Origin of the sequence: Streptomyces muensis (genome assembly GCF_021474425.1) — a bacterium.
GTDB classification, from domain to species: Bacteria; Actinomycetota; Actinomycetes; order Streptomycetales; family Streptomycetaceae; genus Streptomyces; species Streptomyces muensis.
This window is the reverse complement of the sequence record NZ_JAKEIP010000038.1, coordinates 1-51103: the sequence shown is the minus strand read 5'-3', so window position 1 is coordinate 51103 and position 51103 is coordinate 1. Positions and strand designations below refer to the sequence as shown.

Genomic DNA, 51103 nt, shown 5'->3' with positions numbered 1-51103 from the left:
CCCTTCCCCGGCTTGTCCCCCTTGCCCTTGCCCCCCAGCTTCGCCGCGATGGACTTGAAACGGCGGCCGATCTTCGCGACGTACTTGCCGATGCCGCTCAGCAGCGCCTCGTAGGCGAGTTCGAGCAGCGCCACGATGCCGGCGGCGACCGCCTTGGCGAAGAGGACGCCGGCGCCGCCGCGGCGGACGGCCTTCAGCCAGTCGAGGACGGCGCCCATGGCGCGCAGGATCTCGCCGAGGGCGCCGATGGCGGTGCGGATGGCGTCGATGACCGCCATGACCCAGCCCGCGCCCGGGATCAGCTTGGCGATGACCTTGGTGATGACGATCTCGCCGATGATGAGCGGGAGTTGGGGGACGATCGCGTCCCAGGTCTCCTTGACGATCTGTTCGAGGGTGATGCCGCCCTTGATCAGCTTGTCGAGGATGGCCTTGGGGACGCCGATGATCTCCTCGATCTTGGACTGGAACCAGTCCTTGACGGCCGCCTTGACCTCGCGGAACAGGTGGTTCTTCGCGCCGTCCACCGCGGAGTTCTTGGCACCGCTCAGCCAGCCACCGGGGTCGGAGAGGAAGTCGACCGCGATGAGCATGAACTCGCCCAGCGCGCCGAGCATGCGGGAGGCGAACTGCAGGACCGCCTTCACCGCGTCCACGATCGCCTTGACGACGTCCAGGAGCGCTTTCTTCAGGACGTCGAGGATGCTGCTCAGCAGCTTGCCGATGGCGTCCAGGAGATCGCTGATCGCCTGCTTCAGCGCCTCCGCCAGACGTTGGACGAGGGCGATGGCCGCCGCGATCAGGTCGGTGATGAACTTGCGGATACGGGCGGCCAGTTCGATCACCGCCCGCACCATCGCCAGGGCGAACTCGATCAGTTCCTTGATGAAGTTCTTGATCGCCTCGACGATGTTCTTGCGGGCCTCGTTGATCCAGCGCTCGACCGTGTCCTTGAAGTTCTTGATGAAGCCGACGACCGCGTCCCGCGCCGCCCGGATGACCCGGACGATCGCGTTCTTGATCTCGATGACCTTCTGCTTGATCCAGTCGAAGGCCTTGGTGATCCAGTTGCCCGAGTCCTCGACGGCCCCGTCGCGCTGCTTCTCCGCGTCGCGCTCGGCCTTGTCGCTCTCGTCCTGGATCTTCTTGTCGCTGCCCTCCTTCTCCTTGTCGACGTTGTCGTCGGTCTGCTTTTCCTTGTCCTCGACGTCCTTGCGGACCTTGTCGTGCCGGTCGGTCTTCTTGTCACCGAGGCTCTTGAGCTCCTCGTCCTGCTCCTTGCGCCAGCCCTCGCGCTGAGCGGTGACCTCGCCCATCGCCTTCTCGCGCTCGCCCGCCTGCGTCTCGGTGTTGCGCCCGATCTCGGCGTCGACCTGCTGCTTGTGCTTGGCCTGCGAGTCACGGAAGTCCCGATCCTTGGCCTGCCGGCCCTCCGACACGCCCTTCTGACCGTCGTTGAACGCGGCCTGGACCTGCGGCCCCTGCTCGTGCTCGGCCACCTCCGAAGCCGCTTCCGGCGGTACGGCCCCCGTGGCCCCGCCGCCGTCGACCGCCACGCCCTCGCCACCCTGCGCGCCCGGCACCTGTGCGCGCATCTCCTCCTTGGGGGCGTTCGGATAGACCTGGTCCTCGCCCATCGCCCGGCCGGAGTCGTCGCGGGCCGTGGCCACGGTCTCCTGACCCTTGGCGTCGACATGGCCGTCCTGCTGACCGGCGCTGTCCTCCGCCGAGCCCTTCAGCTCCACGCCCGGCGCGTTGCCCGCCTGGGCCTGCTTGAGCGCCTCGTCCTTCGTGGGCAGCCCGGCGAACTTCGCGGCCAGCTCCTGCGGATCCACCTCGAAGCCGAGCCAGCTCGCCACCTTGCCGATGCCGAAGCCGAGCGCCATCTTGAAGGTGTCCCAGCCGCTGGGCTCCTCGGCCTTCTCCGCCTCGATCTGGCCCTCGGGCTCCTTGGCGCCCTCGACCTCGGCGTTCTCCTGCTCGGGAGCCTCGGCCTCCTGAGGCTTGTCCTGCGAGTACTCGGCAGGCGCGTCCGACTTCGGCTTGCCCTGCAACGTCTGCGGCGCACCCGCAGGACGCTGCATCGAGGGAGGCGCGGACGCCAGCGTCTTGTGCTCGTCGCCGACCGTGCGGTCCACCGCGCCGCCGACGCCGCCCATGGCCTGAAGCGCCTTGTGCGGCTTGAGCTTCGAGGCCGTCGCCAGGCCGGCCTCCGGAGAGACGCCGGAGAGGTTCGGGACGGGCGCGGAGTCCTTCTTGCCCTTGCCCTTACCGGCGGCCGGGGCCGCGCCGCCGCCACCTCCGCCACCGCCGCCGCCTCCGCCACCGCCGCGCGCCGCCTTCGGCGCCGGTGCGCTCTCCCGCTCGGCCTTGGGTTCCGCAGTCGCCTTCGCGGCGGGCTCGGGCGCGGAGGCAGGGGCAGGTGCCGATGCGGACTTCGCGGGCGCCGCCGTCGTCTCCGTACGAGCAGGAGCTTCCTTACGGCCTTCCTGTGCCGGCGCCTCACCGGCCGACTCGGCACCGGTCGCCCCCGACGGCCCCGACGCACCGGAGGACCCGGACGAGTTCGCCGTACCGGCACCGCCCGTCCCATCCGACGCCCCGGGCGCCGTACTTCCACCGCCACCGACAGACGCCACATCCTGCGCGGCCCCGCCACCCTGCTCGCCCTGCGCACCCTGCTCACTCCGGGCACCCTGCGTCCCAGCCCCGGCCGAGCCAGCCCCGTCGTCCCCGGACTCCTTGGCCCCGGCATCACTCTGCGCCGACTGCCCGCCCTTGGCCTGCTGGGACTCCTTCTCCGGCGCGGTGGCGCCCTTGTCGCCCGCCGCGTCCGTGCCCTTCTCCTCCTTGGCGGCCGGTTCCTTGGCCTCGGTGCCGCCCTCGGACTTCCCGTCCTGCTTGCCGGGCGCCTCCTGCACGGTGGTCTGGGCGGCCACCGGCCCGGCCTTGGGGTCGTCACCGCTCTTGGGGTCGCGGGTCCCCGGCACCGGGCGCGCGCCCTGCTCCAGCGCCGGACCGCCCGGGCCGGCGAGGCTGTCCGGGCCGCCCTCGGTCTCCGGCGCCGACGACTCCGGCTCCTCGGCGGACTCGGCCGGTTCCTCCTCGGGCTCCGCCGCCTCGTCCTCGGCGTCCTCGGCCTCCCGCTCGGCCTGGACCTGTTCGGCCTTGGTGGGCGGCGGGGCCGGGAAGGACGGGGCCGTCTGGGCGGTCGCGGGCGCGGACGGGTCCAGCTTGTCGGCGGTCGGTACGGCCGACACGTCGAGGTCCTGCTGCGGAACGAAGTCGTCCGGCTGGAGCTTGACGTCCCAGGCGCTCGGCTCCTCGCCCCCGACCTCGACCTCCGACTCGCTGCCGGACCCGAACGGATCCTCGTCGGTCTCCTCGTCACGGCCGTCGAGGTCCTGGTTGCGCTTGCCGTCGAGCGTGCTGAGCTTTCCGGGCAGCTGGGCGTCCTTGCCGGACGCCGTCGGCGAACCGGCCGGCTTCTGCTGGCCCCGCTTGTCCTGCTGCTTCAGCTGCCGTCCGGCGACGGCCGCCTCGGCAGCGCCCGGGCGGTTCTTCGCCGCGGACTCCTCTTTGCTCGCGGCGGCTGCGTCCTCGCGCTCGGTCTGCTCCTGACCGCCCTTGTCCTTGCCGTCCTTGCCGTCCTCGCCGCCCTTGCCCTCCTTGCCGGCCGCGTCCCCGGACTTCCCCTCCGAGGCCCCCGACTCCTTGCCCGACGACGCCGAGCCGGCCGACCCGGTCCCGCTCTGCTGCGCGGCACCGCCCGACCCCTCCGAGCCGGACGAGGACCGCTCTTCACGAGCCGCGCCCGCGCCCCCGGTCGCGTCCGCACCTCCACCGGACGCCGAACCCCCGGCAGCCCCGGCGGACCCCTGCCCGGCCGGCACCTGCTCCTGCGCCCCACCGGGCGCACCCCCGCCCTGCGGGGTACTCCCCTGCTCCCGGGTCCCGCCGTTGCGCGGAGTGCTGCCGACGGCGCCTTCCTCGACGGCCTGGTCCGTCTCCGGCCCGGGCGCGATCCGGGGCCGCTCCTCCTGCGCCCTTCGCTCCTCGGCGGAGCGCACGGCGTTCTCGCGCTCGTCGCGCACCTCCTCGGCCGTGTCCGGCTCGATCTGCGGGGCGTCGTGCGCGTCGCGCTCCAGACCGTCCTCGGCGTAGTCGTCGTAGGCCTCGATCTCGTCGACCAGGTCGAGCACCCGGTCGTGCTCCGAGCCGAGCAGCCGGCTCTCCAGGCGGACGAGGACGCCGTCGAGCAACTCCTCGGGCAGCCGGGCGAGTTGCTTGCGGGTGCGCTGGGAGAGGTCCTCGGGGTCGCCGCGCAGGGAGCGTACGAGGGAGTTGGCGAGACGGTCGACGAGGGTCGCCGGGTCGATGGCCTCGGCGCGGTTGCGGTCGGCGTCGACGGTGGCGTAGCGCAGCCAGCCGGGGGTGGCCTGGTCCTCCGCCACATCGGCCGTGGACACCTCCGGGCCGGCCTGCGAGGGACGTACGAGATCCTGGGCGGCCGACTCCGCCTCCCGCTCGATCGCCTGCTGCGGCACGCTCACCGCCCCCAGCTCGCGGCCCGCGCGCAGCGTGCCGAGGCCGTGCGGGTTCTGGACGGTGTGCAGGAGTTCGTGGGCGAGGAGGCGGCGGCCCTCGTCCGTGCCGGGTTTGAAGGCGCCCTCGCGGAAGAAGATGTCCTGGCCGACGGCGACGGCGTCCGCGCCGAGGAGTTCCGTCAGCTGACCGGCGTCCCGGTCGGTGTGCAGGCGTACCCGGCCGAGGTCGTGGCCGAGTCTCTCCTCCAACTCCCGCCGTACGCCCGGGTCGAGCGGCTGTCCGGCACCGCTGACGATCTCCTTCGGCTCGGGCGTACGGGACTTGGCGGCGCGTTCCTTGCGCTTGCGTCGGCGCTGTTCGGCGGCCTGCTCGGAACGGGCGTCCTGGGCCTGGGAGCTCATCGCGTCACCTCCCCGTGGCCGCTGAGCCCCTCGTGCACGGCACGGGCCAGCTCCTGCCCGAGGCGGCGGGCGGAGAGGCCGGCGGGCAGCGGCGGCAGGCCGGACAGCGCGTCGAGGGTCAGAGCGCCGTCGGCGGCGAGCGGGACGCCGTGGGCCTGGACCAGGCGGGTCAGTTCGCGTTCGAAGGCGGCCGACACCCGCTCCGGGTCCACGCGGAAACCGTGGAGTGCGAGTTCGCCGATCTCCACCCGGATCTCCCGAGGTTCCCGGTCGTGCCGGGCCTCGCGGGACGCGGCCCTTTCGCCCGGCTGCCCGTTCACACCCATCCCCGCACCTCCCCCGGCGTCAGGGAGCGCTCCAGCTTCTGGTACTCGGTGCGCGCCGCCGCGAGCATGTGCCGCATCTGGAGCCGGTCGCCCTCCTCGGCGGCGAGGAAGGCCCCGGACAGCGCGATGTTGCGGATCGAGCCGCCGGCGACGGTGAGCTGGGCGAGCAGGCCGGGGTCGATGTCCTTGACCGGGGCCCGCGACGGGAGCACCCGGCGCCAGATCTCGGCGCGCTCGTGCTCGGCGGGGAAGGGGAAGTCGACGACGAAGCGGATACGGCGCAGGAAGGCGGTGTCGAGGGCCTTCTTCATGTTGGTGGTGAGGATGGCGAGGCCCCGGTACGCCTCCATCCGCATCAGCAGATAGCTGACCTCCAGGTTGGCGTACCGGTCGTGGCTGTCCTTGACCTCGCTGCGCTTGCCGAACAACGCGTCGGCCTCGTCGAACAGCAGCAGCGCACCGCCGCGTTCAGCGGCGTCGAAGACCCGGCGGAGGTTCTTCTCGGTCTCGCCGATGTACTTGCTGACGACCTGGGAGAGATCGACGATGAACAGGTCGAGGCCGAGCTCCTTCGCCATGACCTCGGCGGCGAGCGTCTTGCCGGTGCCGGAGCCCCCCGCGAAGAGGGCCGTGACTCCGAGGCCGCGCCGCAACGTGCCCGCGAAGCCCCATTCCTGATGGACCGTCGGCCGCTGCCGCACATGGGCGACGATCTCCCGGAGCACGCCGGTCTGCCGGTCGTGCAGCACCAGGTCGTCCCAGCCCGCCTCCGGTTCGATGCGGCGGCCCAGCTCGTCCATGCCGATCCGGGCCTCCTCCAGGCCGGCCCGCCAGGCGAGTTCGGCGGCGTCGAGGGTGTCCTCGTACGGGATCCTGCGGCGTACGGTCGCGGCGGCGGACCTGATGACGTGCGGGGGCAGCTGGAACTGGGCGACCAAGGAGCGCAGTTCGATGTCGTCGAGGTCGGCGATCGGGTGCATCGCCCGGCCCCACAGCTCGACCTGCTCCTCCTCGTCGAGGCGCGGCACCGCCACCCGTGCCCCGTGCGGCCGGTCCGAGCGCAGCGGGTCCTCGCTCGACACCACGACCGGTACGGCCGCCCCGGCCAGGAACGCCTCGGTCGCCGCCCGCTGGTCGCGGTCCAGGTCGCCCACCTCGACGAGCAGCGCGGCCGGCAGCAGGATCGCCTCGCGCTGCCAGAGCCGGGCCAGCCGGTCGCGTTCGGCGGGGTCGGCCGGGATGTCCTCGGCGCCCAGCGCGTACAGCCCGAGCCCGGACCGGGCGGCCGCGGCGGCGGCGATGTCGGCACGGCTGCGCAGGTCACCGCCGGTCACCTCGACGAGCAGCGGCGCGTCGGGGCTCGCCCCCGTCGTCCAGCCCTCGGCGACGCGGCTCGCGGCCAGGTCGTACGACGGCGGCAGTTGTTCCGGCACCGAGGTGCGGCGCAGGCGGCCGTGCAGACGGGCGTCGAGGTAGGGCGAGCCGAGCAGGAAGTGCAGGATCCGTTCGTCGAGGCGCAGGCGCGAGGTCGTCAGCCGGGACTCGTCGTCGAGCTCGACGATCCGCCAGCGCCGCAGCGGCGCGACGGGCGTGAGGGCGCTCCAGTGGGGTTCGGCGAGGGCGGCCAGGGCGAGCGAGAAGGTCGGGTACGCCCGCTGGGGGTCCCCGCAGGCCGCGGCGCAGCGGGCCGGGGTCGTGGGGTCGAGTTCGTCGGCGGCGGTGAGGAGGATCAGGTCGCGTTCGAAGGGGGTGAGGCCGAAGCAGGTGACGAGGGCGTCGAGGGGGGCGGTGCCCGGGGCGGCCAGGGGTGCCGGGCTCGTCGCGGTGGCGGCCCCGGCGTCCGGTGTCGGTCCGGCGCCGGCGGCGTGGGCGTCGATCCTGGACATGACACGCCGGATCTCCTCGATCAGCGCCGTGCCCACGTCGGGCCCGTCGTGCGTCCCCGAAGTGGCCGCCGTGCCCGCCTCGTTCGTCCCCAAGCGCTCGCCTTCCCCCGTCGTCCCCATCTCTCTCAGCCCTCCGTGCCCTTCGGGGGCTGCGGCTGGGCCGACTTGCTCGGCCGGGCGGTCCTGCGTGCCCGTGCCGGAGCCTTGGCCACGGTCTTGGCCGGGGCCTTCGTGGTCTTCTTGGCAGCGCCACTCACCGTCCCGGGCTGTGCGGGCGCCTTCTCGACGGGGGACGGCTCGCCATCGGCTGACGGGACCTCAGCCTTCGGTTCGGCCCCCGGAGGGACCGGCGCCCCCGGCGCCCCGAACGGCAGCACCCGTACGTCCGGCCGCTCCACGGGCTTGGCCGGCACCGGCTTCTCGCGGCCGTCGATCAGGACGAGGGTCGCCTGATAGACCACCGACAGCGAGTACGGCGTCTGGTAGAGCATCCCCCACAGCTTCGACGTCTCGTCGATGTCCATCACCGTGGGCGTGAACCGCACCCGCTGTGCCGCCTCCGCGAGGTCGCTGCCCGCGAGGTGCGGCAGTTCACCGGCCTGCTCGATGACGTCCTTCGGCAGGATCGGGATCTCGTGCAGGGTCCGCACCACGGAGCCGATCAGCCGCTGCCCGACGAGTTTCGTCTCGTCGCCGTAGGCGCTGATCAGGTAGTGCAGGTCCAGCGCGGCGGCCGGCCGCTTGACCAGCGTGCCGTCGGACGCCCGGGTCGGCAGGTCGTTGTTGCGCATCGAGGTGTTGGGCGTGACCTGGTAGAGGAACACGTTCAGGGTGGGGTGGTCCGGCGGCTCCGTCGGCGGCTTGTGCGGCTCCACCTTCACGGCCTCGTCGAACTCCGGGCCCACGTTGGAGGCGAGCAGCAGGGCGAGGGCCTGGGTGACATGCGCGATGGCGAGTGCGTTGCTCATGGCGTCGGTTCCTCGGTTCCTCGGTCTGTCATGTCACTCCCGCCCTCGCGCCAGATAGTCGGCCAGGCTCAGGGTCGCGCCCGGCCGCTCGGTCGCCGGCGTACGCTTCCGGGCCCCGCCGGACGGCGACGGCCCGGCGGTCACCTCCAGCCGCCCGATCTGCACCTGCACCACCTGCTCGGGTGCCCGCGACGGGCGCCGCGCGGCGGCCTGTCGTACGGCGTCCCGGGCTGCCGCCGTGTCCGCGGCGCTGGGGCGCAGCGCGGCGGACACGGCGGCGGGGGAAGCGGCGTCCGCACCCGGGGGGATGGGCGCGGTCGCCGCGCTCTGGGAGGCGCCCCGCTCGGGACGCCCGCGGCCCGTCGCCCGCTGTACGGCGTCGGGCATCGGCCGGGGTTCGGCGGTGAGCGGCGCGACGGGGCGCAGCAGGGGTGTCTCGGGCAGGGGCCTCGGGGCGGGCCGCGGTGCCGGGTCGGAAGGGGTGCGTTCGGTGCGTACGACCGTCCGCTCCCGCTCCGTGTGCGGCCGGGCCGCGGGCGGCGCCGGGCGTGGCGTGTCCCCCTGCCGTACGGCCGACGGTGTGGTGGCCGGCCACAGCAGGTCGGTGCCGTCGTCCGGGTCCGGTGCCGTGCTCCGTACCGCCTCGACCCGCTCGAACGGGCCGGGCAGCCGGGGACGGACTCGCACCACGCCCGGACGCGGTCCGGCGGCGGCCGGGGTGTGCCGGGCGATCAGCCGGTCGAGGAAGTCGGGAACCGGCGCCCCGTCGGCGTCAGACATCGGCACACAGCTCCAGGTAGTAGCGGCGCCGCAGCGGGCTGAGCGCCAGGATCTCCGGCTCGCTCCAGCCGTACGACGTGGCGAGCAGATGGACGTCGAGCAGCAGGTCCCGTGCCCAGGCGTCGAGTTCGGTCCACAGGTAGGACGCGATGTCCAGCTCGGCCCGGGTGGCCTCGCCGCACTCGGGGCAGGCGATGTTGAGCGTGACGTCGGCGCCCGGGTCGACGGCCTCGACCGCCTCGGCGATCCGGCGCTGGACCGGCACCGGCAGGTCACCGGCGCCGACCGTCGTCGTCCCGTCGCGCACCGCCGACACGAGGCACCGCGCGAGCAGGGCGGCACGCGGGTCCGCCGCCCGGGCCGCCGCCGTCAGGTCGGCGACACCGGGCAGCCTGAACTCCACGTCCCAGCCGTCCTGTCGGACACGGACCACCGAGCCGCCGGGCCCGCCCGGACCATCACCCGGACCGCCCGGGCCACCACTCAGTCCGCCCGCCCCGCCCAGCGACCGCGCGAACTCCCCGGCGTCCAGGTCGAACTCCATGTCCGCCCCGCACGCCGAGCACGCCAGCCGCACCTGCATCCGCTCCCCGAACAGGGCGCGGCGCAGCGCGAACAGGTCGGCCTCGCGCTCCCCCACCGGCAGCACCGGCAGGGTCGCGGCGTCGACGTCCGGGCGCGCCGTGCGGTGCAGCAGCAGGGCGCGCCCCGTCGATGCCTCGGCGAGCCCCGCCTCCCAGGTGGCCAGCAGTTCGGCCGCCCCGGTGATCGCCATCTCGTCCCCCCTCGACTACCCGTCGCTCAGGCCGGGTTGAGGAAGGAGGGCTCCTCCGGCTCGGGCACCTCGTAGTCCCGCTCCCAGCCCTCGCACTCGAGCTTCAGCGACTGGATGGCCACCGCGTTGGCGTTGGCGTCCATCTCGCCGAGGACCTGGTACTCGCTCGGCCAGGTCCGGTAGAGCTTGTGCGAGACGGCGACCTGGCCGGCCTCGTTGAGGACCTGGATGACGATGTCCTTGCGGAAGTCGGCGAGGGACACCTCGGAGCCGAGGCCCGCGCCGACCTGCCAGACCTTGTTGGCCCAGCGGTCGAACTCGGGGTCGTGGGTGACACCGCGCTCCAGGGTGATGCCCTCGAACTCGGAGCGGCCCGGCGACTTGCGCGGCGACGAGGGGTCGCCGCCGTGCCGGTGCTTGACGACCTCCGTCGTCCGCTTCAGCGGACTGATCTTGCTGATGCCGGCGACCGTGCGACCGTCCCACAGGACCAGGAACTTGAAGTTCTTGTAGGGGTCGAAGCGATGCGCGTTGACCGTGAACTCAGCCATCGGATTCCTTCAGTTCTCCACGATTCCCGGCGCCTAGAGCGCGAACTGCCCGGACGTCTGCTGGATTTTGACGATCACGAACTCTGCGGGGCGGACCGGTGCGATGCCGACGAGGACGTTGACGATGCCGTTCTCGATGTCCTCGGTGGTCGTCGTGTCGCTGTCGCACTTGACGAAGTACGCCTCGCGCGGGGTGCCGCCCTTGAAGGCGCCCTGACGGAAGAGCGTGTGCAGGTACGAGGAGGCGGCGAGCCTGATCTGCTGCCACAGGTTCTCGTCGTTGGGCTCGAACACGACCCACTGCAGGCCCCGTTGGAGGCTCTCCTCCACATGGAGGGCGAGGCGGCGCACCGGCACGTACTTCCACTCGCTGTCGAGCGCGTCGGAACCCTCCAGCGTGCGTGCGCCCCAGACGACGGGGCCGGTCACCGGGAAGGTCCGCAGGACGTTGACGCCGAGCGGGTTGAGCAGGCCGGTCTCACGGTCGGTGAGGTTGACGGTGAGCGAGTGCACGCCCGCGAGCCGCGCCTCGGTGCCGGCCGGGGCCTTCCACACGCCGCGCTCGGAGTCGGTGCGGGCGATGACGCCGGCGACCGCGCCGGAGGGCGGGAAGGAGCGCAGCCGCCCGGTGAGCGGGTCGGTGAGCTGGATGTGCGGGAAGTACAGGCCCGCGTGGTTGCCGCGCACGGCGTCGAAGGCGGCGAGCCCGGCGCGTGCGGTGTCCACGCTGACCCAGGTGCTCGGCGCGTCCACCAGCAGGAAGATCCGGCGCTCGGCGCACAGCCGCTGGGCCGCGGAGATGACGGTGAGGGCGTCCTCGGTCTTCTCGTACGCCGCGAGCTCGGGCAGGGCGAGGAGGTTGACGTCGGCGACGCCGCGCAGCGCCTGGATGCCGGACTTGTCGCCCTCGGAGCCGATGAGGTCGCGCGGTCCGGGCGCCTCGCCGTCCTCGCCGCCCTCCAGCGGGAAGACCGGCGGGTTGACGGAGGCCTCCAGGCCGAGGTCGTTGGCGCACTCGCCGAGGAAGCGGACGACGTCCTCGGGGTCGGTGGAGCCGGCGACGACCTGGATACGGCGGCCGAAGGCGGTGACCTCGGCGCCGGCGAAGGCGTGCTTGCCGGGCGCGTCGGGCAGGGCGCGCAGCTTGCGCTCCAGCAGCAGCGCCAACTCGGCCACGCTGCACGGGGCTTCGCCGTCGCAGTCGGGGTCGTAGAGCTTGAACTCTCGCTCGACCTCGCCGATCTTGACGGTCAGGTCGACTTCCAGGTTCGGCAGTTCGTCACCGAAGGGCTTGGAGACGGTGCCGGACGGGTCGGGACGGCCCTCGCCGACGACCTCGACACGGATCAGCTTCGAGCCCGCGTTGATGACGGTCTGCGCGTAGCGGCCGTTCGCGGGGTCCATGGACAGGCCCGTGAAGCTCTCGCGGGCGTCGCCCTTGGCGTCGTAGACGCGGAGGTTGAAGGTCTCGTCGGGGCGCGGGGTGTCGTGGTCGACGGCGACGCGCAGGCCGTTGCCCCACAGGCCGGGTTCCTTGGCGTGCACTTCGAGGACCGGGCCCTCGCTGTGGCCCTCGGTGGACTTGAGGGTGACGCAGGCGGCCTTGCCGCTGCCGGCCTTGGCGACGCGGACGATCACCGCGACGGTGCCGCCGTTGCCGAAGAACTGGTGGACCGCGTAGCCGACGGCGCTCTGGGCGCTCAGGCCCCCGAAGCGGCGCTCGAACTCCGCGAAGCTGGTGACGCGTACCGGCTCGTTCAGCGGACCACGCCGGGTGTGGCCCACGAAGGCCGTCACGGACGTGGTCAGGGTCGAGATCGTGCGGGTGCTGCTGGGGAGTTCTTCGACGTAGACGCCGGGATACGTCGGCTTTGCGGCGCTGACCGCGCTCATCGGCATTCCCCCTCCTTATCCCTGTCTCGGGTACCGGACAAAGGCACCAAGAGATGGCAGAGGGAGGCATTCCCGACCCGGGGCACGAAAACGCCACCCGCAAGGGCGACGGCGTCACGTACACCGCACCAGTTTCCCCCGTCATCACCGCGGGTGTTCGAACCGCACGGCTCAAGCAACGCGCTTGTGACTCCTGATGCTCAAGTGCTCAACCCACCTTGGTGCGTTCGGAGTTGACCGAACAAGTCGCCTTCAGGCCACCACAGGAGGGGGTTTGGTGAAGGCCTCCTCCCGGCATCCGCACATCCCGCCTGCGCGCCCCGGGCAGCTGGTTCACAGATTCTGCACAGAGGTGTCGCCGCGAGACTCCGAAGGAGCCCGGACCCCCGATCGAACGGCCTCACTCGCACTGTTCGACTGGTCGCACGGACGTACGGCCTCCCCGAGTCGCACACAACATGCCGTGGCCGGTTTTCCAGGGGTGACGAGAATCCGCCGCATCGCCGCCACCCGCCATGAGGCCGGTGAAATCTCGCCTTCATGTCTTGACATACGGCCGAAATGATTCGTAGCTTGGCCGATCATTTAGATGCGTGAAGTGAGTTCACGTACATGAACTCCAGATCCAACGGAGTGTGTCCATGCGGGATCACCGACGACGTCGCCGCCCGGCCGCCCTGCTCGTCGCCACGGCGCTCGCGTTCGGAACGGCCGCGTGCGGCTCCGGTTCCGGCAGTGCGGGCAGCGACGACCCGAACACCCTGGAGGTGTGGACCCGGAGCAACCCGGACTCCGCCGCCACCTACGACCGGGTCTTCGCCGCCTTCACCAAGAAGACCGGCATCAGGATCGACTACCAGCCGATCATCAACTTCGACCAGCAGCTCCAGAGCCGCGCCTCCACCAAGGACCTGCCGGACGTCGTGATCAACGACACCGCTCTGATGGGCAGCTACCAGAGCCAGGGCCTGCTCAAGCCGATCGACCCCGCGTCGGTCGCCGGCGGCGACCAGATCACCGACAAGTCCTGGTCCTCGACGGTGGGCATCGACGGCAAGCACTACGGCATCCCGTACTCCCGTCAGGCCCAGACCCTGATGATCCGCAGGGACTGGCTGCAGAAGCTCGGCCTCAAGGCGCCGACGACCTGGCAGGAGATGCTCTCCGTCGCCAAGGCCTTCGCCACGCGGGACCCGGACGGCGACGGCAAGGCCGACACGTACGGCATCGTCGCGCCGGGCAGCGCCCAGAACGGCTACGCCGCCTGGTGGGGCGCGAGCTTCCTGTGGCAGGGCGGCGCCGAGATCATCAAGCCGGACGGCAAGGGCAAGTACAGCCCGGCCATGGACTCGCCGGCCGCCGTGCACGCCGTGAGCTGGATGAAGGACAACCTCTTCTGCGGTGACAACGGTGTCGTCCAGCCCGGCGCGCTCACCGCCGTCACCTCGACGGCCACCAACTTCCAGGACGGCAACGCCGGGATGTACATGACCGGCCCGTACAACATCACCACCTTCGACGGCACCCTCGGCAAGGACAGGTACGAGGTCGTCCCGGCCCCCGCGGGACCGGCCGGCGGCGATGTGCTGGCCGACGGCGAGAACGTCTACCTCGGCGCCAGGACCGGCAAGGACAGGCAGGAACTGGCCCTCGCCGCCTTCCTGGTCTCGCCCGAGGGCCAGAGGATCGCCATGACCAGCGTCGACGGCCACCAACCCGTCGTCCGCATCCCCGTGAACTCCACGCTGGACGCGGCGAAGGTGCGCGACGACGCCCGCTGGGGGGTCGTACAGAAGGCGTACGAGGACGCCTCCCAGCAGTTCCCGAACGCGCCCGACTTCGCCCCGATCAAGCAGGACACCGCCGACGCGCTCAACTCGATCTTCACGTACTGCGGCGGCGACGTCCGCGCGCAGCTGGCGGAGCTCAACGACACCCTCGCCGGCGACCTCAAGGACCAGGACCTGCTGAAATGACCGCTACCGTCCCCGCCCCCGCGCCGCGCACAGGCCTCGACAAGAGGGGCCCGAACAAGAGGGCCTTCGACAAGAGGGCCGTGATCCCCTGGCTCTTCCTGGCTCCGGGTCTGCTGCTCGCCCTCGTCTTCAAGTTCTGGCCGATGGCCAAGGGCGTCTGGCTGAGCTTCTTCGACGTACGGCCCTTCCTCGGCGACCGGTGGATCGGCCTCGACAACTACACGAGGGTCCTGACCGACCACCGCTTCCAGGACGCCATCGGCCACACCCTCGTCCTGGGCATCGGCCAGTCGGTGGGCGCGATCCTGCTCGGCTTCGTCCTCGCGCTGCTGCTGGAGGGCCAGGCCCGCTCGCTGAAGATCCTGCGCACGGCCGTCTTCCTGCCCGCGGTCACGGCCACCGCGGTCGTCGGCGAGCTGTGGCGGCTGATGTACTACCCGACCTCCGACGGCCTCCTCAACAGCGGCCTGCACCTGCTCGGGCTCGGACCGGTCCAGTTCCTCGACAACCCGGACATCGCGCTGTACTCGACGATGGCGATGGGCATCTGGATCTGGGCGCCGTACAACATGGTGATCATCCTCGCCGGTCTCGCGGGCGTGGACCGCACGCTGTACGAGGCGGCGGCGATGGACGGCGTCTCGCTGTGGCAGCGGCTGCGCCATGTCACGCTGCCCGCGATACGCCCGGCGCTGATGATCGTGCTCACGCTCGCCACCATCCGCGGACTGCGCGTGTTCACCGAGGTCTACGTCCTCACCGGCGGCGGCCCGGCCGGGTCCACCGACGTCTGGATGACCCGCGCCTACACCCTGGGCTTCACCCGCAACGACATCGGCGGCGCCTCCGCGGCCTCGGTCGTCCTGCTCTGCGTGACGCTGCTGCTCACGGTCACGATCAACTACCTCCGCAAGAGGGGAGAAGCGCGATGAGCGCCCCCGTCATCGAGCCCGTCCGGCCGACAGCCCCTGACCTCCCGGCCGGACGCGGCACCAAGGCGCGGCGGACCACTCCGGCCCGCTTCGACACCGCCCTCGGCTGGAGCGACCGGCCCGGTCTCGCCTGGGCGCTGCGCGTCCTGCTGTGTCTGATCGCCCTCGGCGTCTTCGCGGCACCCTTCCTGACGATCTTCTCGGGCGCCTTCACCACCAACCCCAGCGGCTCCTCACTGTCGTTCCTGCCGCACGACAGCACGCTGTCGAACTTCACGGTGGCGGGCGAGCGCGGTATCTGGGACTACCTCGGCAACTCGCTCGTGATCGCCGGTGGCGGGCTGCTGCTCCAGCTCGTGGTGTGCACGCTGGCCGCGTACGCGCTGGCCCGGCACCGGTTCCGCGGACAGGCGTTGATCATGATGCTGTTCATGATGACGCTGATGCTCCCCGAGGAGGTCATCGCGATCCCGCTGTCGCTGGTCCTCGGCGACGTCCCCGTGGTCCATCTGGACCTCAAGGGCACCGTCTGGGGCGTCATCCTGCCGCTGGGCGCCTGGGGCTTCTCGGTGATGATGCTGACCGAGTTCATGCGGGACATCCCCGCCGAGATCGAGGAGGCCGCCCGCCTGGACGGCGTGGGCGAGCTCAGGATGCTCTGGCAGGTCGTCCTGCCGCTGTGCAAGCCCGCGCTCGGGGTGGCCGGCGTGCTCGGCTTCATCATGATCTGGGACCAGTACCTGCTGCCCCTGATCGCCGCCAACGACCCCACCGACTACACGGTCACCGTCGCCCTGTCCATCCTGCGCACCGACCCCGAGGTCGGCTCCGGGGTGGTGCTGGCCGGTGCGGTCATCGCCCTGATCCCCAGCCTGATCGTCTATCTGCTCCTCCAGCGCTCGCTGGTCACCGGCATCGCGGCCGGTGCCACCAAGGGCTGACCCCCACCGTAGTTTCGAGGGAGACATGAAGTTCCAAGGAGTGCTGTTCTTTCCGGTGACGCCGTTCGCCGCGGACGGCTCGCTGGACGAGGAGCGCCTCGCGCGGCACATCGACAGCGGCGTCACGGCGGGTGCGGGCGGCGTGTTCGTCGCCTGCGGCACCGGTGAGTTCCACGCCCTGACGCCCGACGAGATCGAGCGCGCCACGCGGGTCGCGGTGGAGACGACGGCGGGCCGGGTGCCGGTCCTGGCCGCCGCGGGCGGCCCGCCCCCGGTCGCCCGCGACCACGCCGTCCGCGTCGCACGCGCCGGCGCCGACGGCATCCTGCTGCTGCCGCCGTACCTGGTGACGGCGCCGCAGCGGGGCCTGGTGCGATACGTAGAGGAGGTCACCGCCGCGACCGACCTGCCGGTGATCTTCTACCAGCGCGGCACCGCCCGTCTCACCGAGGCCACGGCGGCCGAGATCGCCGCCCTGCAGAAGGTCGTCGGCCTCAAGGACGGCATCGGCGACATCGAGCGGATGCACCGCGTCGTCCGGGCCGTGCGCGCCGTGCCCGGTGGCGCGGACTTCCAGTTCTTCAACGGCCTGCCCACCGCCGAGATGACCGCGCCCGCCTACCAGGGCATCGGCGTCGACCTGTACTCCTCGGCCGTGTTCGCCTTCGCCCCGGAGATCGCGCTGGCCTTCCACCAGGCGCTGGCCGGCGGCGACCGGGAGCTGGTGACGACCCTGCTGGACGAGTTCTACGGCCCGCTGGTCGAACTCCGCGACGAGGTCCCGGGATACGCCGTGGCCCTGGTCAAGGCCGGAGTGACCCTCCGCGGCCTTGACGTCGGCGGCGTACGCGCCCCGCTGCTCGACCCGACGCCGGAGCATGTCGCCCGGCTCGCGAAACTGATCGACCACGGCCTGGAGGCGGTCCGCGCATGAGCACCACCGTCGGCACCCGCATCCGCGAGCTGATCGTCACCCCGATCGCCTTCCGCGACCCGCCGCTGCTCAACTCCAACGGCGTCCACGAGCCGCTCGCCCTGCGCGTCATCCTCCAACTCGTCCTGGAGGACGGCACGGTGGGCCTCGGCGAGTCCCCCGGCGGCATCGCCCGCCTGGAGCGACTCCAAGCGGCCGCGAAGGTCGTCGTCGGCATGGACGTCTTCGACACGACCGCCGTCACGGCCGCGATCGACGCCGCGCTGCTGCCCGCCGTGCCCAGCTCCCACGAGCGCGGCTGGACCACCTCGGCGGTCGAGGTCGCCTGTCTCGACGCCCAGGGCAGGCTGCTGGACCGCCCGGTCAGCGACCTGCTCGGCGGGAAGGTCCGCGACCGCGTGCCCTTCGCGGCGTACCTCTTCTACAAGTGGGCCGAGCACCCGGCCCTGGACGGCCGTGCGGCGGTCGGCGACGACTGGGGCGAGGCGCTGGACCCGGCCGGGATCGTCGAGCAGGCGCGGCTGATGCGACAGCGGTACGGGTTCGAGTCGTTCAAGCTCAAGGGCGGTGTCTTCCCGCCCGACGAGGAGATCGCCGCGATCAGGGCGCTGGGGGAGGCCTTCCCCGGGCAGCCGCTGCGTCTGGACCCCAACACCGCCTGGACGGTGGAGACTTCGCGGTACGTCGCCCGTGAGCTGAACGGCGTCCTGGAGTACCTGGAGGACCCGACCGCGACGATTCCCGGCATGGCGGAGGTCGCGAAGGACTCGCCGCTCCCGCTCGCCACCAACATGTGCGTGATCGCCTGGGAGCACCTGCGCCCGGCGATCGAGCGGAACGCGATCCAGGTGCTCCTCACCGACCACCACTACTGGGGCGGACTGCGCCGCACCCGTGAACTGGCGGCGGTCTGCGAGGCGTTCGGCATCGCCCTGTCGATGCACTCCAACTCGCACCTCGGGATCAGCCTCGCCGCCATGACCCATGTCGCGGCGGCCATCCCCAACCTCGACCACTCCTGCGACACGCACTACCCGTGGAACTCCGCCGACGACGTGATCGTCCCCGGCGTCCTGGAGCTGCGCGACGGCGCGGTCGAGGTCCCGACCGGCCCCGGCCTCGGCGTCGAACTCGACCACGACGCCTTGGACCGGCTGCACCGGCTGTACGTGGAGTCGGGAGTGCGCAGCCGGGACGACACCGGGTACATGCGGCGGATCCACCCGGAGTACGAACTGCGGCTGCCGCGCTGGTGACCCGGGACGAGGCGGTCGGGGCCGAGGCCCCTTAGGGTGGCCCCGACCGCACGACCGGAGGGGTGAGCGCGTGGGCGAGGACGGTTCGGCGAGCGTGTTGGTGACCGGCGGCAGCGGGTTCGTCGGCAGTCATCTGGTCAAACGACTGCTGGAGCGCGGCTACCTGGTCCATGCGACGGTACGTCGCACGGCCGACACGGCGAAGGTACGGCCGCTGCGGGAGATGCAGGAGGCTCATCCGGACCAACTCCGGCTGTTCGAGGCCGACTTGCTGACCGAGGGCTCCTTCGACGAGGCGATGGCCGGCTGCCGGGTGGTGTTCCATGTGGCCTCGCCGTTCCGTATGCCGGAGAAGATCGACGACGGCCGCCGGGACATGGTCGACCCGGCCCTGCTGGGCACCCGCAACGTACTGGCCTCCGTCGAGCGCACGCCCACCGTCGAGCGGCTGGTCCTCACCTCCACCGTGGGCGCGATCTTCGGTGACTACTCCGACGTACTGGCCATGGACGACGCGGTGCTGTCCGAGCGGTACTTCAACACCACCAGCACCGTGGAGAACAACCCGTACCACTACGCGAAGACGGTCGCCGAGCGTGCGGCCTGGGACGCGGAGGCCGCCCAGGACCGCTGGCGCATGGTGTCGGTCAACCCCGGCCTGGTCCTCGGCCCCTCCCTCACGCCCGCCTCGGAGTCCGGCAGCCTCTTCCTGCTGGACGAGCTGTTCAAGGGCTACTTCTTCTACGGCGCCCCGGACTTCAGCTTCACCACGGTGGACGTGCGTGAGGTGGCCGACGCGCACATCGCGGCGGCGGAGAACCCGGACGCGAAGGGCCGCTACATCCTCGCCGCCCCGACCATGACGTCCTTCCACGAGATGTCCCGGGTGCTCCGGACCCGCCACCCGCGCGACCTCCGCCTCCCGCGCACCGCACTCCCCCACTGGCCGGTCCGCGTGCTCGGCCCCGCCTTCGGGCTGACCCAGGACTACATCCGCAAACACCTCGGCATCCGGTTCCGGGTCGACAACAGCCGCAGCGTGAGCGAACTCGGCATCACCTACCGCCCGATCGAGCAGACCTTGCTGGACCACTACGAAGCGTGGCGAAGCCGACGCGCCGCGCGGTGAGTTCGGGCTCCCCACGGCCCCGAGCGTCGAAGGTCACAAAAACGTATCGGACATTTCACATGTCAATCTTCACGGAGGGCTCACAAGTTCGTTAGGTTACGGATCGGACCGCACGACGACCTCCGGCGAACCCCGCCGGGACGCGCGGCCTCCGCCGAGTCCGGTGTGCCCGCGAGGGTCCACTGGAGCCGGGGACCCAACCGAACTTGGGGTGAATCGGCCCAACTGCCCTTCGGGGCAAGGGCCGTAGGGCACACCTTCCGGACCGACCGCCCGAACCCGTCAGCTAACTCGGTAGGCGGAGCACGGAAGGAGTACGTCGCCCATGGCGCCGGAACGCAGCGCGCGCCCGGGGGCTCTGAGCCTCCCCGGCATGCGCAACTCCGCACTCGCGTCGGCAGCCCTCACCTCTGTGGCACTGCTCGCCCAGACGGCCAACGCCGCCCCTTCGGCCGGGGACGAGTCACCGAGCCGCGAGGAGGTCAGCCGACGCGTCAGCTCCCTCTACGACCAGGCCGAGTCCGACACGGGGACCTTCAACGCCACCCGCGCCTCGGCGACCGGACCGCGTGGACGTGCCGACCGGCCGGTGGACGCCGGACGCAGGCCCGCCGCCCGCGGCGACGACAGCGGGCGCGGTGACCCCGCGCTGGACAGCGTGGCCCGGCAGTGGTTCGACGTGGCCCGCTCGAAGCTGGGTCCGACCGTTCCGGCCGTGCTGCCGACCGACAGACTGCCGGCCCGCCCCACGGGAACACGGGCCCCCCGCGCGGCCGACGGCCTCGCCGACCGCGGCCGGGAGGCGACCGGCCGCGCCGCCCTGGAGCTTCCCGCTGCGCCTGTCGCCGAGTTGACGTCCGGACCGGCGACCGCGACGGCCGCGGTGGCCGAACTGACGGCCGGTCCCCTCGCCGCGTTGCCGGCCGCGCCCGAGTCGCCGCTGGAGACCGGTGCCCTCCAGGGCACCCGTTCCGACCAGACCGCCCTCGCGCTGCCCGCCCCGTCCGCCGAAGCCTCGAACGAACAGCGGTCCTCGCTGCGGACGTCCAAGGAGCGCAACCAGCGCAAGCTCTCCCAGGCCCGCGAGTTGCTGTCCCTGCACACGGCACCCCAGGCCCAGCCTTCGGCCGACACCCAGTGGGACGCCCTGCGCAACCAGGGCCCGGCCGAGCTCACCACCGTCCCGCCCGGCACCACGGCCTGGACCCCCGCACCGGACCCGCTCACCGACCCGCTGCCCACGATCGCAACGAACCAAGCCCCCGCCACGGCAGAGCCCTACGCCCCGGACCAGGCCCTCGACACCGGCCAGGCCTACGCGACCGGCCAGACCTACACGACCGCGCAGACCTACGAGCCCGGGCAGACGTACGGCACCGGGCAGAGCTACGACACTCAGGCGTACGGCACCAACCCGACCTACGACACGGGGCAACTCCCCGCCACGAGTCAGGCCACCGCCCTCACGGCGACCGCCCCGCAGGACACCCGAGCCCTGCGTGCGCTGGACTTCGCGCGTGCCCAGATCGGCAAGCCCTGTGTCTGGGGTACGTCGGGTCCGGACGCGTACGACGGCCCCGGCCTCACCCAGGCCGCCTGGAAGGCCGCCGGTATCTCCCTGCCGCGCACCGCGCCGGAGCAGGCGACCGCCGGCCGGGGGATCGCTCTCACCTACCTGGAACCCGGCGACCTGGTGCTCTTCCACGTCGGCCACGTCGGGATCTACTCCGGGAACGGCATGATGATCCACGCCCCGAGCCCGGGGGCGGCCATCCGCGAGGAGTCGATCCACTACGCCGGTGAGTCGGCGATCCACAGCGTGATACGGCCCGCCTGAGTCGAGGACGGCGAACCGCCACCACCACCCCGTCTCCCATGAGGCGGGGTGGTTCTCTTTGCCTGCCCGACCTCGGCTTTGTCGATACGTCCTGACAAACCCATTGACATCATCCGCGGACTCGCCGCATAGTACCTGCCACTAGAGCGCGCTAGTGAAGCGCTCCAGTCGTTATCCAACGGGCGGTACCCGTGACCCTCCCCCCACCTGAGAACCCGCCCCGACCAGCACAGCGAGGTGCATGGGACATGCGCAGACACCACCGAGCCGCGACACTGACCGCCGCCGCTCTGGCCGCCGCCCTGTTCGCCGCGGGATGCTCCAGCAGCTCCGGCGGGAAGCAGTCCGAGGAGGGCTCAGCGGGCGCCTCGGCGGGCAAGGCCACCACGCCCCGGATGACCGTGGCCATGGTCACCCACGCGGCTCCGGGCGACACCTTCTGGGACCTGATCCGCAAGGGGGCCGAGGCCGCCGCGGCCAAGGACAACATCAAGCTCGTCTACTCCAGCGATCCGAGCGCCGGCAACCAGGCCAACCTGGTGCAGAACGCGATCGACCAGAAGGTCGACGGCATCGCCCTCACCGCGGCCAAGCCGAGCGCCATGAAGGCCGTGATCGGCAAGGCCAAGGCGGCCGGCATCCCGGTCGTCGGCTTCAACGCGGGCCTGGACAACTGGAAGGACCTCGGCATGCTCGAGTACTTCGGGCAGGACGAGAACATCGCGGGCAACGCCTTCGGTGAGCGGCTGGGCGAGACCGGCGCCAAGCACGCCGTCTGTGTCATCCAGGAGCAGGGCCATGTGGCGCTGGAGGCCCGCTGCGCCGGTCTGAAGAAGGGGTTCAAGGGCAAGACGGACATCCTGTACGTCAACGGCACCGACATGCCTTCGGTGAAGTCGACGATCACCGCCAAGCTCCAGCAGGACTCCACCATCGACCAGGTGGTCACCCTCGGCGCGCCGTTCGCGCTGACCGCCGTGCAGTCGGTGGCCGACGCGGGCAGCAAGGCCAAGGTCGCGACCTTCGACCTCAACAAGGAGCTGGTCACCGCCGTCCAGGACGGCAAGGTCGAGTTCGCCGTCGACCAGCAGCCCTACCTCCAGGGTTACCTCGCGGTCGACTCGCTGTGGCTGTACAGGACGAACGGCAACTTCAGCGGCGGCGGCACCGCTCCGGTGCTGACCGGGCCCGCCTTCATCACCAAGGACAACGTCGACGCGGTGGCGGAGTTCGCCGCGAAGGGCACGCGCTAGGCGCGTCCATGGACAGGCGGGGTCGGCCGTGGCCGCGACGGGGCGCGGCCGACCCCGCCGTTGTACGTGAGGACGGCCCCGCCGCCGTAGGTGAGGATCAGGCCGGCTCCTGCGGGGCCGGCCCGCTCGTGCCCCGGACGACCAGCTTGGGATCCAGCACGGCCTCGCGCGGGGCCAGTTCGGGGTTCTCCAGCCGGTCCACGGCGAAGCGGACCGCGTGTTCGGCCATGAGCACGGCGTCCTGGCGGACGGTGGTCAGGCCGATCGGCATCAGGTGGGAGAGATGGCTGTCGTCGTAGCCGACCACGGACATGTCGCGCGGGACCTCCACGCCCGCCCGGGTCAGGGGCATCAACAGGCCCAGCGCGCAACGGTCGTTGCCCGCGAGGACCGCGGTGGGCAGCGGCAGCCCCCGGTCGCGTTCCGCCAGCAGCAGGCGGCCCGCCTCGATCCCCGACTCCTCGGTGTGAGCGCCGGGGATGACCCGGACGTGGTCCGCCAGCCCGTGCCGGCGCATCGCGGCCCGGTAGGCGCGCCGCCGCTCGGCCGAGCCGGGGCCGCGGCCGCCGTCGATGTGCACGATCCGGCGGTGGCCCAGTTCCACGAGGTGGTCCATGGCCTGGCGCACCCCCTTGCCCTCGGCGCTGTGCACGAGGTCCACCTGGGCGCCGGGCGCACGCCGGGCGACCGAGACGGTGGCCGCACGGTGTCCGAGCTGGTCGAGGTAGCCGGGCTCGGCGTCGGGGGCGAGCAGGATCAGTCCCTCGCAGCGGTGGCCGAGCAGCGCCTCCACGGCCTTGGCCTCACCGCGGCCCGGGGTCGTCCCGGACAGCAGCACGTCGTAGCCGAGCCGCTCGGCCTCCGGGTAGATGCCCGCTATGAGGTCCGTGTGGAAGGTCTGGTGGACCGTGAACATCACACCGAGCGTGCGGCTGCGGCCGCGGGCGAGCAACCGGGCCGCGTTGTCCGGGCGGTAGCCGATCTCGTCGGCGACGCGCAGCACCCGCTCCCGTGTCTCGCGGCCGGCGCCCGGAAGATCGCGGAAGATGATCGAGACCAGCGCTCGGGACACGCCCGCCTTCTCGGCGACGTCCGCCATCGTGGGCCGCTGCCGGCCTGACGCTTCCACCTGTGAACCCACCCTTCGACGCCGTTCACCTTAACGAGCTCTCGAAATCTCCCGGCAACAAGCTATTGACATGACATTTGGACCAGGGTCATCGTACTCGCACTAGAGCGCGCTAGTAGAGCGCGACAGAACATTCGTGGATACGTCCTCCGACATCCGCCCCCTCCCTCCCCGAAGGACTTGTCATGGCAACGGCGCCAACCTCGCTCCGCACCGTCGCGGGCAATCTGTGCCTGGGCTCGGCCCCCGACTCCTGGGGCGTCTGGTTCCCCGAGGACGACCAGCAGGTCCCGTACACCCGCTTCCTCGACGAGCTGGCCGCCGCCGGGTACGAGTGGCTGGAGCTCGGCCCCTACGGATACCTCCCCACCGACCCGCGGCAGCTCGCGGAGGAGCTTCAGGCGCGGGGCCTCAAGGTCTCCGGCGGCACCGCGTTCGGCGCGCTGCACCGGCCGGAGGCCTGGGACGGGATGCTCGCGCACGTCCGGCAGGTCGCGGAGCTGACCGCCGCCGCGGGCGCCCATCACCTGGTCCTCATCCCGCCCATGTACCGGGACGAGAAGACCGGCGCGTTCACCGAGTCGCCGGAGCTGACCGCCGAGCAGTGGGCGGGCTTCGGCAAGGCCGCCGACCGGCTGGGCAGGCTGCTGCTCGACGAGTACGACGTACGGCTCGTCATCCATCCGCACGCCGACAGCCACATCCAGACCCAGCCGGAGATCGAGCGGCTGCTGAACGAGTCGGACGCCCGCTGGACGAACCTGTGCCTGGACACCGGGCATGTCGCGTACGGCGGCGGTGACAACGTCGATCTGATCCGGCGGTTCGGCGAGCGCGTCGGCTACGTGCACATCAAGCAGATGGACCCGGAGATCCTCGCCCAGGTCGCCGCGGAGGATCTGTCGTTCGGCGAGGCCGTCAAGCGCGGCGTGTGCGTGTCACCGCCCGCGGGTGTGCCGAAGCCCGCCGACGTGGTGACGGAACTCGCCCGGCTGGACGCGGAGTTGTTCGTGATCGTCGAGCAGGACCTGTACCCCTGCGCACCCGACGTACCGCTGCCCATCGCCGTGAGCACCCGTGAGCACCTGGCGGGCTGCGGTCTGTCGGGTACCCGGCGCCCCCCGCTCACGGCGCGCGAGCAGTGAGGAGAAGGCCCATGGACGTCAGGGACGACGCGACCCAGACCCCCTCCCCCGTCACGGACGACGCCCCGCCCGCGGTGTCCCGCAGGCTGCGGCTGATCACCGTCATCGCCACCTTCGGCGGACTGCTCTTCGGCTACGACACCGGCGTCATCAACGGCGCCCTGCCCTACATGACCGACGACCTCGGCCTGACCGCGGTCACCGAGGGCATGGTCACCAGCTCGCTGCTCCTCGGTGCCGCGCTCGGCGCGGTGGTCGGCGGTCGGCTCTCGGACGCGCGAGGACGGCGCCGTACGATCCTCACGCTCGCGGTGCTGTTCTTCGTCGGCGCGCTCGGCTGCACCCTGGCGCCCACGACGGCCGTCATGGTCGTCGCCCGGTTCGTGCTCGGCCTCGCGGTGGGCGGCGCCTCGGTGACGGTGCCGGTCTACCTCGCGGAGGTCTCCCCCGCCGAGCGACGCGGCGCGCTGGTCACCCGTAACGAACTCATGATCGTCAGCGGCCAGTTGCTGGCGTTCACGTCGAACGCGATCATCGCCCAGGTGGGCGGCGAGTCCGGTGGCGTGTGGCGCTGGATGCTGGTGATCGCCACGCTCCCGGCCGTCGTGCTCTGGTTCGGCATGCTGGTGATGCCGGAGAGCCCGCGCTGGCTCGCCTCCAAGGCCCGCTTCGGCGAGGCCCTTGAGGTGCTCAAGCAGGTCAGGTCGCGCCAGCGGGCCGAGGCCGAGCTCGCCGAGGTGTCCGCGCTCGCCGTCAAGGAGGAGCAGGAGAAGCTCGGCGGCTGGCAGGACATGAAGGCCACGCCGTGGATCCGCAAGCTGATGTTCGTCGGCTTCGGCATCGCGATCGTGCAGCAGATCACCGGCGTCAACACGATCATGTACTACGGCACCCAGATCCTCACCGACGCCGGCTTCGCCTCCGACAGCGCACTGACCGCCAACATCGCCAACGGCGTGATCTCGGTGCTGGCCACCTTCGTCGGCATCTGGCTGCTCGGCCGGGTCAACCGCCGCCCGATGCTGATGGCCGGTCAGATGGGCACCACCGCCGCCCTGTTGCTGATCGGGGTCTTCTCCCTGGCGCTGCCGGCCGGAGACGGCCGTGCCTACGCCGTGCTCGCCATGACCGTCACCTTCCTCGCCTTCCAGCAGGGCGCGATCTCGCCGGTGACCTGGCTGATGCTGTCGGAGATCTTCCCGATGCGGATGCGCGGCTTCGGCATGGGGGTCGCGGCCGTGGTGCTGTGGCTGACCAACTTCGTGATCGGCCTGGTCTTCCCGTCGCTGGTCTCCGGCATCGGGATCTCCAACACCTTCTTCCTGTTCGTGGTGGCGGGTGTGTTCTCGCTCGCCTTCGTCAAGCGCTACGTCCCCGAGACGAAGGGCCGTTCGCTCGAGACCCTCGAAGCCGAACTCCGGGCGCGCTACTCCTAGTTAGGACTGAGAAACCATGACTGTACGTGTAGGCGTCATCGGCGCCGGCTGGATCGGCAAGGAGCACATCCGGCGCCTGACCGACACCGTCACCGGCGCCCGTGTCACCGCGGTCACCGACATCGACGCCGTACGGGCCGAGGAGGCGGCGGCACCGGTCGGCGCCCGGGTGCTGCCCGACGGCGCGGCCGTGGTCGCGGCCGACGACGTCGACGCCGTCCTGGTGACGTCCTGGGGTCCGACCCATGCCGAGCACGTGCTGAACGCCATCGCCGCCGGAAAGCCGGTGTTCTGCGAGAAGCCGCTGGCCACCACCGCCGAGGACTGCCTCAGGATCGTCGAGGCCGAGACCGCCCACGGCCGGCGACTGGTCCAGGTCGGCTTCATGCGCCGCTACGACACCGGCTACCGGCAGATGAAGCAGGTCATCGACGCGGGCCGGATCGGCGAGCCGCTGATCGTGCACTGCGCCCACCGCAACCCGACCGTGCCGGAGTCGTACACCTCCGAGATGGCCGCCCTCGACACGGCCGTGCACGAGGTGGACGTACTGCGCTGGCTGCTGGACGACGAGATCGTCTCCACCCAGGTGATCACCCCGCGCGCCACGAGCAAGCGGTTCGCGCACCTGAAGGACCCGCAGATCATGCTGTTCGAGACCGCCAAGGGCGTCCGTATCGACCTCGAGGTCTTCGTCAACTGCCAGTACGGCTACGACATCCAGTGCGAGGCGGTGGGTGAGGAGGGCCTGGTCCGGCTCCCCGACCCGGCCGCCGTCGGCGTGCGCACCGCAGCCCGGCACAGCACCGAGGTCCTCACCGACTGGGTGGGCCGCTTCCGGGACGCCTTCGACACCGAGTTCCGCGAGTGGATCGAGGGCATCGCCGCCGGCGAGGAGCCGACCGGGCCCTCGGCCTGGGACGGCTATGCCGCCACCGTCATCACCGCCGCGACCGTCGAGGCCCTCCAGTCGGGCCGTGTCGTCGCCACCGACCTCAAGCCCCGCCCCGCCTTCTACGGAGGTGCCGCGTGAAAATCGCCCTTGACCCGTACATGCTCCGCGCGCTCCCCATCGACGAGATGGTGCGCACCGTCGCCGAACTCGGTTACGAGTACATCGAGTTGTCGCCCCGCGACGACTTCATGCCGTTCTTCCTGCACCCGCGCGCCGACGACGAGCGGATCGCCGAGCTGAAGAACTCCCTGCGCACACACGGCGTCCAGCTGTCCTCCGTGTTGCCGCTGTACAAGTGGTCCTCGCCGGACGAGACCGAGCGGCAGGCGGCCGTCCGCTACTGGAAGCGGATGATCGAGATCACCTCCGACCTCGGATGTCCGCTCATGAACAGCGAGTTCAACGGCCGCCCCGAACGGGCCGCCGAGAGCGAGGCGGCCTTCTGGCGCTCGCTGGAGGAGCTCCTCCCGGTGTTCGAGCGCGAAGGCATCGCTCTGAACCTGGAGGCCCATCCGGACGACTTCTGCGAGGAGAACACCCCCGCGGTCGACCTGGTCCGCGCGATCAACAAGCCGTGGGTGAACTACCTGTACTGCGCCCCGCACTCCTTCCACCTCTCGGGCGCCGACCCGACGGCGGACGTCGCGGCGATGATGCGCTACGCCGGGGACAAGCTCCAGCATGTGCACATCGCGGACTCCTTCAACCACAAGGGCTCCTCCGGCCTGCGCTACATCCTCAATCCGCCCGGCACCCCGGCCCGGATCCACCAGCACCTGGACATCGGGCAGGGCGAGGTCGACTGGGACGCGTTCTTCGGCACGCTGCGCGAGCTGGACTTCGACGGTGTGGCCACGGCCTGCGTCTTCGCCTGGGAGGAGCGGGCGAAGGAGTCCTCGGCGTTCATGCTGGACCGCATCCGCAAGGAGCTGGCCGCGTAGGCGGCAGGCAGGTTCGGGCCGTCCTCAGCGCGAGCGGCGGTCCGCCCTGTGCTGCGCCAGCCACAGGGCGACCTCCGCCGCGATCGGCTGCCCGGTCTCCAGCTCGACGAAGCCGAACTGACCGCCCTGGTTGCACTCCAGGAACCACCAGATGCCGTCCTCGTCCTCGGCGAAGTCGAAGGCGGCGTACGCCAGTCCGGCCAGAGTGACGTACTCGTGCACCGACTTGCCGATCCGGTCGGGCACCGGAACCGGCTGCCAGGCGTGCCCGGTGTCGCCGTAGCGCCCGTCGACCTGGCCGGGTTCGGCGATCTTGCGGGCGGCGAACAGGCGGGTGCCGACGCAGGTCAGCCTGATGTCCGCCCGCTTGTGGACGTAGCGTTGGAGCAGCGCGGGCCCGGCCGCGACGGCCGCGAAGTCCGCGTCGGGGCCGATCAGGGTGGTGGGCAGGGCCACCTGGGGGTCATCGGGCGGCGGCCCCGAAGCGGACTTCACCACGACCTCCCGGTACTCCTCGACGAACTCCCGGGCCAGCCGGGGTGCCGTGGTGAACACGGTCGGCGGCACGGCGAAGCCGCTGAGGTGGGCGACCCTCAACTGCCAGGGCTTCAGCCGGGCCTGGTCGGCGTTGCGCGGATGGTTCATCCACCGGGCGGCGGCGGAGTGGAGCATCCCGTAGAGCGCCTGCCGGGTCTCGGCGGTCAGCCACGGTGAGGGGTCGGCCGCGTGCGCGGCCGGTTCGCCCGGCCTACGCACCCAGATGGAGCGCAGCCCGCCCATGCTGAGCACATGGCCGTTGACCGACAGGTGCCCGTCGAAGTCGCCGTGGGCGTAGTCGGCGGACAGCACGGCCTTGCCCGGCAGGTCGGCGGGGTCCAGACGCAGCACGGGCGTCCCCGTCCCGTGCAGTGCGGCCACCACCATGTCGGCTGTCACGTCCTCCTCGGACGTGAGGATCAGTACGGTCATTCGCGGACGGGTCGTCAGTCGTCGAAGTGGGTCGCGGACCCGGCGGTGGACGTCGTGGTGCCGACGGCGAGCAGAAGGTCCGGGTCGCTGACGGCGGGACGGCCGTTGGGGAGCACGTTCAGCTGCTGGGCCGGGTCGAAGTGATACGGCGTCACCGCCTGGCAAATCCCCTTGGGAAAAGCGTACTTGAGAGTGAATGGTTGCACTTTAAACCTCCGTGTCGTGTTGTTTGAACTACAGTCACTTACGCGTTCCTTGCGTAAGGAATTCATCACTTTCCGCCACATCGGGGTGAAGGCCGTCACATCGGCAGCACCAGTCGTATGCAGCTCCCCCACAAATCACTCATCGAATGCGGCGTCACATCTGTCACATCAACCCCTGAGGCCACAGGGGCAACACAGGGACCCTTGACGTTGAACCGTTTCATTGCTTCTCTCGGAAGGCGATTCTTCATGGGAGCGCTCCCAACCCCACGTGAAAGGGATCCCCGTGCAGACGACCCCCCACCACAGACGCACCCTCTCCGCCCTCCTCACCACCGCCCTCCTCGCCTGTCTTCTCTCCCTGTCCTGGGCGGGCGCCGCTCCGGCGGGGGCAGCGGCGGGCGACGGTTCGGTGACCGACCCCAACATCTCCTACGTGGGCCGCTGGGACACGAGTTCGGCCACCGCCGCCGTGCCCCAGTGGTCCGGCGCGTACCTCCAAACGGCCTTCACCGGCACCACCGTGAAGGTGCGGGCGAGGGACGCGGTCAACTTCTACGCGAGCGTCGACGGCGGCCCCGACGTCTTCCACGCGGGCGTACGCGGGACGGTGAACCTCACTCCCCGGCCTCTCTCCCCCGGCACCCACACCCTGCGGATCTCCTACCGCTCGGGCGACACCGTCTTCCAGGGCCTGGTCCTGGACCCCGGCGCGCGCACGGTCACCGCGACCGTGCCGTCCGGCCTGGTCGAGTTCGTCGGCGACTCCATCACCGCCGGCGCCCTCACCGACCGGCTGGCGCTGGACTCCTACGCCTGGAAGACCGGCGAGCGGCTGGGCATGCGGCACACGCGGATCGCCCGCGCCGGGTACTGCCTGGTCGCGCAGTCCGGTTGCGTCGGCCTGAGCGGCCAGTACTTCCGGACCGGCAGCACCGGCGACCAGAACTGGGACTTCTCCCGCTACCGGGCGAGCGCGGTCGTCATCAACCTCGGCACCAACGACATAGGCCACGGCGTGTCCGGCTCGGCGTTCCAGGCCGCGTACACCAAGTTCCTCAGCGATCTGCGCGCCAGGCACCCCGAGGCACACCTCTTCGCCGTGCAGACGCTCAAGAAGCGCTACGTGACGGAGACCAGGGCGGCCGTGAGCGCCCGCAACAACGCCGGTGACGCCAAGGTGCACTACGTCGACACGACCGGCTGGCTCACCGACGGCGCCGACTACGAGGACGGCAACGGCCATCCCAACGAGGCGGGTCACACCAAGTTCGCCGGCCGTCTGGCGCCCGTCATCGCCGCCCGGCTCGGCAGTTCCGCCGAGGTGTCCACGAAGGCGGCCGCACCCGGCCAGCCAGGCGACCCCAACATCAAGTTCGTCGGCCGCTGGGACACCCGCAGCTCCAGCACGCTCTACACCCCGTACTGGGCCGGGGCGTACTACCGCGTCGGCTTCACCGGCCGCACGGTCAAGCTCAAGCAGCGCAACACCATCGACTTCTGGGCCCGTATCGACAACGGACCCGTGAAGTTCTACGACGACGTCAAGGGCACCGTGGACCTGACGCCGACGCCCCTGTCCGCCGGCAACCACACCCTCCAGGTCAACTACCAGGTGGTCGCGGGGTCCTATCGCGGCGACGCCGTCTTCCAGGGCCTCGCTCTCGACAGCGGCGCGACGACGTTCGCACCGCCCGCCCCGGCCAAGCTGATCGAGTTCGTCGGCGACTCCATCACGGTCGGCACGACCACCTCGCAGAACGCCCGTACCGCGTACGGCTGGCTGATCGGCGAACGGCTGGGTACCGAGCACACCCAGGTCGCCCAGGGCGGTGCCTGTCTGGTCGCGACGTCCGACGGATGCGTGGGCCTGGAGCAGCAGTTCGGCAGGCTCAACCCCAACTCGGCCACGCCGGATTGGGACTTCTCCCGCTACCAGGCGGACGCCGTCGTCATCAACCTGGGCACCAACGACGTGGGCCACGGCGTGAGTTCGACCCAGTTCCAGTCGGCGTACGGCAGCCTGCTGCGCAAGGTCCGCGCCGCCTATCCGCGGGCCTGGATCTTCGCACTGGAGACCTTCCGCGGCCGCTACGTCCCGCAGACGGAGGCGGCGGTCAAGGCGGCCGTGGCCGGCGGCGACACCCGGCTCTCCTTCGTCGACACCACGGGCTGGCTGGGCTCCGGCGACCTGACGGACTCCGTCCACCCCAACGACCAGGGCCACCGTGTCATCGCCGACCGCCTGGCACCGGTCATCGCGGCGCGCATCGGCGGCTGACCGCGCCGGTCAGCCCTGCCAGGCGCCGACCCGCAGCTCGCGGAGGAAGCGCGGGGCCGTCTCGATCAGTTGGTCCACCTGGTTCTCGATCAGCGGGAGGTATTCGTCGAGCGAGCCGGCGAATGCCTCCGGGATCTCCAGCAGATAGCGGTACCCGCCGTTCTCGGCCTCCTCGTCCTCCGGGGCGTCCACCCCGATGTCCGCCTCGACCGAGAAGGCGTCCGGCGACATGCGCACGGTGAGGCCGCAGGACATCACCCGACCGTCCGGGAGATCGAGGTTCACCCCGAGGACCTGCATGCCGGGCGTCGCACCGTACTTGGCGAACTCGCTCCAGCCGAGGTGCGGTTGGTGCTCCAGGAACAGGTCGTACGCCAGCTTCCTGAGCCGTCCGGCGGCACTCCACAGGGCGACGGGCAGGCGCTGGGCGTCACGGTCGGCTGTGTCCACGCGCCGATCATAGGGGCGTGCCCGCGTGCCGTCTGCTTGCCGTCTGCGTGCTGTTCGCGTGTCAGGCCGTCGGCAGTCCTCCGCCCTGGAGTCGTTCGAGGTCGGAGGGGCGGACCTGGATGACGAGGAGGGCGATCACGGCGGCGATGGCGGTGAAGACCGCGGCCATGATGAAGGCGGCGGAGACTCCGGCGGTGAGGATCTCGTCGGCGTAGGGCGGCGGGAGCTGCCCGGTGCGTTCGAAGCGGAGGCGCTCCAGGGGGGTCGCCTGGGACAGGAACGCGGGGACCTGCTTGTCGGCCTCGTTGTTGCTCGCCGTACCGAACATCGTGACCAGGATGGACAGCCCGAGGGAGCCGCCGACCTGCTGGGTGGCGTTGAGGAGCCCGGAGGCGGCGCCCGTCTCCTGGGTGGCCACGTTGGACAGCGCCATCAGGGTCAGGGACACGAACTCCATGCCCATGCCTAGGCTGAAGATGAGCATCGGGCCGAGAATGCTGCCGAGGTAGGTGGAGTGGACGTCGGTCAGGGTCAGCCAGGCGAGACCCGCGGCGGCCAGGATGGCGCCCACCACCATGAACGGTTTGGGCCCGTACTTGGGCAGGAACTGCGAGGCCAGCCCCGCGCCGATCGCGATGACGGCGCTCACCGGCAGGAAGGCGAGACCGGCTTCGAGCGGGCTGAAGTCCAGCACGTTCTGCACGAAGAGGGTCAGGAAGAAGAACATGCCGAAGATCGCGGCGGCGAGGCTCAGCATCATGCCGTAGGTGCCCGCCCGGTTGCGGTCGGCGAACATGTGCAACGGCGTGATCGGTTGCCGGGAACGCGCCTCGACCAGGACGAACAGCAGCAGGAACACGACGGCCGCCCCGAACGCGCCCAGCGTGAGCGCGTCCCGCCAGCCGTCCTGCGCGGCCCGGATGAACCCGTACACCAGCAGCACCATGCCGATGGTGGAGGTCATCGCGCCCAGCACGTCGAAGTGCCCGGCGTGCCGCTCGGACTCCCGGATCCAGCGCGGTGTGGCGAGCACGATGAGCAGTCCGATGGGCACGTTGACGAACAGCACCCACCGCCAGTTCAGCCACTCGACGAGCATGCCGCCCGCCAGCAGCCCGATCGCGCCGCCGCCGGCCGAGACCGCGGCGAAGACGCCGAACGCCCTGTTGCGTTCGGGTCCTTCGGGGAAGGTGGTGCTGATCAGGGCGAGGGAGGTCGGGGAGGCGATGGCGCCGCCGACGCCCTGGAGGGCACGGGCGGCGAGGAGTTGCCACTCGTTCTGGGAGAGTCCGCCGAGCAGGGAGGCGAGGACGAAGAGCAGCACGCCGAAGATGAACACCCGCCGTCTGCCCAGGATGTCGCCCATCCTGCCGCCGAGCAGCAGCAGTCCGCCGAAGGTGAGCGTGTAGGCGTTGACCACCCAGGACAGGCTGGTCGTCGAGAAGTCGAGCGAGCGCTGGATGTCCGGCAGGGCGATGTTCACGATGGTGATGTCGAGCACCACCATCAGCTGACAGGAGGCGATGACGAGCAGCGCCATACCGCTGCCACGGCTCTCGCTCCGCTCCGTCTCCTGCGGGGTGGTCCGTGCTTCGGGCGCCGGCTCGGGGTTGCTCATGGCACTGTGCCGTGGGCGGGGGTCGGATGGCTGGTTCCCGCCACCATTCGACCGTACGCCGGTGCCGTACGGCCCTCCAGTCGATCACCGGGCCGCACTGGACCGGTGTTGCGAGGCGCCGGTCAGCGAGGACCGCGGATCAGTCCCGTCAGATAGCGCCAGAGCGACGAGCGCTGTCGGGCGGAGCGGTCCGGCAGCACCGGATCGGCGCTCTCCGGTGCCGTGTCGGGGGTCGGCCGTGGCGCCGGCGCCCGCTCGGGCGGCGCGGCGAGTTGGTAGCGCACGGGAAGTGAGCGCAGGCCGCGCATGAACGGCGAGGAGCGCCAGGGCAGTTGATCGGCGGGGAGAGCGAGGTCCAGGTGGCTGAACCGCTCGAACAGCCGGCCAACGCCCACCGCCGCGACCGTCGAGGCCAGCTCGCGTGCCGGGCACTGGCGGCGGCCCGCGCCCCAGGACAGATGCGCCCGGGTGCTGATCGTGCTGCTCGCCGCCACATGGCCGGCGAAGAGCGGGTCGGCGTGTGCGGCGGAGGAGGAGACCCAGACCGGGTCGCCCGCCCGGATCGTGTAGTTGCCGAGCGGGGTGTCCTGGGCGGCGAAGCGCGGCACGAAGTTCACCAGCGGCGGCTTGCGCATGACCACCCGGTTCATGGTCTCCCTGATCATCCCGGCGGACAGGCTGGCCCGGGCGGCGCCGTCACCGTCGCCGGAGATGACCTCGACCACCGTGTTGGACATGAGGATGCCGACGTGGTCGGAGGTCATGCCGAGCAGCATGAACAGCTCACGGGCGAGTTCGTCGAGGGAGAGGTCGGGATGCGCCGCCAGCAGGTGGGAGGGGAAGTCGTCGCCCGGCTCCTTCAGCTTCACGGCGGCGAGTTCGGCGAGGGTGGCGAGCAGTCGTTCCAGGGCGGGCTCCGCGTCCGGACCCGCGTCCAGCACACGCCACATGTCCATCAGGGCGTCGTCGCCCTGGGAGCCGGGGAAGCCGAGCAGATGGCTGGCCACCATCAGCGGCAGCGGCCGGGAGAACTGGGCGGAGAGGTCGGCCACGCCGGTGCCGCCGCCCTGTCCGACCAGGGTGATCAGGTCGTCGGCGTAGGCGGTGACGGCCGCTTTGAGGCGCTTGGCCTGCGGATGGCCGGGGTCCTGGAAGGGCTTGAGTGCCGCGTCCCACGCCGTGCGCAGCGAGCCGTATCCGGGGCCGCCCTGGATCAGCACGTGGTTGACCTCGAGGGACGGCCCGAGCGGCCAGTCCGCGGGCACCTCGCCCTCGGTGCGGGCCCGCCAGTTCTCCAGCCCCTTCGGCCAGGCGTCGTCGTCCTGGAGCACCTGGAGCGCCTCGCGGTAGCCGAGGACCAGCCAGGCGGGAACTCCGAGGAGGTCGACCGGGGCGACGGGCCCGTGTTGCCGGCGCAGCCGCTCGTAGACGAGCGAGGGGCGGGTCTCGTAGTCGCGGGTCAGCAGTGGTTGGGGAGTCAGCTCTTCCAGGCGTGTGCCGTCGACGTTCACGGATCCGCTCTCACCCACCTGGGATTCCACCGTCCTGCCGCCCTCCGACACTCCCCGCACCGGCGCACTACCAGTCAGTAGCCGGCAACGCCGGTGACCCTACCTCAGGCGCTCCCGCTGGTGAACGACGGGTGCGGATCGGACGCGTGCGGCTCCGAAGCGTGCGGCTCGGACGTCAGCCTGCCGTCGGCGGGATGTTCTGGTTGGCGTGGAAGAAGTTGTCCGGGTCGTAGGTGTGCTTGGTCGCGGCGAGTCGGTCGTAGTGGCCGCGGTAGGTCGCCCGGACCCGGTCCGGGCTCTCCGCCTCGCCGAGGAAGTTGATGTAGGAGCCGCCCATGGAGTGCGGGTGCAGGTCGGTCCAGTAGTCGACGCACCACTGCCGGATCAGGTCGGCGTTGGCGGGGTCGGGGTCGACTCCGGCGATCACGCCGGACCAGACGGCGTCGCGGTAGGCCCAGGCGGTGTCGTCGGCTCCGACCTGATGGGCCGCCGCGTCCACGGGATACAGGTGCATCAGGGACAGTTCGGTGGGGATGTTCTCGCCGTACTTGTGGTGCACCTCGATCGCGGCGTCGGAGATCGTGTCGAAGAAGTCACCGCGCCAGTACCACTGGTAGCCCTTCGGGATCAGGGTGTCGAACATGCCCTGGAGGGCGGGGTAGGGCATGGGCGTGGTGAAGTGGAAGGCGGACGGCGCCGGTTCGTTGACCGCGGTCAGCGCCTGCTCCAGGCGGTCGCCCGCCGGGTCGCCGGTGTAGCACCAGACGACGCCGCACATCTTCTGCCCGTGGATCGGCTCGGGGAACGGCGGCCCGGGCGGAATGACGAACACGGTGAAGAAGCCGTACAGGTCCTGGGGCGCGGCAGGCAGGAACTCCCGGTACCAGCGCAGCACTTCCGGCGTGCGGTCGACCGGCCAGACCGTCACCGCGACGCCGACGGTGTCCACGGGGTGCAGGCCGAACGTGAACGACGTGACGACGCCGAAGTTCCCGCCGCCGCCGCGCAGCGCCCAGAACAGGTCCGGGTGCTCCTCCTCGGAGGCGGTGACGAACGATCCGTCGGCGAGGACGACGTCGGCGGACCGGAGGCTGTCGATGGTCAGGCCGTACTTGCGGGTGAGGTAGCCGTGGCCGCCGCCGAGGGTGAGTCCGCCGACGCCGGTCATCGAGATGATGCCGGCCGGCACGCCGAGGCCGAAGGTGTGGGCCGCGTGGTCCAGGTCGCCGAGTTGTGCGCCGCCGGCGACCTGTGCGGTGCCCGCACGCGGGTCGACGTGCACCCCGCGCATCGTGGAGAGGTCGAGGACGAGCCCGTCGTCGACCAGGCACAGCCCGGGTCCGCTGTGTCCGCCGCCGCGCACGGCGAGTTCGACTCCGGTGTCCCTGGCGAAGGAGAGCACGGTGCGCACGTCCGCCACGTCCACGCACTGGGCGAAGGCCGCGGGGCGCCGGTCGATCATGGCGTTGTAGATGCTGCGGGCCTCGTCGTAGCCCGGGTCCGCCGCGGTGATGACGGGTCCCCGCATCCCCTCGCGCAGTCCTTCCAGTGCTGTTCCGTTGATGCCGCCCATGGCCGGCTCCCTCCATGTCAGGACGGTGAGCCGCGGACGGATGGCTGCGCCTGACGTCCGAGCGGGCTGCGGGGGCGTGGTGCGCGGATCCGTTCGCACCTCGTATGGATGTCAGCAGGGCGAAGCGGCCCCGCCCAGCCCAGTCTTCACCTGGCCGTGGCAGGCCGCATGTCGAACGCGCGGACCCGCGTCAGACCAGCTCGGCGGCGGACTTCGCCCCCTGCTCGCGCAGCCACCCGACCAGCGTCCCGTGGCCCGCGCGGTCGGCGGCGTCCAGTGCCGTCAACCGGTCGTGGCCGACCCAGTTGACGTCGCCGCCGCGTCGCAGCAGGTGCTCGGCCGTCTCCCGCTGCCCACCGTGGCAGGCGCACCACAGCGCGTTGGTGATGTCCTCGGCGGTGGGCGGGTCGGTCTCGGAGGTGAGGCAGGCGGCGACGCGGTCTGCTGCGCCGAGGGCGGCCGCCTGCCACAGGGTGGTACGGGCGCCGCGTTCGACAAGTCGCCGCGCGCACCGCCACTGCCCGAAGGCCACCGCGTCCGCCAGCGGCGTGCCGCCGCCGATGACCGCGCCGTCGGCCTCGATGTCCGCGCCCAGGTCGAGGAGAGCGTCCAGGACGGGTACGTCGTCGGTGCTGGCCGCCCAGTGCAGCGGGGTCTCGCGGTGCGCACCGGTGAAGCGGGCGTTGACATCCGCCCCGGCCGTGAAGGTCATGAACGCGCCGAGGCCGCGATCGGCTGCCGCGCCGAAGAACTCGACCAGGTCGCCGTAGGCGCTCTCCAGCCACTCCAGCTCGCTCTGCGGGGCGACGTCCCAGACATGCGGGTACACCTTCTCCTTGATCATCCGCTCCGGGTCGAAGTGGGGCGCGAGGCGCTCCCACGGCGTGGCCCGCAGCTGCCGTGCCACGGCCTCGACCTGCTCCACGGACCACCCGAACAAGGTTCCTTCCTCCACGATCAGGAAGCCCTCCATCATGAACTCGCGTCCCACACCGGCCTCACCCAGCAGGAACTGCAGGCCGTCCCACATCTTGTCCAACTCGGCACTCGGGCGGCCGGGCACCGTGGAGTCGTCGCCCCCGAAGAGTTCGTCGACGTCGTCCTCGGCCCGGTCCGGGGCCTTGACCGCCCGGTCCAGCTCCTCCGTGGTCGCGCCGATGAACGAGATGTACATGCCCATGGCAGGTGGTTCCCCCTTGACTTGCCGACGTGGTCTCCCCTCGCGTACCGACTGTTCCACAGGGCACTGACAATCGGGGCCGGCCCTGTCTGTTACGCTCCCCGGGCCTCCCGCGGGGGAAGTCCGGTGAGAGTCCGGCGCTGACCCGCAACGGTGTGCGCGCGGCCCTGGTGGTCCGTCGCGTGAGCCCGATCGCCCGTGGTGGGTGCGACCCGTTGACTGCTCGCCGTGGACTGCGAGAGGGGACCGCGCGGCCGGCACGGTCGTACGGGCTGTCTCCTTGAGCGAGGTTCACCGGCGGCCCCAGGCGAAGGACCCGCCCGCCCGTGCTCCGAAGCAAGTCGCGGATACCCAGACCGGCATCCGTCGCCCCTCGCCTGTCCGTGCCACCGCTGGTCGTCGGACTGGGACTGCTCCTGCTCGCTTCTCTCGTGTGCGGCGTGGGGCTGGGGGCGGCCGGGATCGGGTGGGGCGAGGTCTTCCGGCTGCTCGGGGCCGGGCTGACCGGTGGCGGCATCGACGCCCGGGACGTCGCCGCGTACACGATCGTCTGGGAGATCCGGCTGCCGCGTGTCGTGCTCGGTGCCGTCGTCGGTGCCGGGCTCGCGGCCGTCGGGGTGGCCGTGCAGGCGATGGTGCGCAACGCGCTCGCCGATCCGTTCGTGCTCGGCATCTCCTCGGGCGCCGCGGTGGGTGCCAACGCCGTGATCCTGCTGGGCGCGTTCGCAGGCCTCGGCGTCTGGGCGCTGTCGCTGTCCGCCTTCGCCTCGGCGCTCGCGGCCATGACGCTGGTGTACGCCGTGTCCCGATCGCCGCAGGGGCTCACCCCGCTGCGCCTGGTCCTGACCGGGACGGCGCTGGCGTACGGCTTCGAGGCCGTGACCACGGTGATGGTGTTCGGCGCGGCCCGGGGCGAGGCGGCCCGCTCGGCGATGATGTGGCTGCTCGGGAGCCTGGGTGGTGCGACCTGGGCCCAGGTGCCGCTCGCCGCGGTGACCGTGGCGGCCGGGTGGGCGTGGCTGCGGTGGCGGGCCGAGGCGCTCAACGCGCTCGCGATGGGCGACGAGACGTCCGCCGCGCTGGGCGTCCGACCGGGGCGGCTGCGCAGGGAGTTGTTCCTCGTCACCGCCGCCGTGACCGGGACGGTGGTCGCGGTGAGCGGGGCCATCGGGTTCGTCGGGCTGATGGTGCCGCATGTCGTACGGATGCTGGTGGGCGCCGATCACCGGCGGGTGCTGGCCGTGGCGCCGCTCGTCGGGGCCGTGCTGCTGGTGTGGGCGGACCTGCTGTCCCGGCTGCTCCTCGCCCCCGCCGAACTGCCCGTCGGGGTGATCACGGCCGTGGTCGGGGTGCCCACGTTCCTGCTCCTGATGCGGCGCGGCGGCTATGCGTTCGGAGGCCGTTGACATGCGGCTCGACATCGACGGCGTCACGGTCGAGGCCGCCGGGGCCCGCCTGGTGGACGACATCCGGCTCACCGTGGACAGCGGGGCGTTCGTCGGGCTCGTCGGCCCGAACGGCAGCGGCAAGTCCACGCTGCTGCGGTGTGTGTACCGGGCGCTGCGTCCGGCCGCGGGTGCGGTGCGGCTCGACGGGGACGACGTGCACGCCATGGCGCCACGCGCCGCCGCGCGGGTGCTGGCGGCGCTGCCGCAGGAGTCGTCGGCCGAGTTCGACTTCACCGTCGCCGAGGTGGTGGCGATGGGACGGCTGCCGCACCGGGAGCGTACGGCCGCCTCCGACCGGGAGATCTGCGCCGCGGCCCTGGACCGCACCGGCGTCGCCCATCTCGCCGACCGCGGGTTCCTCGCCCTGTCCGGTGGCGAGAAGCAGCGCGTGCTCATCGCCCGCGCGCTCGCCCAGCAACCGAAGGTCCTGGTCCTCGACGAGCCCACCAACCACCTCGACATCGCCCACCAGTTGGACGTGCTGTCACTGGTACGGGCCAGCGGCCTGACCGCGCTGGCCGCTCTGCACGACCTCAACCTGGCCGCCGCGCACTGCGACGTCCTCTACGTCATCGCCGGGGGCCGGATCGTCGCCTCGGGCGCCCCGCACGACGTCCTGCGACCCGACCTGCTCGCCGAGGTGTTCGGGGTCCGCGCCCATCCGGTACGGCATCCGGAGACCGGCGCGGTCCAGCTCCTGTTCGACCTCCTCCCTCAAGGAACCACATGCGCAAGCTCGTAGCCACCGCCCTCTGCCTCGCCGCGGCCGTCACCACGACTGGCTGCGGCGCCACGGTGGACGAGCCAGCGGACGCCAAATCCGCTGCGGTCACGCTCACCAACTGCGGCCGGAAGGTCACCTTCGACAAGGTGCCCGAGCGGGTCGTCACCAACGACGTCGGCATCACCGAGCTGATGTTCGCGCTCGGTCTGGAGGACCGCATGGCCGGGTTCGCCATGCCCGACGACAAGGGCGACCTGAACGGGGTGCCGTGGAAGGGCGGCTACGACAAGGTGAAGTGGCTGTCCAAGGACCAGCTCACCAAGGAGAACGTCCTCGACGCCCGCGCCGACCTCGTCTTCGCCGGCTGGAACTACGGCTTCCGCGAGGACGGCGGCTTCACCCCCGACGCCCTGAAGAAGCTCGGCATCCCCTCGTACATCCTCACCGAGTCCTGCCACAACGGCCGTACGGAGTCCTCGCGCGGCATCATGCCGCCCCTGGACGCCCTGTACGCCGACCTCACCAACCTGGGCAAGCTGTTCGGCGTCGAGCAGCGGGCCGCGACGCTGATCGCCGGCTTCAAGAAGCAGGTCGCGCAGGTGCGGGCGCAGGCCCCTGCGGCCGCCGACCGGCCGAAGGTCTTCCTGTACGACAGCGGACAGGACCAGCCCTTCACCTCCGGCCGCTACGCCGCCCCCGAGCAGATCATCAGCGAGGCCGGCGGCGTCAACGTCATGCACGACGTCCAGGACTCCTGGACCACGGTGGGCTGGGAGAGCGTCGTACAACGCGACCCGGACGTCATCGTGATCTGCGACTACGGAGACGTCAGCGCCGAGCAGAAGAAGAAGTTCCTCCTGTCCTACGCGCCCCTGCGCAACGTCTCCGCCGTCAAGCACAAGCGGATCTTCGTCCTCGACTACGTCGACCTGGTCGAGAGCCCTCGCAACCCGTCGGCCATCGCGCGGCTCGGCACCTATCTGCGGACGGTCGCCGAGGAGCGCTGACCGGGATCGGCCCCCGGCACCGCGTCAGGCCGGGGCGATGCCGTCCAGCTTGCCGGACTTGGCGTCCGCGACCAGCGACGAGAACTGGTCCGCGCTCATCTGCACCCGCTGCCCGAAGTCGTCCGTGAGCACCACCCGGCGCTCGGCCGGGGCGGCCGGGTCGACGAACAGCTGCGGACAGCCGCAGTCGCAGTCGCCGCAGAACGTCGCCACCGGGTCCAGGCCGTCCATCCCGTGGATGTCGTTCATATCGCTCATATCGTGCACAACCTTTCGCGATCGTGGGCGCTCACCGAGGTGTCCGCCCGGAGGCGATCAGCGGTTCTCCGCCGCTCGGTCAGTAGTCGCGGCGAACCTGGTGTCAGTTCCCGGCGGGGAACTGACACCAGGTTCCGGTCAGGCGGCCTCGGTGAGCAGTTCGACGAGGGTCGCGCGGGCGCGGGCCACGCGGGAGCGGACCGTTCCGACCGGGCAGTCGCTCATCTCGGCCGCCTCCGCGTAGGGCAGGCCAGCCAGTTGGGTCAGGACGAACGCCTCACGGCGCTCGTCGGGCAGCGCGTCCAGCAGGTCGAGCAGCGCGATGCCGTCGTCGAAGCCGGGCAGGCCGGTCGGCTGGGCGCGTTCCGCCGTCAGTGTCCAGTCGTCGGTGTCGCACAGCCGTGGCCGGGCGGCGGCGTACCGGTGGCTGTCGATCACCGCGCGACGCGCGATGGACAGCAGCCAGGCGCGCGCCGAGGAGCGGCCCTCGAACCGGTGCAGGCTGCCGAGCGCCCGCAGGAACGTGTCCTGCGCCAGGTCGTCGGCGGCCTGCGGATCGGCGGACAGATAGGCCACGTACCGCACGACGTCACGGTGCAGCGAGCGGACGAAACGGTCCGTCGCGTCCGGGTCTCCGCCGCGCGCGGCCAGCGCCCACGCGGTCGTCGACTCGTCGCAGGAGGCCGTTCTGGAGGTGTGGTCCGCCTTCGTGTCTCTCACGCGGGCCGCGCGTGAGGAGGGCAGGGCAGGAGTGATCACCTGAGTCCTTCTCGGGTAGTCCGGACTCCGGCGCGGCGACCGGGACGACGGCGGGCGCGAAGGCCTTGCCGACGGGACGCCGATGGGCGCGCACGGGGGTACAAGGCGTACAGGGGCGTACGCGCACGCCGTACCGGAGGGATCCGGGGGGTGTCGGGGACACGGCCGTACGACAGGTACGGCCGGGGCCCGAGGCGCGGTCGGCATCGTCGACGACTCGACGTCCGGGTCCGTACGGCCTCGGGAAACCGGCTGTCTCAGACGACAGCGATCCCCGGTGGAGGACCCCGAGAAGTGATCGTGTGAACGAGCGGCAGCAGCCGCGGCGCCCGGTCGGAACGGCCGCGCCGGGGACGCGGACGCGGCCGGTGCGGCGGTTCGGGGAGGGCGAGCGACAGCCGCAGCGGGGCGGCCAGCCATCCGGCGACAGCTCGCAGGATGCGGAACGCGGCGCGCTCACCGTGTCCCAGCCACAGCCCACACAGCAGCGCGGCGAGGGTGTGGGCGGCGAACATGCCGAATGAGGACATGCCTGCCATGTCATGGCCTACGTCCATGGGGCTCGTGCCCATGTGGCTCGCACCCATGTGGTCCGCGCCCATGTCGTGGGCGCCCATGTGGCTCGCGTCCATGTGGCCCATGCCCATGTGGCCCACGGACATGGAGCCCACGGACATGGAGCCCATGCCGTACCCGGCAACGGTGGAGGACTGCGCGAACTCGAAGGCCGCGTGCAGCCCGCCCTGGGCGACGACCACGACGGACACGACCAGCGGGAGCCCACGCTCGCGGCCGGCCAGGCACCAGCCCAGGCCGCCCGTCAGGACGGCACCGGCCGCCAGCGTCCACCACGGGACGGACGCGCCCGACATCAGGACGTGACCGAGGGCGGCGAGCAGCACGCAGACGGACGCGAACATCGCGGCCCGTATCGCGCGCACCCCACACCCAGCAGTCATGACGGCCCTCATCCTCGCATCCTGGGCCCACTCGTCACGGGTGGGTACGCACCACACCCCCGTCCCGCACTCAAGCCCAGAATGGTGATACAGGACACATCGCCTGGAGGGAACTGGGCACGCACGTGGGCCGACAAGTGACGAGTGCGAGGGTTGCCTTCAGGGCTCCCCCCGTTCCCGGCCGACGCCTCAGGCCGCCCCACCGCGGTGGCGTTCAGCCGGGTTCGACTCCTGTGGCGAGGAGTCCTCGGGACGGGGGTGGCGCAGGCAGGAGGCGACGACGACGAAGGGCCACAGGGACTGGAGGGCGGTCACCAGGCGTTCGGCGACACCGTCGGCGCCGCCCTGACGCATTTCGATCATGAACCAGCCCGCGGTGACGAGCATCAGTGTGGTCGCCGTCAGGGACGGTACGGGCCGCAGCCCCCAGGGTGCGGCCGGGCGGCGATCGGCGGCCAGGACCGGCCACACCGCCAGCAGCGCGAAGCCGACCGCGGCCGCCGAGCCGTGCCGCAGGGAACCTCCGCTGCTCGGCGGCGGAAGCAGGGCCACCACGAACGCGGCGACTCCCCCCGCGCCCAGGGCCAGCCGTCCGGGCAGCGCGGCCGGGCGCAGCCCCAGGGCGGTGATCATGTGGCAGACGCCGAGGGCGGCCAGCGCGCCGGTCATCACCCAGAAGCCGGAGGCGCCATAGGCCGCCAGGACACTGATCGTCTGCGTGGCGGGGTCGTAGGCGGGCCCTTCGAGCTGCGCCGCGAGCGTCCAGCCGCCGATCAGCACGACAGGCGCGCATCCCGACGACAGCAGGGCCCATCTTGGGATAGATCGCACCGAACTACCGTAAAACCTGACCTTGGTTCGTCCGACGCTGCCACGCATGCGCCACGTCGGCGGATCGAACAGTGTCGCGCGATTCGAACAAATCAACCGCAAACGCCACACTGCGCCACCCCTTCCGGCGCATAGAAATATCCACCAGCATGAAGGGCCCTGCCCGGGCAGGCAGACGGACGGACGGGTGGGGTCGGCGAGTGCTGGGGGTAGGGACATGCAGCGCACCATGGGGAAACAGGCCGTCGAGTGGCTCGCCGCGGCTGCCGCGGATCCTCGGTCGTGCAAACGACAGTGGGACCAGGGCGCGGACGCGGTGCTGCTGGAGGCCGGACTGCTCTGGGACGTGCTCAGCGTTCCCGAACACCTCGGCCTGGGCGCCCTGGACCTTCTGAGACGGGCGCGGCCACGGGCGTCCGGCCCCGTCCTGGTGAACTGCGGGGCGCGAAGAGTCGGGTTCTTCCTGCCGCCCGATCCCGTCACCGAGTGGTTCGGACCCGGCGTACGCCATGTCGGCAGGGGGTCATGGGTCGCGGTGCCGCCGCCGTACCAGTCCGCCGGATGGCGCCTGGAGTGGTTGCTGCCGCCCGACGGGACCGGCGCGCTGTACGACCCCGTGGTCGTGGCACGCGCGCTGCGCGCGGCGACGGGGGCTCGTGCCAGCCGGACGCGGTTCAGTCGGCCGGGCGCGGAACGGCGACGCTGACGCGTCCGTTCCTGCCACTCCACTCCCACAGGTCCACCGGTCCGGGAAGGCCCCGGGGGACGACGACGGCCGGTACGCGTTCGGCCGCCTCGGCGTGCCGGTCGCTCGCCGGTTCGGCGTCGGCGGCCCGGGCCAGCCCGGTGAACCGGCCGACTGCCCAGGAGGTGACGGTCTGTCCTTGTCCCTCGCCGGTGCCCACGGCGTCCCACCAGGTGTCGCGGCGCTCCGGTACCGCACGGCCCTTGGCGTGCCACTCCGCGACCAGCGCCGCGTAGATCGACGGCTGGCCCCGCAGGCCGGTGGCGGGTACGACGTACGACACGGGTGCGGCGTCTCCTCCGAGGACCCGCCGCGCCGTCTCAAGTCTGTCCATGCCGGGGCAACGCCGAGTCGTGCGCCGGTGGTACGCCCGCCGCCCCCGCTACCACCCAGTCGAGTGAGACCGTCCCCCGGATGGAGCCATGGAGTACGCGACCTGCCGCTCCCTCCCGCCATCGTCGACCCTCGATCGAGACAGGAGCCGCTTGCATGGACCGCGACGACAGCGACGAGACCCCCGACTGCCCGTGGTGCGCCGCACTGCGTGAGCCGAGTCAGACCCCGACGGCACAGCCGTCCGTAGCACAGGGACGACGGCACGACCCGTATGTGTCGGGGACACAGTATGACGGCGACGACTGGTGACACCCGGCTCGGCTGTCTAGTGGTCGTGGACCTCGCCGGTCCGCGGGGCGCGCCGGCGTAGCCGGGCGGCGAGTACGGCGACGTCGTCCTCGGCGTGCCGGGCGTCGAGGCGGGCGAGCGCCGTGTCGATGACGTCCTCGACCCCGGTGGCGGACGCGAAGTCGACGCGGGCCAGCCGGTCCAGGGACTGGTCGATGTCCTCGCCGCGATGCTCGACGAGCCCGTCGGTGAACAGCAGCAGCGTCTGTTCGGGGTCCAGCCGCCAGGTGGCCGGTTCGTAGCCGCCGAGGCCCGTCCCCAGGGGCGGGCCGACCGGTACCGGCAGCAGTGCGGCGCGGCCCTGCGCGTCGATCACGGCCGGGGGCAGATGACCGGCTCCGGCCAGGGTCACCTGGCCCCGGCCGGGATCCACGCGGGCGATCAGACAGGTGGCCGGCCGGCGCTCCGGTTCGGCGGAGGCGGTGTCGTCGAGCTGGCGCAGCACGCGGTGCGGCGGGAGGTCGGCGGAGGCGATGTAGCGCAGCGCGGAGCGGTAGGCGGTCATGTCCACGGCGGCTTCCAGACCGTGGCCCATGACGTCGCCGACGACGAGCAGCGTCCGGCCGAAGTGCAGCCGGACGGTCTCGCACCAGTCGCCGCCCACCAGGGTGCTCGGCCCGACGGGCAGATGGCGGATGGCCACGTCCAGGTTCGGGTGCGGACGGCCGGGCTCGGCGAGCAACGCCCGCTGCAGCCTGCCGACGATGCCGCTGACCCGGTCGTGCTCCCGCGCGTGCCGGATGTGCGAGGCGGCGCGTTCGGCGAGGAGGGCGAGCAGTTCGGTCTCCGGCCGGGTGAACGGCGCTCGGTCCCGGCCGCAGATCAGCACGCCGTAGGAGTGGCCGTCGGTGGCGAGGGGAACGCAGACGGCCGGTCGTGCGCCGCCGGACACCGGGTAGGGGGTGCTGTCCCCGTCGGAGTGGGCGGCTTCCCGTGCCGCCGCCTCGGCCCACCGCGCGGGAGGCAGCGTCGCCGGGTCGCCGTGGACCGCCTCGTACGCCGGTCCTGCCTCGTCGCCGCCCCGCAGCACCGCCGCGGTGCCGCCCGTCTGCCCGGCGGCCTCCCGGGTCAGTTCCGCGCAGGTGGCGTGCTCGTCCAGCGTGGTGCCGATCCGGGCCAGCGCCGTACGCACCGCGGCCGGCCGGGACGAAACGCCGAGGTCGTGCTCGGGTGTGCCACGGGACGAGACGGGCCGCGCCCAGGCCGGTCTGTGAAACGTCTGGAACCAGCGCACCACACTGAACACCCTAAAGGGTGACAAAAGCACCCAGTGGGCGGACGCGGGGAGCACGGGGGCGCACGCGCTGCATATATCTGCCGGTTTGGCGCGCGGGCGCTCGCCCCATACGGGGAATTGAGCCCCCGCCGTATGGCCGCGACACCGGGCACCCGGTGCACTGAGGCCTCCATCTCTCGGTCGTCGGCGCACCACAGGGAGGCTCTTCATGGCACTCACGGAGTGGACGAAGTCAATGGAGTGGCTGGCAGCGGCATCGGAGGATCCCGGCGCCTGCAAACAGGAGTGGCAGAACGGCAGCACCGGGGTCGCGCTGCTGGCCGCCGGACGGTTCTGGGACGTACTGATCGTGCCGGAGGAGCTCGGGCTGCGCGTCGCCGACCTCCTGGAGGAGCTGCCGCTGCTCGACCGCGGCCCCTGTCTCCTGGACGCCCGACGGCGCAACGTCGGCTTCCTGCTGCCGCCGGAACCGCAGACCGTGTGGATCGGCACCGGCGTACGCCTGCTCGGCGCGGGCACCTGGATCACCGCTCCCGCCCCGCACTGCCGCTGGGGCGCCCTGCGCTGGCTCGTCCCACCGGACGGCACCGGAACCCTGAACATGCCGGAGGTCCTGGAGATGGCCCTCCAGCGCTGCGCGGGCGAGCTGTCCCGCACGCAGGGACACCCCGCACCGGCGGCGTGCGCGGCAGGGGGGCGCGTACGGCCGTGACCGGCCCCGTACGGCGGTGACCGGCCCGGGGGTGCCGCTGTGACGCGGCTGTGACAGTCGACGGACAGCGCCATGACGTCCACCGGCCAGGGTATTGGAAACGGACAAATTGCAGCTTTCGGACATCAATCGCTTCCGGTGATGTGAGCGGAGATGGCCGAGTCGATCTGTCAGAGGACCCCCATGAGCTTCGCCATCACCACCCCGCACGCCGAAGCCGCCGCCCCCGCGCTGGCCCCGCGCGAGAGGGAGACGCTCCAGCACATCGCCCGTGGCTGCACCTATCTGCAGGCGGCCCGGCTCATGGGTCTGTCCAAGCACACGGTCGACGCCTACCTCCGTCGCATCCGCGCCAAGCTCGACATCAACAGCACCGCCGAGCTCACCCGCACGGCCATCGCTCTGGGTCTGTGATCCCGTCCGTATCCCCCGCCGCGCCCCGCGTCAAGTAACGAACAGCCGGGGCTGGGGCGTTCGTCCCCGGCGAGGGACGGTTGCAGTCCACCCCCCGCACAGACCCGAACAGGTTCCCCATGAATGACATCGCCATCGTCGGACTCGGCTGCCGCTTCCCCGGAGCCGCGGACCTCAGGGCGTACTGGAAGCTCCTCCTCCGTGGGGAACGGCAGTTCACCGCGGTCCCGAAGGACCGCTGGAACCACGACACGTTCCACCGGCCCGACGACCCGCAGGCCCCGGACAGCGCCTACACCGACCAGGTCGCCTTCCTCACGGACGTGGACCGCTTCGCGGCCGGGCACTACGGTCTGCCGCCGCGGCGCGCCGAGGCCATGGACCCGCAGCACCGCCTGGCGCTCGACGTCACCCGCGAGGCCCTCGACGACGCCGGTCTTGGCCGCGGCGGCTTCGACCGCGAGCGCACGGGCGTCTTCTTCGGCATCTCGGCATCCGACTACCGGGAACTCGCCACCGCCCGTCTCCGCGCCCTCGGCCTCGCCGACGGATCGCTCGGCACGACCGCCGACACCGACGCCCTGAACGCGCTCAGGGCCAGTTCCGTGCGGGATCTCCCGCCCATCGGCACCTTCACCATGCCGGGCGTCCTGCTCAACATGGCGCCCGCAGCGGTGAGCCGGCACTTCGACCTCGGCGGCCCCAGCCTCGCTGTGGACGCCGCGTGCTCCAGCTCGCTGGTGGCCCTCGACCACGCCGTGGCACAGCTGCGTCGCGGTACCTGTGGGACCGCGGTCGTCGGCGGGGTCTACCTCAGTCTCACGCCGGACAGCCTGATCGGCTTCTCCCGGCTCGGCGCGCTGTCGGCCGCGGGGGTGTGCCGTCCGTTCGACACCAGGGCCGACGGCTTCGTCCTCGGCGAGGGAGCCGGCGCCGTGATCCTCCGGCCGCTCCAGGACGCGCTCGTCGCCGGCAACCGTGTCTACGCCGTCATCAAGGGCATCGGCTCCGCCAACGACGGCGCCTCTGCGGGGCCGCTGACACCGAGCTCCGAGGGGCAGCTGCGGGCCATGCGCGGCGCGTTCGACGACGCGGGTCTGCCCCCGGCTGCGGCCGCCTTCATCGAGGCGCACGGTACCGGGACCAGCGTCGGTGACCGCGCCGAGGTGGAGGCGCTGCGCCTACTGCGGACCGACGGCGGGGAACGGGATCCGGGCCTGTGCTACCTCTCCTCGGGCAAGGCGCTCATCGGGCACTCGCTGTCCGCGGCCGGCATCGCGGGCCTGATCAAGACCGCGCTGGTGGTGCATCACCGCACGGTCGTACCGCAGCCCGATGTCATCCCCCGTCCCGAGCTGGGACTGGACGCCGCCGGCCTGCGCGTAGCCGACACCGCGCGAGCACTGCCGCTCTCCAAGAGTGACGTGCCGGTGTGCGCGGCCGTCAGTTCCTTCGGTTTCGGTGGCACGAACGTGCACGCGGTCCTCCAGCAGGCGCCCACCGCGACCTCCGTCCGGCGGCGGTCGGTCTCCCTCCGGACGCACGGCGTCGCCACCGTCCGGGACGCCGGGCCTCACCTCGCGCTGATCTCGGCCGGCAGCCCGCAGTTGCTGCGGGAGCACATCGACGACCTCCTCGACCACTTGGAACGCCCGGACGCCGCACCCACGGCATCGTTGGCGGCGCTGGCCCACACCCTGGCCGGGCGCGAGCCGCTGCCGAGCAGGCTCGCGATCGTCGCCGGTGACACGGCCGAGTTCACCGAACGGCTGCGCAGGGCACGTCGGCAGCTGGCCGAAGGCGCCCGCGGCGACCTCGGCGACGGTGCCTTCGCCGCGGACGCTCCGCTGCGGCCGGCCGCGCGCCGGATCGCCTTCGTCTACCCGGGCCAGGGCAGCCAGCGCCCCGGCATGATGCGGGAACTCCACGAGCGCTACCCCGACTTCCGCGACGCCGTCGACGCCCTCGGCGCCGAAGCCGGACGGCACACCGGCGTGGACCCGGCCGACCTGCTGTACGGGCCGGCGGCGGACTCGGCGGACGACACCGCGCTCCGCCGCCGGCTCGCCCCCACCGAGGTGTGCCAGCCGCTGCTCGGCACCGTGCAGATCGCCGCCACCGGTCTGCTGGCCGCGTGCGGCGTCGTCCCGGACGTCGTACTCGGCCACAGCGTGGGCGAGTTCGCGGCCGCCACGACGGCCGGTGTCCTCCCGGCCGAGGAGACCGTGTCCCTGCTGGCCCGGCGCGGCGCGATCCTGCGGGACGCGGAGGGCGAGCCGCGCGGCTCGATGCTCGCCGTGCAGACGGACGAGGAGACCTGCCGACGACTGGTCGAAGACGTCCGGGACGTGTGGACCGCGTGCCTCAACGAGCCCCGGCAGACGGTGGTCAGCGGCACGAAGAAAGGTCTCGCCACGCTACGGCGCGCCTGCGCGGAGGCCGGCATCGCCACGAGGGCCCTCGAGGTCTCCAACGCCTTCCACTCACCGCGGCTGACGGCGGGCGACGAGGCCGTGCGCGCCGACCTCGACTCGCGTCCCCTGGCCAACCCCCGTCTGCCGCTGGTCTCCTGCGTGAGCGGGACCGTGTGCGACGACCCCGAGCAGCTGCGCCGGCTGTGGGCGCGGCACGCGTCCGCACCGGTCCGCTTCAGCGCCGCCGTCCGCAGCGCCTACGACGCGGGTGCCCGTGTCTTCGTACAGGTGACGGGCGGCAATTCACTCCTCTCCGCGGTTCGACGCAATCTCGTCGGCCAGGACGACGTCCATGTCGTCGCCGTCGACAGCCCGGCGCCGGACGGGCAGCGCGGCTACCTGGGCGCCCTCGCCCGTCTCGCCGTGCTGGGCGTCGATGTCGACGTACGGAAGCTGATCGAGCCGGCTGACCGCCGGCTGCTGGACCTGCCGATCGCCCGGCTGGAGACGCAGTCGTACTGGTGGGGGCGCCGTCCGACAGCGGCAGCCCACGGGACCCGCTCCGCGGCGACCACCCCGACGACCCCGCCGCTCCCTTCAATCCCCGCGGACACGCCCCGACGCCGGACGTCCGCCGCCCCGACCAAGGACCACGCCATGCACGAACTGCTCGACCTGATCCAGCATCAGGTGACCCTCCTCGGCCGCCTCGGCGAGGCGCTGACCGGCGCGACGGACACGGAACCCGCCCGGCCCACAGGGCACGCCGACGACGCCGGAGCAGAGGCAGGGACACCGGCAGAGGTGGCGGCGGAGACAGAGGCAGCGACAGAGACAGCGCAGGACGCGGTGTTCGAGCAGATAGCCCGGATCAGCGCGTTCCCGGCGAGTGAACTGCACGCCGGTCAGCGGCTGGTGGACGACCTCGGTTTCGACTCGCTGATGCTGACGGACCTGTTCACCTCGCTCAAGCGGCGCTGGCCCTCCCTCACGGTCGACGAGAGGTGCGCCCGGCCGACGGTCGGGAGCGTCACGGCGATGGTGCGGGAGGAGGCCCTGCCCCGGCCGCCGGGCGGCCTGACCCTGCTGCCCCAGCCGGCCGTTCCCCCGGTCCCCGAGCCGAGGCACCCC

42 protein-coding genes and 1 riboswitch are annotated in these 51103 nt (G+C 71.6%); of the genes, 20 read left to right on the top strand and 22 right to left on the bottom strand.

Annotated elements, in window-relative coordinates; translation table 11 throughout:
- The 8 genes from L0P92_RS13120 to L0P92_RS13085 all read right to left on the bottom strand — a co-directional run.
- The coding region (locus tag L0P92_RS13120; RefSeq protein ID WP_234762752.1) for an eCIS core domain-containing protein at positions 1–4949 on the bottom strand (4949 nt) is incomplete at its 3' end.
- Positions 4946–5275, bottom strand: a complete 330-nt coding sequence (locus tag L0P92_RS13115; protein WP_234762751.1) for a DUF4424 domain-containing protein — start codon at positions 5273–5275, stop codon at positions 4946–4948. The genes L0P92_RS13115 and L0P92_RS13120, both read right to left, overlap by 4 nt.
- Positions 5266–7161 carry an ATP-binding protein gene (locus L0P92_RS13110; protein WP_234762758.1) on the bottom strand — a complete coding sequence of 632 codons (1896 nt, stop codon included), beginning with the start codon at positions 7159–7161 and terminating at the stop codon, positions 5266–5268. Before L0P92_RS13110 ends, L0P92_RS13115 begins: the two co-directional genes overlap by 10 nt.
- A 125-nt stretch (positions 7162–7286) precedes the next feature.
- Positions 7287–8129, bottom strand: a complete 843-nt coding sequence (locus L0P92_RS13105; protein WP_234762750.1) for a Pvc16 family protein — start codon at positions 8127–8129, stop codon at positions 7287–7289.
- Positions 8130–8162: 33 nt separating this feature from the next.
- The gene (locus L0P92_RS13100; RefSeq protein WP_234762749.1) at positions 8163–8909 is read right to left on the bottom strand and encodes a hypothetical protein; all 747 of its coding nucleotides are present in this window, start codon (positions 8907–8909) and stop codon (positions 8163–8165) included.
- On the bottom strand, positions 8902–9684 hold the full coding sequence (locus L0P92_RS13095) for a hypothetical protein (RefSeq protein ID WP_234762748.1): 783 nt from the start codon (positions 9682–9684) through the stop codon (positions 8902–8904). The genes L0P92_RS13100 and L0P92_RS13095 overlap by 8 nt, the downstream gene beginning before the upstream one ends.
- A gap of 26 nt (positions 9685–9710) precedes the next feature.
- On the bottom strand, positions 9711–10235 hold the full coding sequence (locus L0P92_RS13090; protein ID WP_016434446.1) for a phage tail protein: 525 nt from the start codon (positions 10233–10235) through the stop codon (positions 9711–9713).
- Between the two features lie 33 nt (positions 10236–10268).
- Entirely contained in the window at positions 10269–12134 is a 1866-nt protein-coding gene (locus L0P92_RS13085) for a phage tail sheath subtilisin-like domain-containing protein (RefSeq protein WP_234762747.1), read from the bottom strand.
- A gap of 635 nt (positions 12135–12769) precedes the next feature.
- On the opposite strand from L0P92_RS13085, the gene L0P92_RS13080 reads away from it, so the two are divergent.
- The 8 genes from L0P92_RS13080 (at position 12770) to L0P92_RS13045 (ending at position 22386) form a co-directional block, all read left to right on the top strand.
- Entirely contained in the window at positions 12770–14104 is a 1335-nt protein-coding gene (locus L0P92_RS13080; protein ID WP_234762746.1) for an ABC transporter substrate-binding protein, read from the top strand.
- Positions 14101–15036 carry a carbohydrate ABC transporter permease gene (locus L0P92_RS13075; RefSeq protein ID WP_234762745.1) on the top strand — a complete coding sequence of 312 codons (936 nt, stop codon included), beginning with the start codon at positions 14101–14103 and terminating at the stop codon, positions 15034–15036. Before L0P92_RS13080 ends, L0P92_RS13075 begins: the two co-directional genes overlap by 4 nt.
- Positions 15033–15977, top strand: a complete 945-nt coding sequence (locus L0P92_RS13070) for a carbohydrate ABC transporter permease (RefSeq protein WP_234762744.1) — start codon at positions 15033–15035, stop codon at positions 15975–15977. Before L0P92_RS13075 ends, L0P92_RS13070 begins: the two co-directional genes overlap by 4 nt.
- A gap of 25 nt (positions 15978–16002) precedes the next feature.
- The gene (locus L0P92_RS13065) at positions 16003–16911 is read left to right on the top strand and encodes a 5-dehydro-4-deoxyglucarate dehydratase (protein WP_234762743.1); all 909 of its coding nucleotides are present in this window, start codon (positions 16003–16005) and stop codon (positions 16909–16911) included.
- A complete protein-coding gene (locus L0P92_RS13060) occupies positions 16908–18167 on the top strand; it encodes a glucarate dehydratase family protein (protein WP_234762742.1) in 1260 nt (419 codons plus the stop codon). The genes L0P92_RS13065 and L0P92_RS13060 overlap by 4 nt, the downstream gene beginning before the upstream one ends.
- Before the next feature lie 70 nt (positions 18168–18237).
- Positions 18238–19296 (top strand): NAD-dependent epimerase/dehydratase family protein, encoded by a 1059-nt coding sequence (locus L0P92_RS13055; RefSeq protein WP_234762741.1) that lies wholly within the window; start codon positions 18238–18240, stop codon positions 19294–19296.
- Between the two features lie 142 nt (positions 19297–19438).
- Positions 19439–19613, top strand: a riboswitch (cyclic di-AMP (ydaO/yuaA leader).
- A 56-nt stretch (positions 19614–19669) separates the two neighbouring features.
- The gene (locus L0P92_RS13050) at positions 19670–21133 is read left to right on the top strand and encodes a C40 family peptidase (RefSeq protein ID WP_234762740.1); all 1464 of its coding nucleotides are present in this window, start codon (positions 19670–19672) and stop codon (positions 21131–21133) included.
- A 248-nt stretch (positions 21134–21381) separates the two neighbouring features.
- Positions 21382–22386 (top strand): sugar ABC transporter substrate-binding protein, encoded by a 1005-nt coding sequence (locus L0P92_RS13045; protein ID WP_234762739.1) that lies wholly within the window; start codon positions 21382–21384, stop codon positions 22384–22386.
- Between the two features lie 97 nt (positions 22387–22483).
- Here L0P92_RS13045 and L0P92_RS13040 read toward each other — a convergent pair whose 3' ends face one another.
- On the bottom strand, positions 22484–23485 hold the full coding sequence (locus L0P92_RS13040) for a LacI family DNA-binding transcriptional regulator (RefSeq protein WP_234762757.1): 1002 nt from the start codon (positions 23483–23485) through the stop codon (positions 22484–22486).
- A gap of 215 nt (positions 23486–23700) precedes the next feature.
- Between L0P92_RS13040 and L0P92_RS13035 the strand changes: the two genes are divergently transcribed.
- From L0P92_RS13035 to L0P92_RS13020, 4 genes are read left to right on the top strand one after another with little or no spacing between them, the layout of a single operon-like run.
- A complete protein-coding gene (locus L0P92_RS13035; protein ID WP_234762738.1) occupies positions 23701–24660 on the top strand; it encodes a TIM barrel protein in 960 nt (319 codons plus the stop codon).
- A gap of 11 nt (positions 24661–24671) precedes the next feature.
- On the top strand, positions 24672–26096 hold the full coding sequence (locus L0P92_RS13030; protein ID WP_234762737.1) for a sugar porter family MFS transporter: 1425 nt from the start codon (positions 24672–24674) through the stop codon (positions 26094–26096).
- A gap of 16 nt (positions 26097–26112) precedes the next feature.
- Positions 26113–27129, top strand: coding sequence for a Gfo/Idh/MocA family oxidoreductase (locus L0P92_RS13025; protein WP_234762736.1), 1017 nt, complete (start codon positions 26113–26115; stop codon positions 27127–27129).
- On the top strand, positions 27126–27992 hold the full coding sequence (locus tag L0P92_RS13020; protein ID WP_234762735.1) for a sugar phosphate isomerase/epimerase family protein: 867 nt from the start codon (positions 27126–27128) through the stop codon (positions 27990–27992). Before L0P92_RS13025 ends, L0P92_RS13020 begins: the two co-directional genes overlap by 4 nt.
- Before the next feature lie 24 nt (positions 27993–28016).
- On the opposite strand, the gene L0P92_RS13015 is transcribed toward L0P92_RS13020, so the two are convergent.
- Together L0P92_RS13015 and tgmA are read right to left on the bottom strand one after the other, a co-directional pair.
- On the bottom strand, positions 28017–28961 hold the full coding sequence (locus L0P92_RS13015; RefSeq protein WP_234762734.1) for an MvdC/MvdD family ATP grasp protein: 945 nt from the start codon (positions 28959–28961) through the stop codon (positions 28017–28019).
- Between the two features lie 14 nt (positions 28962–28975).
- Positions 28976–29167, bottom strand: a complete 192-nt coding sequence (gene tgmA / locus L0P92_RS13010; RefSeq protein WP_308289716.1) for a putative ATP-grasp-modified RiPP — start codon at positions 29165–29167, stop codon at positions 28976–28978.
- A gap of 286 nt (positions 29168–29453) precedes the next feature.
- Here tgmA and L0P92_RS13005 point away from each other — a divergent pair, with 286 nt between their 5' ends.
- Complete coding sequence (locus tag L0P92_RS13005; RefSeq protein ID WP_234762733.1) at positions 29454–31448, top strand: GDSL-type esterase/lipase family protein; 1995 nt, start codon at positions 29454–29456, stop codon at positions 31446–31448.
- Between the two features lie 9 nt (positions 31449–31457).
- Here L0P92_RS13005 and L0P92_RS13000 read toward each other — a convergent pair whose 3' ends face one another.
- The 5 genes from L0P92_RS13000 to L0P92_RS12980 all read right to left on the bottom strand — a co-directional run bounded on the left by L0P92_RS13000 (position 31458) and on the right by L0P92_RS12980 (position 37780).
- On the bottom strand, positions 31458–31898 hold the full coding sequence (locus tag L0P92_RS13000; RefSeq protein ID WP_234762732.1) for a hypothetical protein: 441 nt from the start codon (positions 31896–31898) through the stop codon (positions 31458–31460).
- A gap of 61 nt (positions 31899–31959) precedes the next feature.
- Positions 31960–33438, bottom strand: coding sequence for an MFS transporter (locus tag L0P92_RS12995; RefSeq protein WP_234762755.1), 1479 nt, complete (start codon positions 33436–33438; stop codon positions 31960–31962).
- Positions 33439–33638: 200 nt separating this feature from the next.
- Complete coding sequence (locus tag L0P92_RS12990) at positions 33639–35057, bottom strand: cytochrome P450 family protein (protein WP_234762731.1); 1419 nt, start codon at positions 35055–35057, stop codon at positions 33639–33641.
- Between the two features lie 145 nt (positions 35058–35202).
- Positions 35203–36600 (bottom strand): FAD-binding oxidoreductase, encoded by a 1398-nt coding sequence (locus tag L0P92_RS12985; protein ID WP_234762730.1) that lies wholly within the window; start codon positions 36598–36600, stop codon positions 35203–35205.
- 190 nt (positions 36601–36790) lie between these two features.
- Positions 36791–37780 (bottom strand): YfbM family protein, encoded by a 990-nt coding sequence (locus L0P92_RS12980; RefSeq protein WP_234762729.1) that lies wholly within the window; start codon positions 37778–37780, stop codon positions 36791–36793.
- Positions 37781–38163: 383 nt separating this feature from the next.
- On the opposite strand from L0P92_RS12980, the gene L0P92_RS12975 reads away from it, so the two are divergent.
- From L0P92_RS12975 to L0P92_RS12965, 3 genes are read left to right on the top strand one after another with little or no spacing between them, the layout of a single operon-like run.
- Positions 38164–39186: a FecCD family ABC transporter permease gene (locus L0P92_RS12975; RefSeq protein ID WP_372497250.1), complete on the top strand. Its 1023-nt coding sequence runs from the start codon at positions 38164–38166 to the stop codon at positions 39184–39186.
- A 1-nt stretch (position 39187) separates the two neighbouring features.
- Positions 39188–39970, top strand: coding sequence for an ABC transporter ATP-binding protein (locus tag L0P92_RS12970; RefSeq protein ID WP_234762728.1), 783 nt, complete (start codon positions 39188–39190; stop codon positions 39968–39970).
- Entirely contained in the window at positions 39955–40959 is a 1005-nt protein-coding gene (locus tag L0P92_RS12965) for an ABC transporter substrate-binding protein (RefSeq protein WP_234762727.1), read from the top strand. The genes L0P92_RS12970 and L0P92_RS12965 overlap by 16 nt, the downstream gene beginning before the upstream one ends.
- Before the next feature lie 24 nt (positions 40960–40983).
- Here L0P92_RS12965 and L0P92_RS12960 read toward each other — a convergent pair whose 3' ends face one another.
- The 4 genes from L0P92_RS12960 to L0P92_RS12945 all read right to left on the bottom strand — a co-directional run bounded on the left by L0P92_RS12960 (position 40984) and on the right by L0P92_RS12945 (position 43766).
- Positions 40984–41217, bottom strand: a complete 234-nt coding sequence (locus L0P92_RS12960; RefSeq protein ID WP_372497249.1) for a hypothetical protein — start codon at positions 41215–41217, stop codon at positions 40984–40986.
- Between the two features lie 138 nt (positions 41218–41355).
- Positions 41356–41976: a sigma-70 family RNA polymerase sigma factor gene (locus tag L0P92_RS12955; protein WP_372497248.1), complete on the bottom strand. Its 621-nt coding sequence runs from the start codon at positions 41974–41976 to the stop codon at positions 41356–41358.
- Positions 41977–42233: 257 nt separating this feature from the next.
- On the bottom strand, positions 42234–42935 hold the full coding sequence (locus L0P92_RS12950) for a hypothetical protein (RefSeq protein WP_234762725.1): 702 nt from the start codon (positions 42933–42935) through the stop codon (positions 42234–42236).
- A gap of 189 nt (positions 42936–43124) precedes the next feature.
- Positions 43125–43766, bottom strand: a complete 642-nt coding sequence (locus tag L0P92_RS12945; RefSeq protein ID WP_234762724.1) for a DUF998 domain-containing protein — start codon at positions 43764–43766, stop codon at positions 43125–43127.
- A 217-nt stretch (positions 43767–43983) separates the two neighbouring features.
- On the opposite strand from L0P92_RS12945, the gene L0P92_RS12940 reads away from it, so the two are divergent.
- Positions 43984–44472, top strand: coding sequence for a hypothetical protein (locus L0P92_RS12940; RefSeq protein ID WP_234762723.1), 489 nt, complete (start codon positions 43984–43986; stop codon positions 44470–44472).
- On the opposite strand, the gene L0P92_RS12935 is transcribed toward L0P92_RS12940, so the two are convergent.
- Both L0P92_RS12935 and L0P92_RS12930 read right to left on the bottom strand, forming a co-directional pair.
- Positions 44441–44794 carry a hypothetical protein gene (locus L0P92_RS12935; RefSeq protein WP_234762722.1) on the bottom strand — a complete coding sequence of 118 codons (354 nt, stop codon included), beginning with the start codon at positions 44792–44794 and terminating at the stop codon, positions 44441–44443. The two genes, L0P92_RS12940 and L0P92_RS12935, sit on opposite strands and share 32 nt — an antisense overlap.
- Positions 44795–45172: 378 nt before the next feature.
- Positions 45173–46432, bottom strand: coding sequence for a PP2C family protein-serine/threonine phosphatase (locus L0P92_RS12930; protein WP_234762721.1), 1260 nt, complete (start codon positions 46430–46432; stop codon positions 45173–45175).
- A gap of 208 nt (positions 46433–46640) precedes the next feature.
- Between L0P92_RS12930 and L0P92_RS12925 the strand changes: the two genes are divergently transcribed.
- The 3 genes from L0P92_RS12925 to L0P92_RS12915 form a co-directional block, all read left to right on the top strand.
- The gene (locus L0P92_RS12925; protein WP_234762720.1) at positions 46641–47144 is read left to right on the top strand and encodes a hypothetical protein; all 504 of its coding nucleotides are present in this window, start codon (positions 46641–46643) and stop codon (positions 47142–47144) included.
- Between the two features lie 183 nt (positions 47145–47327).
- Complete coding sequence (locus tag L0P92_RS12920) at positions 47328–47558, top strand: response regulator transcription factor (RefSeq protein WP_234762719.1); 231 nt, start codon at positions 47328–47330, stop codon at positions 47556–47558.
- Positions 47559–47677: 119 nt separating this feature from the next.
- Positions 47678–51103: type I polyketide synthase (locus tag L0P92_RS12915; protein ID WP_234762718.1), on the top strand; the 3426-nt coding region annotated here is incomplete at its 3' end.

What these genes read in the sequence shown, in the direction of transcription:
- L0P92_RS13095 (WP_234762748.1), bottom strand. Translation starts at nt 9,684, where the DNA reads ATGGCGATCACCGGGGCGGCCGAACTGCTGGCCACCTGGGAGGCGGGG.
- L0P92_RS13040 (WP_234762757.1), bottom strand. Translation starts at nt 23,485, where the DNA reads ATGGCGGACGTCGCCGAGAAGGCGGGCGTGTCCCGAGCGCTGGTCTCG.
- L0P92_RS13035 (WP_234762738.1), top strand. Translation starts at nt 23,701, where the DNA reads ATGGCAACGGCGCCAACCTCGCTCCGCACCGTCGCGGGCAATCTGTGC.
- L0P92_RS13060 (WP_234762742.1), top strand. Translation starts at nt 16,908, where the DNA reads ATGAGCACCACCGTCGGCACCCGCATCCGCGAGCTGATCGTCACCCCG.
- L0P92_RS13105 (WP_234762750.1), bottom strand. Translation starts at nt 8,129, where the DNA reads ATGAGCAACGCACTCGCCATCGCGCATGTCACCCAGGCCCTCGCCCTG.
- L0P92_RS13015 (WP_234762734.1), bottom strand. Translation starts at nt 28,961, where the DNA reads ATGACCGTACTGATCCTCACGTCCGAGGAGGACGTGACAGCCGACATG.
- L0P92_RS13045 (WP_234762739.1), top strand. Translation starts at nt 21,382, where the DNA reads ATGCGCAGACACCACCGAGCCGCGACACTGACCGCCGCCGCTCTGGCC.
- L0P92_RS13070 (WP_234762744.1), top strand. Translation starts at nt 15,033, where the DNA reads ATGAGCGCCCCCGTCATCGAGCCCGTCCGGCCGACAGCCCCTGACCTC.
- L0P92_RS13065 (WP_234762743.1), top strand. Translation starts at nt 16,003, where the DNA reads ATGAAGTTCCAAGGAGTGCTGTTCTTTCCGGTGACGCCGTTCGCCGCG.
- L0P92_RS12925 (WP_234762720.1), top strand. Translation starts at nt 46,641, where the DNA reads ATGGCACTCACGGAGTGGACGAAGTCAATGGAGTGGCTGGCAGCGGCA.
- L0P92_RS13050 (WP_234762740.1), top strand. Translation starts at nt 19,670, where the DNA reads ATGCGCAACTCCGCACTCGCGTCGGCAGCCCTCACCTCTGTGGCACTG.
- L0P92_RS12950 (WP_234762725.1), bottom strand. Translation starts at nt 42,935, where the DNA reads ATGACTGCTGGGTGTGGGGTGCGCGCGATACGGGCCGCGATGTTCGCG.
- L0P92_RS13115 (WP_234762751.1), bottom strand. Translation starts at nt 5,275, where the DNA reads ATGGGTGTGAACGGGCAGCCGGGCGAAAGGGCCGCGTCCCGCGAGGCC.
- L0P92_RS13110 (WP_234762758.1), bottom strand. Translation starts at nt 7,161, where the DNA reads ATGTCCAGGATCGACGCCCACGCCGCCGGCGCCGGACCGACACCGGAC.
- L0P92_RS13075 (WP_234762745.1), top strand. Translation starts at nt 14,101, where the DNA reads ATGACCGCTACCGTCCCCGCCCCCGCGCCGCGCACAGGCCTCGACAAG.
- L0P92_RS12995 (WP_234762755.1), bottom strand. Translation starts at nt 33,438, where the DNA reads ATGGCGCTGCTCGTCATCGCCTCCTGTCAGCTGATGGTGGTGCTCGAC.
- L0P92_RS13085 (WP_234762747.1), bottom strand. Translation starts at nt 12,134, where the DNA reads ATGCCGATGAGCGCGGTCAGCGCCGCAAAGCCGACGTATCCCGGCGTC.
- L0P92_RS12980 (WP_234762729.1), bottom strand. Translation starts at nt 37,780, where the DNA reads ATGGGCATGTACATCTCGTTCATCGGCGCGACCACGGAGGAGCTGGAC.
- L0P92_RS12965 (WP_234762727.1), top strand. Translation starts at nt 39,955, where the DNA reads ATGCGCAAGCTCGTAGCCACCGCCCTCTGCCTCGCCGCGGCCGTCACC.
- L0P92_RS13080 (WP_234762746.1), top strand. Translation starts at nt 12,770, where the DNA reads ATGCGGGATCACCGACGACGTCGCCGCCCGGCCGCCCTGCTCGTCGCC.
- L0P92_RS13025 (WP_234762736.1), top strand. Translation starts at nt 26,113, where the DNA reads ATGACTGTACGTGTAGGCGTCATCGGCGCCGGCTGGATCGGCAAGGAG.
- L0P92_RS12970 (WP_234762728.1), top strand. Translation starts at nt 39,188, where the DNA reads ATGCGGCTCGACATCGACGGCGTCACGGTCGAGGCCGCCGGGGCCCGC.
- L0P92_RS13030 (WP_234762737.1), top strand. Translation starts at nt 24,672, where the DNA reads ATGGACGTCAGGGACGACGCGACCCAGACCCCCTCCCCCGTCACGGAC.
- L0P92_RS12985 (WP_234762730.1), bottom strand. Translation starts at nt 36,600, where the DNA reads ATGGGCGGCATCAACGGAACAGCACTGGAAGGACTGCGCGAGGGGATG.
- L0P92_RS13090 (WP_016434446.1), bottom strand. Translation starts at nt 10,235, where the DNA reads ATGGCTGAGTTCACGGTCAACGCGCATCGCTTCGACCCCTACAAGAAC.
- L0P92_RS12960 (WP_372497249.1), bottom strand. Translation starts at nt 41,217, where the DNA reads ATGAGCGATATGAACGACATCCACGGGATGGACGGCCTGGACCCGGTG.
- L0P92_RS13100 (WP_234762749.1), bottom strand. Translation starts at nt 8,909, where the DNA reads ATGTCTGACGCCGACGGGGCGCCGGTTCCCGACTTCCTCGACCGGCTG.
- L0P92_RS12920 (WP_234762719.1), top strand. Translation starts at nt 47,328, where the DNA reads ATGAGCTTCGCCATCACCACCCCGCACGCCGAAGCCGCCGCCCCCGCG.
- L0P92_RS12940 (WP_234762723.1), top strand. Translation starts at nt 43,984, where the DNA reads ATGCAGCGCACCATGGGGAAACAGGCCGTCGAGTGGCTCGCCGCGGCT.